Origin of the sequence: Klebsiella sp. HMSC09D12, assembly GCF_001808475.1 — a bacterium.
Lineage (GTDB): Bacteria > Pseudomonadota > Gammaproteobacteria > Enterobacterales > Enterobacteriaceae > Klebsiella > Klebsiella oxytoca.
In genome coordinates, this window is the sequence record NZ_KV793428.1 from 39,706 (window position 1) to 96,316 (window position 56,611).

Consider the following 56,611-nt stretch of genomic DNA (forward strand, 5'->3'; position numbering starts at 1 on the left):
AAAAGCGCCCTAAAGGCGCTTTTTTGCTATCTGCGATTCAAAAGATTCGAACCTGCTGCAGGTTCGGGTCGACAAAATTGTCGGGAACAATTTTGTACAACGCGTAGCGTTGCCCGAAGGGCGAGTCTCAGGATGAGACGAGTAGCGAAGAGAGACAACGGAGCCGCCTGCGGCGACGGCCCGAAGGGCAAGCGAAGCGAGTCATCCTGCTCGACCCACCAATGTAAAAAAGCGCCCTAAAGGCGCTTTTTTACTATCTGCAATATACGAAACTGGCACAGGCCTTCATCTTGCTATCCGGCACTGACCATCAATTCACCAGCGCCGCTACCAGCTTCTCCAGCGCGGGCGTCGCCTGTTGTTGGTCATAAACAATATACAAGTCAGCGGGTACGCGCTCTTCCAGCGGACGAAACACAACGCCCGGCCAGGTCATTTGCGCATAGCTATCGGCAATGAGCGTAATACCAATTCCCATGCTGACCATAGCCAGTACCGTTTGCGGCTCCATCACTTCACGTATAATCATCGGCAAGAATCCGGCACTCTGACAGACGCGCTGCAAAAACGTCCAGTCGGTATGTATTGAAGGCATCGTAACAAAATATTCGTTACGCAGCGCCGCAAGCGGGATCGCCTCAAGCATCGCCAGCGGATGCTCCTCCGGCATGGCCACCAGAAAAGAGGACTCGTGCAAACGCAGGCTGGTAAATCCTGGCGTAGGCGCTGTCGCCATCCGCCACACGCCGGCATCCAGCTCCCGTCGCTCCAGCATCGCCATCTGCATGGCGGGCATGTTCTCGCGGAAAAGCACCTCTACGTTAGGGTTCTCTTTCAAAAAACGCCGCATTACCGGGCGCATTTTCCCCCACATCGCCGTACCTATCACGCCCAGTTCTACCCTCCCCGCCTCACCCCGGCCAATCTGCTCAACTCGCGCCAGCGCCTGATTGGCGCTGGAAAGTAGGCGGCGGGACTCCTCCATCAGAATTTTTCCAGCATGGGTCAACGCCACGCTACGAGAGTGGCGAACAAACAGCAGCGTACCGAGCTGCTGCTCCAGCTCCTTGATGTGGATACTAAGCGGCGGTTGCGACATGTTCAGACGGGCAGCCGCACGACCAAAATGCAGCTCTTCTGCGACAGCCAGAAAATAGCGCAATAATTTCAGATCGATACGATGCGTGCGTTCCATGGGACATGCGCTCCTGAGGCGAAGGATAATGCGCAAAGTTACCACACTGCATCCTGGAAAATGAAACGGCAGAGTATAAACTCCGCCGCTGAAGAAGATTAATGCGTCAGCGCTTTGTTGATAAGTTTCTCAGGCTCATGTTGATAGCGGAAGAACAGGGCAAAAATAACCGCCAGCAGTAATGAATAGGCGGCGAACACCAGCCAGATAGTCTGCCAGTCTTTTACGCCATCAATAGAGAAGTAATCGACGGCCATACCGCTCAGAACTGAACCAACCCATGCTCCAATGCCGTTCACCATGGTCATAAACAGGCCCTGGGCGCTGGCGCGAATATTGGCACTGACCTCCTGCTCAACAAATACCGATCCAGAAATATTAAAGAAGTCGAATGCGCAGCCGTAAACAATCATCGACATCAGCAGCAACACAAAACCGAACGGAGAGGGATCGCCAAAAGCGAAAAGGCCAAAGCGCAGCGTCCATGCCAGCATACTCATCAGCATGACTGTTTTGATGCCAAAGCGTTTAAGAAAGAACGGTATGGTGAGGATGAAAGCGACCTCCGCCATCTGCGACACCGAAAGCAAAATTGAGGGATAACGTACGACAAAGCTGTCGGCAAACTCCGGATTGCGGGCAAAATCATGCAGGAAAGGATTACCGAAGACGTTAGTTATTTGCAGTACCGCTCCCAGCATCATCGCAAAAAAGAAGAAAATGGCCATCCGCGGATTTTTAAATAACACAAAGGCATCCAGCCCCAGCCGGCTGGCCAGGGTGGTTCCGGCTTTCTTCTCGACGACAGGAATTTTCGGTAACGTAAATGCATAAATCGCCAGTAATAGCGACGCGGCAGAGGCGATATATAGCTGTGCGCTGCTTAACTCCAGCCCCATCAGGCTCACCGTCCACATTGCGGCAATAAAACCGAGAGTGCCAAAAACGCGAATGGGAGGAAACGCGGTCGCCGGATCCTGGCCGGACTGCGACAGACATGAATAGCAGACGCTGTTAGACAAGGAGATAGTGGGCATGTAGACCATCGCGTTAATGAGCATCACCCAGAACATCGTATCCGGATCGGTCACGGTCGTCGCATAAAGAAGCACTCCCGCGCCAACCAAATGGCAGAACATATAGGCCCGTTCTGCACGAAGCCATTTATCAGCAATGATCCCCATGATGCCGGGCATGATAATGGCCGCCAGCCCCTTAGAGCTATACACCATGCCGACGTTTGCGCCGGTGAAATGCAGCGTATTGATCATGTAAGAACCCAGGGTGACCAGCCAGCTTCCCCAGATAAAATATTGCAAAAACGACATGAGCTTTAAGCGAGAAGCGATACCCATTTTTTCCGTTCCTTGCCATTAAAGTAAGACCCCGCAAGCGGGGTCAATATTTATTATTTTCAGGCCAGTTTGCGTAAGAAGCCGCAGATCAGGTTGATAAAGTTCTGCCGGGAGAGTTCGGCCGCTGCCAGGGTTTGCGCGTGGGATAACTTCACATCGCCCAGACCTTCAGCCAGATTAGTAATCGCTGCAACAGCCACCACTTTCAACCCGCAATGGCGGGCGCTTATCACCTCCGGCACCACGGACATCCCCACCACATCGCCGCCGATAATTTGCATCATGCGGATCTCAGCCGCCGTTTCAAAATTCGGCCCGGGATAGGAGACAAATACGCCTTCAGTCAGCGGAAAACCCTCCTCTGCCGCAACGCGCTGCAGAACGGCGCGATAATCCGCATCATAGGCATTTGCCAGCGAGAAAAAGCGCTCGCCGAAGCGTTCATCATTCAGGCCCACCATCGGCGTACCCGGCATAGTATTAAGATGATCGCTCAGCGCCACCAGACTTCCCGGCCCCACTTCTGGACGAAGAGAACCGGCCGCGTTAGTACAAAACAGCAGTTCACATCCCAGAAGCTTTAGCGTACGGATGGCATCGGTCATGACCGTCATGCCGCGCCCTTCGTAGAAGTGCCCGCGCCCCTTCATGCAGGCAACCGGTACGCCAGCCAGGTTTCCCAACACCAGCTCGCCGGCATGGCCGTGAACGGTACTCACCGGGAATCCAGGCAGCTTCTCGTATGAAATCGCCACTGCATCTTCAATTTGCTCCGCTAGCGCCCCAAGACCCGAACCAAGAATAAAAGCCACCCGCGGCATAAAGTCCGGCTTATGTCCGCGAATGATGTCTGCGCTATACCATGGGTTCTGTGAAAAAAGCGTGTCGCTCATAAGCTGTCCTTAGAAACTGAAGAATCGATAAGTTAATTGGCTACCATGATGTTATAACGAGGGTACGCAATCGATTACCAATACAGTTTTCCCGGACGTTCGATATCAAAAAGCTATTGATTTCATTTCTGATACAAGGGGTCATTCTCGCGCAAAGCGGTCAGCTGGCCAGCCTGATGCCGCACCACCTCCCACAGCGCTTCTGCGGCAGTTGAAAGCGAGCGATTTTTACGCCGCGCCAGCATCAGCTGACGCTCCACCACCGGAGTGAGTCGTTTCACCTGCAAATGGCTGCCCTGAGGAAGCGGCAGCGCTAATGCGGGTAAAATACTGATACCTATCCCCGACTCAACCATCGGAAATAGCGTGGCCGGATGACCGATTTCCTGCACGATATTCGCTTTAACGGCAAATCCCGAGAGCGCGGCGTCAATCAGCGGACGACTACCAGAAGCATAATCCTGCAGAACCAGCCGCTGCTGCTGGAGGTCTTGCCAGTTCACCGCGCTCCGTCCGGCAAAAGGGTGATCGCTACGGCAAAGCAACAGAAAAGGTTCGGCGAGCACCGTCTCACACTGTAAATCGGTAGCAGCGCCAGGATCGATCACAATGCCAAAATCCACTTCCCCCTGGCGGATACTCTCCAGCACCCACTGCTGGGGGCGGTCGTGTAGTACGAAATCGATTTCCGGATAACGACGGTTGCTGTCGGCAATGCACTGCGGGATAAGATGGGCGGAAATAGTCTGGCTGGCCGCCACCCGGACGGTTCCCATCAGCTGCTGCCCGACGCGTCCGGCCTCTCGCAGCGTGCCGTTTAGTTCATCCAACAGACGCTCAAGCCGGGCCGCGAGCTGCTGGCCGGCCTCCGTAAGCACCACTTCGCGCGTCGTTCGGTCAAGCAAGCGTACCCCGGTCTGATGCTCCAGCTCTTTGACGCTATGGCTTACCGCTGACTGGCTAAGGCCAATACTCTCCCCTGCCCGGCTAAAGCTTTTGACGCGAGCAACGGTCACAAAAACCTTCAACTGTCGTAGCGAGTAATTCATCTCTTTTTTTCATGAATAGATGCAATAAATCGATTTTATTTCTCAAACTAAAGAAAGCACAATAGCGACATCGATTTTCAGGAGCGTTTATGAAATTTTTCCGCATTCTTGATCCATTCACCCTAACGTTAGTCACCGTCGTCCTGCTGGCCTCTTTTTTTCCTGCTCGCGGCGGATTTGTCCCCTTCTTTGAGCATTTAACTACCGCCGCCATCGCGCTGCTGTTTTTTATGCACGGCGCCAAACTCTCGCGTGAGGCGATCGTTGCCGGAGGAAGCCACTGGCGTTTACATCTCTGGGTCATGTGCAGCACGTTTATCGTTTTTCCCGTGCTTGGCGTGCTGTTTGCCTGGTGGGCGCCTGTCAACGTCGATCCGGCGCTATACACCGGGTTTATTTATCTCTGCATTCTGCCAGCCACCGTCCAGTCGGCCATCGCGTTTACTTCCCTGGCGGGCGGTAACGTGGCGGCAGCGGTATGCTCGGCCTCGGCCTCAAGCCTGCTGGGGATCTTCATTTCGCCTTTGCTGGTCGGCCTGCTGATGAATCTGCACGGCGCGGGCGGGAGTCTGGAGCAGGTTGGTAAAATCATGCTGCAGCTGCTGCTGCCGTTTGTGCTGGGGCATCTTTCTCGCCCATGGATTGGCAACTGGGTGACAAAACATAAAAAGTGGATCTCAAAAACCGATCAGACCTCTATCCTGCTGGTCGTTTATTCGGCATTCAGCGAGGCAGTCGTGAACGGTATCTGGCACAAAGTGGGTATCGGATCGCTGCTGTTCATCGTTATTGTCAGCATCGTGCTGCTGGCAATTGTGATAGCTATTAACGTGTTTGTAGCGCGCAGGTGTGGGTTTAATAAAGCGGATGAAATTACGATTGTCTTCTGCGGGTCGAAAAAGAGCCTGGCGAACGGCATTCCAATGGCCAATATTCTCTTCCCGACCTCAATCCTGGGGATCATGGTGCTGCCGCTGATGATCTTCCATCAGATTCAGCTCATGGTGTGCGCAGTGCTGGCGAGGCGCTATAAGCGCCAGGCCGAAGCATTGCAGGCGCAGGAAAAAAACCGCGCCTCCGAAGCTTAACGCGGACGCTTAAGGGGCTGGACCAGACCGGTCAGCCCCTCTGTTTTAATCAACAGGGTTAATGCCATCAGTTCGCCGAGATGCCCGGCAGGAAATTGATCCTTGCGGGCAAACCACAGCAGATACTCTTCCGGCACATCAATTAATCGACGGCCTTTGTACTTGCCAAACGGCATTTCCGTATTGGCAATTTCAATAAGCTGCTCTTTATCCACGCGACTCTCCGAGCAGGCGCAGCATTTCGTCTTCATCGATTACCGCAATTCCCAGCTCCTGCGCTTTAGCGAGCTTAGAACCCGCAGCCTCCCCGGCGATAACCAGGTCGGTTTTCTTCGACACGCTGCCCGCAACCTTCGCGCCCAGCGCAACCAGCTGCGCTTTCGCATCGTCACGAGAGAGCTGGCTCAGGCTACCGGTCAGAACAATCGTTTTTCCGGCGAACGGGCTATCAATCTCTTCAGCATTGACCACTACCGGCGCAGGCCAGCGGACGCCCTCTTTACGCAGCTGAGCGATAACTTCGCGGTTGCTCTCTTCGGCAAAGAAATTACGCACGTGCGTGGCGACGACAATCCCGACATCCGGCACTTTTTGCAGATCGTCAATCGAGGCCTGCTCAAGCGCCTCAATAGTGCCAAAGTGGGCCGCTAAACCGGCTGCCGTCGCCTCACCCACTTCACGGATCCCCAGCGCATAAAGAAAACGAGCGAAGGTGGTCTCTTTTGACTTCTCCAGGGCATCCACGATGTTCTGCGCTGATTTTGGCCCCATGCGATCGAGCCCGGTGAGTTTACCCGGCGTCAGCTGAAAGAGATCGGCTGGCGTGTGCACATACTCTTTTTCTACCAGTTGATCGATGATTTTATCGCCCATACCATCGACGTCCAGAGCGCGACGGGAGACAAAATGCTTGAGCGACTCTTTGCGCTGCGCGCCGCAGATCAATCCGCCGGTACAGCGCGTTACCACTTCGCCTTCAACGCGTTCGACGTCGGAGTGGCATACCGGACAATGGGTTGGGAACACGATTTCCTGCGTCTCTTCCGGGCGTTCTGAGAGCACAACGTTCACGACCTGGGGAATCACATCTCCGGCACGACGAATAACTACCTTATCGCCGATGCGCAGTCCCAGGCGCTCGATTTCATCGGCATTGTGGAGGGTCGCGTTGCTGACCAGTACTCCGGCGACGTGTACCGGCTCAAGACGCGCAACCGGCGTGATGGCGCCGGTTCGCCCGACCTGAAACTCAACGTCGCGCACGAAAGTCATCTGCTCCTGCGCCGGAAACTTAAACGCCACCGCCCAGCGCGGCGCGCGGGCTACGAAGCCAAGCTGTTCCTGTAACGCAAGCGAATCGACTTTGATCACCACTCCGTCGATATCAAATCCCAGATTCGGTCGATCTTCTTCTACCTTGCGATAGTAAGTAAGCACTTCCTCTGGCGTATGGCAGAGTTTTACGCGCTCGCTGACCGGCAGCCCCCAGAACTTAAACTGCTGCAAGCGTGCCGAGTGGCTGGCCGGCAGCTCGCCGCCTTCCAGCACGCCCACGCCATAGCAAAAGAAAGTGAGCGGACGCTTCGCGGTAATCCGCGGATCGAGCTGACGTAAAGAACCTGCTGCGGCGTTACGCGGGTTAGCAAAGACTTTCCCCCCGGTTCGCCGGGCCTCTTCATTAATTTTTTCGAACCCTGCCTGCGGCAGAAACACCTCTCCGCGAACCTCAAGCCGCTGCGGAATATTGTCGCCGCGTAGCTTCAGGGGGATCGCGCGGATGGTACGCACGTTGGAGGTAATATCTTCACCGGTCGTTCCATCTCCGCGGGTCGCCGCCTGTACCAGCAAGCCGTTCTCATAGAGGATACTGACCGCCAGGCCATCCAGCTTGAGCTCGCAGCAGTAGGTAAGATCATCACTATTTTTCAGACGGTCCTGCACCCGCTTGTTAAACGCGAGGAAACTCTCCTCATCAAAGACGTTATCGAGCGACAGCATCGGAACTTCATGGCGGATCTGGCTAAAGGAGGCTAGCGGTGCGGCGCCGACGCGCTGGGTGGGCGAGTCTGGGGTGATCAGCTCCGGGTGCTGAGCTTCCAGCTCGCGCAGTTCACGCATTAACCGATCGTATTCCGCATCAGGAATTTCCGGCGTATCCATGACGTGGTAGAGATATTCATGATGGCGAAGCGTGGTTCGCAGTTCAGTCAGTTTTTGTTCGTTCGATTCCATATCACACCATCAATGATAAAAAACCCCCGACGGGCGGGGGTTCAGGATAAGTAGATTAAACGCAAAAAGCGGGATCAGGCGTTCGCCTCTTTTACTTCACGAATGCGGTCCTGATATTCACGCAGTTTTTGCGGCGTCATCATACGACGCTGGTCGTCCAGCACCACGCCACCGACTTCATCGGCGATGTACTGCGCGGACTGCAGCATCAGCTTAAAGTTTTGCAGTTCATCGCCAAAGGACGGAACCTGCATAAAGATAGTCACCCCAGGGGTCATCATATCCGCCATGCTGTCCGGATTAAAGGTGCCAGGTTTGACCATATTCGCCAGACTGAAAAGCACCTGGCCGCTACCGTCCGGGCTCAGGTGACGATGGAAAATATTCATATCGCCAAATTTGAAGCCCGCCTGCTGGATACTGTTGATGAGCAGCTCGCCGTTAAGCTGCGCGCCATGATGCGCGGCGACGTTCATCACGATGACCGTCTCCTTGCGCTCTTTAGGCTGCGGCGCTGCCGGCTGCGGCTCAGGGGCCGGAGGTTCAGGCGTCGGCTGCGGCTGCGGAGCGGCAACAGGCTGCTGTTGAACCGGCTGCTGCACATGCTGAACGGGTTGCTGCACATGCTGCTGTGGCTGCGGCGATTGCTGTGGCTGCGTTTGCGGCGGCTGCTGGGGCTGCACGGGCTGTGTCACCGGCTGCTGCGTCGGCGCGGCATAATGCGGTTGCTGAACCGGAGCCTGAGAGTGAACTGGCTGCTGATGCGGCTGCTGCGCTGCACGGGCAGGCTCTTCCGGGCGCACAGGCTGCTGCGCCTGACGCTCATAAGGAGGCTGATACTGGTGCTGCGGCGGCTGACGAGGTGCTTCATGCTCCCCATGAACGCCGTTCGGCGCATGACTCGCCCGATGAACCCGGACTTCACCAACGCCTTCAACATCGTCATCAAAGTCGTCGCCTTCCGACTCTTCATCGTCGCGAGACTTCATACGTTTCAGTGGGCGATCGCGAAACATCGAGGAACGTTCTTTACGGCTGGTCCAAAAACCGTGCACCAGTAAAGCGATTATGGCGATCGCGCCAACAATGATTAATATCAGACGCAAATCCTGCATCATTATATTCTCTGTTGTTCTAACACCTTGCCACCACGGCAAACATTTACTCACTAAGAGTATTTGCCGATTACATCAAGTGCAAGTGCGTCTGGGGCTTTCACTACATAAAGATGAACTAAATCGTGCTTTTTGCTGTTTTTTCGAACATTTCCTAACTGGTTATTGTCGGCTAACCCGATAAAATAGCCCGACATTCAGCCTGGATGTTAAAAAAGGAGTATCACCTGACTATGGTTTCATCATCCGTAACGACCCCGCGCAGTGGCGTCTACTATTTTTCGCAGGGTTGGAAGCTGATCGGGCTGCCGGGGATCCGTCGATACGTCTTCCTCCCTCTACTCGTCAACATCGTGCTGATGGGTGGCGCATTCTGGTGGTTGTTCACGCGACTGGATAGCTGGCTCCCTTCTTTGATGAGCCATGTTCCTGAATGGCTGCAATGGCTTAACTATCTGCTGTGGCCCATCGTCGTCATTTCTATTCTGCTGGTGTTCGGCTACTTCTTCTCGACTATCGCCAACTGGATTGCCGCGCCCTTTAGCGGCCTTCTGGCCGAGCAGCTTGAGGCGCGTCTGACTGGCGCGACGCCGCCGGACGTCGGAATTTTCGGTATCCTGAAAGATGTGCCGCGCATCATGAAGCGCGAGTGGCAGAAGTTTGCCTGGTATCTGCCGCGGGCGATCGTCCTTTTGCTTCTCTATTTTATTCCCGGTTTCGGCCAGACCGTCGCCCCGGTGCTGTGGTTCCTGTTCAGCGCCTGGATGCTGGCAATTCAATACTGCGATTATCCTTTTGATAACCATAAAGTGCCGTTTAAAACCATGCGCCAGGCGCTACGCACCCGCAAAGTCACCAACATGCAGTTTGGCGCTCTGACCAGCCTGTTTACCATGATCCCGGTGCTCAACCTCGTGATCCTGCCCGTCGCAATTTGCGGCGCGACGGCGATGTGGGTTGATTGCTACCGTGACAAACACGCGATGTGGAAATAGCGCTATCTCGTTCGGAGCGGCTTATGCCGCTCCTTATTACTTCTGGCTTGCCATTATTTCCCTTCCGAATATAGATATGCTAAATCCTTACTTCCGCATATTCTTTAAGCGGGTATGCTGAAGCCGTACTCCCAAATTTCATACAGTTAAGGACAGGCCATGAGTAAGATTTTTGAAGACAACTCCCTGACTATCGGCCATACGCCGCTGGTACGACTGAACCGCATCGGTAACGGGCGCATCCTGGCAAAGGTAGAATCACGTAACCCGAGCTTTAGCGTAAAATGCCGTATCGGTGCCAATATGATTTGGGATGCCGAAAAACGCGGCGTGCTGAAACCCGGCGTTGAGCTGGTAGAACCTACCAGCGGTAATACTGGTATCGCGCTGGCCTACGTGGCGGCGGCGCGCGGTTACAAATTGACGCTGACGATGCCCGAGACGATGAGCATCGAACGTCGTAAACTGCTGAAGGCGCTGGGCGCCAATCTGGTCCTGACCGAAGGCGCAAAAGGCATGAAGGGCGCCATCCAGAAGGCCGAAGAGATCGTCGCCAGCAATCCGGAGAAATTCCTGCTGCTGCAGCAGTTTAGCAACCCGGCCAACCCGGAAATTCACGAAAAAACCACCGGCCCGGAAATCTGGGAAGATACTGATGGTCAGGTCGACGTCTTCATCTCCGGCGTCGGTACCGGCGGTACGCTGACCGGCGTGAGCCGCTATATCAAAGGCACCAAAGGTAAAAAAGATCTGATTACCGTTGCCGTAGAACCTACCGATTCCCCGGTTATCGCCCAGGCGCTGGCAGGCGAAGAGCTTAAGCCCGGCCCGCATAAAATTCAGGGTATTGGCGCAGGCTTCATTCCCGGCAACCTGGATTTGAAACTGGTTGATAAAGTGGTAGCGATCACCAACGAGGAGGCGATCTCCACCGCACGCCGTCTGATGGAAGAGGAAGGCATTCTGGCTGGTATCTCTTCTGGCGCCGCCGTTGCCGCTGCGCTGAAGCTGCAGGAGGATGAATCCTTTACCAACAAGAATATTGTGGTTATCCTACCCTCTTCAGGTGAGCGCTATTTAAGCACTGCATTGTTTGCGGATCTGTTCACAGAGAAAGAACTGCAACAGTAATGCCAGCTTGTTAATATCGTGTAAAAAAGCACCTTTTCAGGTGCTTTTTTGTGGCGCACATCAAACTTTTACCCCTCCTGGCATTGATTCACTTCGTTGGGTCTGGTATTTAACCAGCACATTTATTTCGATGCGCGAAATTATTCCGATTGGGATTTCCATAAGCTGAATCGATTTTATGATTTGGTTCAAGTCTTCCTTTAGCGGCATAATGTTTAATGACGTGGTAGACGTTAATGGCCTGAAGGTTTCCACAGCGATTCTCAGCTGCTGGTGCCGAAGCCGGACACGTAATGCCGGCGCTAACGATACAGGCTAAAGTTTGGCCGTTAGGCTAAACTTTAGGTCCACAACACTAAACCTATAAGTTGGGGAAATATAATGTTCCAGCAAGAAGTTACTATTACCGCTCCGAACGGTCTGCACACCCGCCCTGCTGCTCAGTTTGTTAAAGAAGCAAAAGGCTTCACTTCTGAGATCACTGTAACCTCCAACGGCAAAAGCGCCAGCGCCAAAAGCCTGTTCAAACTGCAGACTCTGGGCCTGACCCAGGGTACCGTTGTAACTCTCTCTGCCGAAGGCGAAGATGAGCAAAAAGCAGTTGAGCATCTGGTTAAACTGATGGCTGAACTCGAGTAAGTTCACGGGTTCTTTTTAATATCAGTCACAAGTAAGGTAGGGTTATGATTTCAGGCATTTTAGCATCCCCGGGTATCGCTTTCGGCAAGGCTCTTCTGCTGAAAGAAGATGAAATTGTCATCGACCGGAAGAAAATTTCTGCCGATAAGGTTGATCAGGAAGTTGAACGTTTTCTGAACGGCCGCACCAAGGCCTCCGCCCAGCTGGAGGTCATCAAAACCAAAGCTGGTGAAACTTTCGGTGAAGAAAAAGAAGCCATCTTCGAAGGGCACATCATGCTGCTGGAAGATGAGGAGCTTGAGCAGGAAATCATAGCCCTGATTAAAGATAAGCACATGACTGCCGATGCGGCAGCCAATGAAGTTATCGAAGGTCAGGCTACTGCCCTGGAAGAACTGGACGATGAATACCTGAAAGAGCGTGCTGCTGACGTACGCGACATCGGTAAGCGCCTGCTGCGCAACATTCTCGGCCTGGCCATCATCGATCTTAGCGCAATTCAGGATGAAGTTATCCTGGTTGCCGCAGACCTCACCCCGTCTGAAACCGCACAGCTGAACCTGAACAAGGTGCTGGGCTTTATCACCGACGCGGGCGGCCGTACTTCCCACACCTCCATCATGGCGCGTTCTCTGGAACTGCCGGCCATCGTGGGCACCGGTAGCGTCACAAGCCAGGTGAAAAACGGCGATTATCTGATTCTCGACGCTGTAAATAACCAGGTTCTGGTTAACCCGAGCGACCAGCAGATCGAAGAGCTGCGTAACCTGCAGGCTCAGGTCGCTGAAGAGAAAGCTGAACTGGCTAAGCTGAAAGACCTGCCGGCAATTACGCTGGACGGCCATCAGGTTGAAGTTTGCGCCAATATCGGTACCGTACGCGACGTTGAAGGTGCCGAGCGTAACGGCGCAGAAGGCGTTGGTTTATATCGTACTGAATTCCTGTTCATGGACCGTGATTCGCTGCCAACTGAAGAAGAACAGTTCGCGGCTTATAAAGCGGTTGCCGAAGCATGCGGCTCTCAGGCCGTTATTGTTCGTACCATGGACATCGGCGGCGACAAAGAGCTGCCGTACATGAACTTCCCGAAAGAAGAGAACCCGTTCCTCGGCTGGCGCGCCGTGCGTATCGCCATGGATCGCAAAGAAATTCTGCGCGACCAGGTACGTGCCATCCTGCGCGCCTCTGCTTTCGGTAAACTGCGCATCATGTTCCCGATGATCATCTCTGTTGAAGAAGTGCGTGCACTGAAAAAAGAGATCGAAATCTACAAGCAGGAACTGCGCGACGAAGGTAAAGCATTTGACGAAGCAATCGAGATTGGCGTAATGGTGGAAACCCCTGCCGCTGCGACTATTGCACGTCACTTAGCCAAAGAAGTTGATTTCTTTAGTATCGGTACCAATGATTTAACGCAGTATACTCTGGCAGTTGACCGTGGTAATGATATGATTTCACATCTTTACCAGCCAATGTCCCCGTCTGTGCTGACGCTGATTAAGCAAGTTATTGATGCTTCTCATGCTGAAGGCAAATGGACCGGCATGTGCGGTGAGCTTGCGGGCGATGAACGTGCTACACTTCTGTTGCTGGGTATGGGTCTGGACGAGTTCTCTATGAGCGCCATTTCCATCCCGCGCATTAAGAAGATTATTCGTAACACGAACTTCGAAGATGCGAAGGTATTAGCAGAGCAGGCTCTTGCTCAACCGACAACGGACGAGTTAATGACGCTGGTTAACAAGTTCATTGAAGAAAAAACAATCTGCTAATTCACGAGATGCGCGGCCCAAATTACTGCTTAGGAGAAGATCATGGGTTTGTTCGATAAATTGAAATCTCTGGTTTCTGATGACAAAAAAGACACCGGAACTATTGAGATTGTTGCCCCGCTCTCTGGCGAGATCGTCAACATCGAAGACGTGCCGGATGTAGTGTTTGCGGAAAAAATTGTGGGTGATGGCATTGCTATCAAACCTACTGGCAACAAAATGGTTGCGCCGGTAGATGGTACCATCGGTAAAATTTTTGAAACCAACCATGCGTTTTCAATCGAATCTGATAGCGGCATCGAGCTGTTCGTTCACTTCGGTATTGATACCGTTGAACTGAAAGGCGAAGGCTTCAAACGTATCGCTGAAGAAGGCCAGCGTGTGAAAGTCGGCGACCCGGTTATCGAATTCGATCTGCCGCTGCTGGAAGAGAAAGCCAAGTCTACCCTGACTCCGGTTGTTATCTCTAACATGGACGAGATCAAAGAGCTGATCAAACTGTCCGGTAGCGTAACCGTGGGTGAAACTCCGGTTATCCGCATCAAGAAGTAATTCTTGCCGCAGAAGAATGGCGCCTCTCAGGGCGCCATTTTTTTATCTCGCCGCTTTGAATGGCCGATAGCACTTCTCCCGTGAAAGTATTTTCATCCCCTCAGGGCCGCTTTCCAGAATCCGCTTCTCGCTATCAGAAACCTGTAAATCACACTGATATCCGCCAACGGCGCCAAATAGCGACCCCACTTCGCAAACATCTTCCAGCGCTTCGCTGCCGGTCGTCTCAAAATGGCCGACGACTCTTCCCTGCTGACGAACCACTAAACGATAGCTCTTCATATCCCCTCCCCTGACGGCGGAAGAATAAGCTCGTCGCAGCCCTGTTCATCGGTCCAGGTCATTACCGCCAGCACCCGCTGCGCGGCGGCATGAGCGGCATCACCCAGCGGTATTCCGCACACCAGGCCGCTCGCCAGCTCGGCGCAAAAAAGATCGCCCGTTCCCTTAAGGTCGGTTTCTACGCGCGGATGTTCGATCACCTCAACCGATTCTGCGCTAACCACCAGCACGTTGATCGTGGCGCTATCCGCTCCCGGCGCGCTGGTAATAACGACCCATTTCAACGAATCAGAGAGCAGGCTGCGGGCGGCGATAATCGCCTCCTGCTGATTATGGCAAGGCAGTCCGCTTAGCGTCTCCAGTTCAAACAGATTAGGCGTGATTCCCTGCGCCAGCGGGAGCAAATGAGTACGATAGGCTTCCGGAATCTCGGCTTTAACATAAATACCGCTATCCACATCGCCAATGACGGGATCAACGAGAATACACAGCTCGGGATGATGCTCGCGAATGCGCTGCAGCCATTGCGCAAGGCGCTTAATCTGCACCGCGCTTCCCATATAGCCGGTCGTGACCGCCCGCAACTCGCGCAGGGCGTCACGCTCCTCCAGCGCCTTTAAATAACCGGCAAACCACTCTTCCGGGATGACGCCGCCATAGTAGGTGTCATAGTGCGGAGTATTGCTGAACAACACCGTCGGCACCGCGATAACCCGCAGGCCGTGCTGCTTTATCGCCGGTATCGCAATACTGTTTCCTACGCTGCCGTAGACCACCTGCGACTGCACGGCCACGATATCGACCTGTAGTGCCCGACTTTTATCGTTGAAGAGCACCGATTGTATTTCATCCTGCTGGCCCATCCTTTCTCCCCCCGCTGGACAGCGGGTCATACTCTGATTATCATTCGTCCTATGCTAAATTTCATTTTGTCATAGGTCAATAATGATCGTTGGAAAAACTGCCAGTGAGATCTTCGATAATATCCGCCATCTGGTGCAAAGCGGCATACTCAAGCCTGGCGATGTTTTGCCGCCGGTACGCGAACTGGCTGGCAAGCTGTCGGTTAACCGCAATACGGTCGCCGCCGCCTATAAGCGACTGGTGACCTCCGGTCTGGCCATTAGCCAGGGGCGTAACGGTACGGCCATTAAGACGCATAATACGCTTCCCGCCCTTGAAGGTGGCGATCCCTCTTCGCCGCTAAAAGATATCTCCAGCGGCAACCCCGATCCCACGCGCCTGGCGAACGTCAAAAACTACCTCAGCGCTATCGCCGCCGCTCCACGCCTGTACGGCGATGCGGCGGTTGACCCACGGCTGGCCGCGTGGGCCCATGCCTGGATGAGCAAAGATTCAGGCGTGGACGCGGAGATTAACCTCGCCAGCGGCGCTATCGATGCGCTCGAACGTCTGCTGTGCGCCCTGCTGCTGCCGGGCGATAGCGTGGCTATCGAAGATCCCTGCTTTCTCAGCAGTATTAATATGCTGCGCTATGCCGGCTTCACCCCCTCGCCGGTGCCGGTCGACGCTGAAGGCATGCAGCCTGATGCCCTTGAGGAGGCGCTGCGCAACGGCGCCCGGGCGGTGATCATCACCCCGCGAGCGCATAATCCGACGGGCTGTAGCCTTAGCGAGCCCCGCGCCCGGGCGATACGCGATATCCTGGCCCGCTATCCGCAGGTTCTGGTGATTATTGATGACCATTTCGCCCTGCTCTCCTCAACGCCCTGGCACTCTCCGCTGGCCGCCGAAAGCCGGCGCTGGGCGCTGGTACGCTCGCTGTCGAAAACCCTTGGGCCGGACATGCGTCTGGCTATCGTTGCCAGCGATTGCGAAACGTCGGCGGCGCTGCGCCTGAGGCTTAATTCCGGTAGCCAGTGGGTCAGCCATCTGCTGCAGGATCTGGTCATCGCTTGTCTTAATGATGACGCATTTATGGCATCGCTGACGGAGAGTCGCCGCCACTATCGTCGGCAACATGAAAAGCTGATCGCCGCGCTCGCTCGCTGCGGGATAACCCACCTGACGCCAGGAGACGGCCTGAACTTTTGGTTTCCGCTGGAGGAACCAAGCCAGCCGGTAGCGCTTCGCCTGGCGCATGCTGGCTGGCTGGTCCGCGAAGGCGAAACGTTCGGAATTCGCGCCCCTTCACACGGGCTGCGGCTGTCACTTGCTACGCTCAGCGATGAAGAAATTAATAAGCTCGCCAGTGACTTATGTCAGATATTACAACAACAGTGACGGGAGTTAACGCTATGCAGATCCACTTTATCGTCCATGAAGTCTTTGAAGCGCCGGGAGCTTATCTGCACTGGGCGCAGGCGCGCGGTTACGATACCAGCTGGTCGCGGGTTTATGCCGGGGATGCGCTACCGGAAAATGCTAACGCCTTTGATATGCTGGTAGTGCTGGGCGGCCCGCAATCTCCGCGTACCACCCTAGCCGAATGCCCATATTTTGATACCCACGCCGAGCAGCGTTTGATTGCGCAGGCCATTGCCGCCGGGCGGATCGTGGTGGGGATTTGTCTCGGTTCGCAGCTTATCGGCGAAGCGCTGGGCGCGCCGGTCATGCAAAGTCCGGAAAAAGAGATTGGCCACTTTCCGATAACGCTCACCACCGCCGGCCTGCAGGACGGCAAACTGGCCCATTTTGGCCCGTCGCTGGTCGTGGGCCACTGGCATAACGATATGCCTGGCCTGACGCCGGAAGCGGAGGTGCTGGCCTCCAGCGAAGGCTGCCCGCGGCAAATTGTGAAATATCGCGATCGGGTTTATGGCTTCCAGTGCCATATGGAATTTGACGCTGAGGTCATCGAACTGCTGATCGCCCATTCACAGCAGGAGCTCAGCGCCGCCAGAGGCAGACGCTTCATCCGCAGCGAACAGGAGATGCGCGCCTGGGATTACCGCGAAATGAATCAGAAGCTGTGGACATTCCTTGATAAGCTGACGGAAAAGTAAGCAAAATGCTTTTATTAAAGCCCGATAATTTAAGGATCGCCTGAAATGCACAATCCCAATCCGCAGCTTAAAGCCGCCATTGAAGCCTGCGATCGCGCTATCTCGCAGGAAGATTACGCGACGTTGATGGAGTATTACGCCGACGACGCCGCGCTGGTGGTCAAACCGGGCATGGTCGTCAAGGGGAAAGAAAATATCCGTAAAGCGTTTATCGCCATTGCCGACTATTTCCAGCACCGGCTGGTGGTAACGCAGGGGAAAATGGAGATTATTGAAGGCGGCGGCAATGCGCTGGTGATCATGGAAACCCGGCTGGATATACCGACAGCGGAAGCCGGGATAACTCAGGTTACGCGCCGCGCAACCTACGTCTTTCAGCAGCAGGGCGAGCGCTGGCTGTGTACCGTTGATAACTCTTACGGTACGGATCTGCTTGACGCGCCCGAAGTTTAAATTCCCGCGCCCTGGGTAAAGTGCTCTTCGCCAAATACGCCGGTCGAAAGGTAGCGATCGCCGCGATCGCAAACGATCGCTACCACTACCGCGCCAGGATTTTCACGGGCAATGCGTAGCGCGCCCGCCACCGCGCCGCCTGAACTCACACCGCAGAAAATCCCTTCCTGCACCGCCAGCATCCGCATGGTGTTTTCCGCGTCCTGTTGATGAATATCCAGCACCGCATCCACCAGCTGCGCATTAAAAATCCCCGGCATATATTCGGCAGGCCAGCGGCGAATGCCGGGAATACTGCTGCCCTCTTCCGGCTGCAGCCCCACGATGCTCACCGCTTTAGCCTGTTCGCGCAGAAAGCGGGAAACGCCGGTAATGGTGCCGGTGGTGCCCATGCTGGAGACAAAATGGGTTATCCGCCCTTCTGTCTGCCGCCAGATTTCCGGCCCGGTAGTGGTGTAGTGGGCATAGGGATTGTCCGGATTGTTGAACTGGTCCAGCAGCTTGCCTTCACCGCGCTGGGCCATCGCCAGCGCCAGATCGCGAGCCCCTTCCATTCCCTGCTCTTTGGTGACCAGGATCAGCTCCGCCCCGTAGGCGCGCATGGCCGCACGTCGCTCCTGGCTCATATTATCTGGCATCAGCAGCTTCATCTGATAGCCTTTAAGCGCGGCGATCATCGCCAGCGCAATGCCGGTATTGCCGCTGGTTGCTTCAATCAATACATCGCCGGGCTTAATTTCGCCGCGCTTTTCCGCTTCGACAATCATCGAAAGCGCGGCGCGATCTTTTACCGAACCGGCCGGGTTATTCCCTTCCAGTTTGACCCAGATTTCGCTGCCGTTATCTGGTCCCAGACGCTGTAGCTTCACCAGAGGCGTGTTGCCGATTGTTTGTTCTAATGTATTCACGGTTTTGCCCAATAAAAAGGCCGGGAAGCGTTTACCCGGCCTGCAAACATCCCCGGATGGCGACGCAGGCGTCTTATCCGGGCTACCCAATCCTGCCGTTGCGAAAACGGCGATAAACATGCGGATTAAGCTATCAGGCCGATTCGGCCAGAGCAAGCTCCTCGCGCGGCTCAATACGCTCACGACCGTTGTACAGGCGGGCATTCTGCAAGCCGACAAACAGGCGTTCCCCGCGATACGGCGCCTCTTCGCCCTGATACACCACGGTGAGCGGTTCGTCATACCACCCGAGAGGCTGCACAACTAATTGGGTGTAGTGGCCTTTCGGGCTCGCTTCCAGCACATGTACCGGCAACGGTGAATCCAGGCTGGTGCGCCGGCTGATATCCACTTCCCACGGCCGCAGGAACAGATCCACCGGCCCCTGATACGCCGGGGTATAGCCTAACGGCCAGCGATGCGCGCCCACGTGAAACTGTCCGCCGCGAATGGTGCCTTTCAGGCGGTTCACTTCGCCCATAAATTCCAGTACAAAGCGGGTTGCCGGCTCGCGCCATACCCGATCGGGCGCATCCGCCTGTTCAATATTGCCCTGGCTCATCACCACCACGCGATCCGCGACTTCGGTCGCCTCTTCCTGATCGTGGGTAACGAATACGCTGGTAAACTTTAGCTCTTCATGCAGCTGACGCAGCCAGCGTCTCAGTTCTTTACGTACCTGGGCATCCAGCGCGCCGAAAGGCTCATCCAGCAGCAGAATTTGCGGTTCGACCGCCAGCGCGCGCGCTAACGCGACGCGCTGCTTCTGTCCGCCGGAAAGCTGGGCCGGATAGCGATCGGCCAGATGCGCCAGCTGAACCATCTCCAGCAGTTTGGTAACTTTCGCTTTGATCCCGGCGGCATTTGGCCGTTCACGCTTAGGCAGCACCGTCAGGCCGAAGGCAATGTTGTCGAACACCGTCATATGACGAAACAGCGCATAGTGCTGAAAAACAAAGCCAACTTTACGGTCGCGAGCGTGCACCCGGCTGACGTCGGTACCGTGAAAACGAATGTGCCCGCTGGACTGATTCTCCAGCCCGGCAATGATGCGCAGCAGCGTGGTTTTCCCGGAGCCTGACGGCCCCAACAGCGCGACCATCTGTCCGGAAGGGATATCCAGCGAGATATCATTCAGCACCTGGGTGCGACCAAAAGACTTCTTAATATTGGCAATCTCAATGCTCATGATTTCCCTCCAGTTGCGCGCGTTTTTCCTGATTGGCCAAACGCCATTGCACCATACTCTTCAAAAACAGGGTCAAAATAGCCATTAACGTCAGCAGAGCCGCGGCGGTAAACGAACCAACGGTATTGTAGTCCTGCTCCAGTAGTTCTATTTGCAGCGGCAGCGACAAGGTTTCGCCGCGGATAGAGCCGGAAACAACCGATACGGCGCCGAATTCGCCGATCGCGCGGGCGTTAGTCAGCACCACGCCATACAGCAGCGCCCAGCGGATGTTTGGCAGCGTCACCCGGCGGAACATCTGCCAGCCAGAAGCGCCGAGCAGAATCGCCGCTTCATCCTCATTACTGCCCTGGCTCATCATCACCGGCACCAGCTCGCGAACCACAAACGGACAGGTCACAAAAATGGTCGCCAGCACCATACCGGGCCAGGCAAACATAATCTGTAGGTTATGCTCATCCAGCCAGCCGCCAAGCGGGCCATTAGAGCCATAAAACAGCAGATAAACCAACCCCGCCACCACCGGCGAGACGGCAAACGGAATATCCAGCAACGTCAGCAGCAGCTGGCGGCCGGGAAAGTTAAAACGCGTCACCAGCCATGCCAGCAGCGTGCCAAACACCAGATTCACCGGCACGGTAATTAAGGCGATCATCACCGTCAGCCAGATGGCATGCAGCATGTCCGGATCGGCCAGGTTATGCAGCACCGGCATCAGACCTTTGCTGAAAGCCTGCACGAAGATATAGACCATCGGTACAATCAGGATAAAGGCGGAAACCAGCATCCCGATACCGATCAAAAACCATTTCCCCCAGTTAATGCGGGGGGCGTCATAACGCTTTAATTGAGCAACGATCGCCATTAATGACCTACCACGCGTCGACCAAAGCGACTTTGCAGGGTGTTGATTGAGAACAGCAGCAGTAACGATGCCGCGAGGATCACCGAAGCAATCGCGCTGGCGGCAGGGTAATCAAACTCCTGCAAACGAATAAAAATCATCAGCGAGGTCACTTCCGTTTTCCACGCGATGTTACCGGCGATAAAAATAACCGCGCCGAACTCTCCCAGGCTGCGGGTAAACGACAGCGCGACGCCGGCCATCAGCGCAGGTGAAAGCTCCGGCAGCACCACTTTGCGAAAGCTCTGCCAGCGCGTCGCGCCCAGGGTTTCCGCCGCTTCTTCATATTCCGGCCCCAGCTCTTCCAGTACCGGCTGCACCGTACGAACCACAAACGGAATACTGGTAAAGGCCATCGCCACGGCGATACCCAGCCAGGTATAGGTCACTTTAATATCAAGCTTCGCCAGCCATTCACCATAAAAGCCGTTGACGGAGAACAGCGAGGCCAGCGTCAGGCCCGCCACCGCCGTCGGTAGCGCAAACGGCAGATCCATCAGCGCGTCCAGCAACGTGCGCCCCGGAAAGCGGTAGCGCGTGAGGATCCACGCCATCAGCAGGCCAAATACGCCGTTAAAGATCGACGCCACAAAGGCCGACAGCAGGGTGACTTTATAAGCGGCTACCACCTGCGGGTTGCTGATCACATCCCAGTATTGACTCCAGGTCATTTCCGCGAGCTGCATCACCAGCGCGCTCAGCGGCAGCAGCAGAATTAAGCACACGAACAGCAGGCTGGTGCCGAGGCTCAGGGTAAAGCCCGGCAGCACGCGCTTTGAGGCAACAGCAAACATTACTTACGCCCCGCCGCCAGCAGTTTGTCCAGCTCACCGCCGCTGGCAAAGTGGGTTTTCATCACTTCCGGCCAGGAGCCAAACTGGTCCTCCACGCGGAACAGCTCGGTCTGCGGGAATTTATCTTTCAGCGAATCCATCACCTTCGGGTTGTTCACGCGATAGTAATAGTCGGTGATGATCGTCTGCGCCTGCGGGCTGTAGAGCCAGTTCAGATAGGCTTTCGCCGCTTTCTCCGTTCCGTTAGCCTGAACGTTTTTATCTACCCAGGCCACCGGGAATTCGGCCAGGATATTGGTCTTCGGGATAACCACTTCAAATCCCTGATCTTCGTACTGTTTACGGATGTTGTTCACTTCCGATTCGAAGCTGATCAGCACATCGCCCAGACCGCGCTCGGCGAAGGTCGTGGTAGCCCCGCGACCGCCGGTATCAAACACTTCGACGTTTTTCAGGAACTGGGTCATGAACTGCTCGGTTTTCGCTTTATCGCCGCCGTCAGCCTTGTCCGCCGCGCCCCACGCCGCTAAATAAGTGTAACGCGCGTTGCCGGAGGTTTTTGGGTTCGGGAAAATCAGCTTCACGTCGGAACGCACGAGGTCATTCCAGTCGTGGATATTCTTCGGGTTGCCTTTACGCACCAGGAAGCCCATGGTGGAGTAAAACGGCGAGCTGTTATTCGGCAGACGGCTTTGCCAGTCGGCGGGAATCAGTTTGCCTTTGTCGTGCAGAATCTGTACGTCGGTCACCTGATTGTAGGTCACCACGTCGGCCTTAAGCCCCTGCAGAATCGCCAGCGCCTGTTTTGATGACCCGGCATGAGATTGTTTAATCGTCAGCTTATCGCCGCCGTTATCTTTCGCCCACTGCTGTTCAAACTGCGGGTTAAGGGCGGCAAACAGCTCGCGGGAAACATCGTAGGAGCTGTTCAGCAGTTCCGTCGCCTGCGCCTGCGCAACCAGCAGCACAGAAGCAGCCAGCGCCAGATATCCTTTTTTCAGTGATTTAACGGCCATTGCGCACCCTTATCAATATGATGATTTTCTGCTGATCATCATATTTATAACGGCTATGAAAGGAGTAACGGTTTTATATACCGTTTGGCGATTTGGAAGTCGAAAAGAGAATAAGAGAATGGCAAAGCTTATCTGAATCACGAATCCAGAACCGGAAAACGGGCGACGCTTGCCGACCGCGCCGAACGGTTCCCTCTCCCTGCGGGGAGAGGGTGAGGAGGAGATCTTACAGCGCCAGCAGCCTATCCAGGGACGGCGCGAAGTAGTATCCGCCGGTCACCGGTTTGGTAAAACGCAGCATCGCGTCGCGCTTACCGTCGGTATCACCGAACATACTCAGCAGCTGCTGTTCAATATTGTGCAGACGCGCGCAGTAGGCGCAAAAGTAGAGGCCGTGAGTACCGCTGGCGGTACCGTAAGGCAGGCTCTGACGCACAATCTTCAACCCTTTCCCTTCTTCTTTTAAATCCACGCGGCTCAGGTGAGAGGTTTCCGGTCGAGCATCGCCGTCAATCTCTTCGTTGGCCTCTTTGGTACGGCCGATCATCATCTCCTGATCGGGAACGCTCATGCGGTTAAGCTGCTTGAGGTTGTGCTCCCAGCGTTGCACGAATACGTAGCTGCCGCCCGCATCCACGCCATCCTGAATCACCGCCACTTCACGACGAGTCTCTTCCCCCGCCGGGTTTTCGGTACCGTCAACAAAACCGCTGAGGTCGCGCTCTTCAATCCAGCGGAAGCCGTGAATCTCCTCTTTGACCTCAATCGCGGCGCCAAAAGCGGACATGGCCGCCTGAGCGACGGAGAAGTTCAGCTCATGCTGCGCGGACAGGATATGAATCAGCACATCATATTGGGTCGACGGAGCCAGACCTTTACCGTAGCCCGGGAACGCTTTTAACTCTTCGGCCCCTACGCCGCCGCTCAGATGGCGCCAGACGTGATGACCGAAAGCGACGACTGCTCCCAGCTTAGCTTCCGGATATTTTGTCTGAAAGGTGGCTAACTTATCGGCAAACACTCTGCTGGCTTCGCGCAGTACGTCCACATCGCCTTTGACATTCGCTTCAATCCAAATCGCCGCACGGCAATGTTCCGGCAAAATGCCGCTCTGAACCTGAGACATCGCTCCTCCTGAAATAGTACAGCCACAACGCTGTGGCTTTTAAGGCGCTATTGTACCCGCTTTTTCAGGACGTCGAATCACTTCAGATCAAATTAGCGACGCCAGATAATTTTGCTCACCTTCCAGTTTTTCAGCGTGTCATCGGAAGGCATTAACTCCTCAGGGCCGCTCCAGTTACCGGTAAAGGCATAGCTAATATGCTGGCTGCCCTCGGCCTTACACTCCACCACCGCACCGTTATCGTTGCTGCCTTTCTGACAGTTGCCAAACGCTTTGCTGTAAATATCGCTAAACGGGGTCCCGATTTTCACGCCGCTGGCGGCTTTGATGTTGCTATCCCGCACGTCGATACGGCTAATAGTCCCGCTCTCGCCGTTAATGGTCAGCGCAACCTTGTCATCTTTTAACGCTTCGAAGTAGCGCACAATATTGCCGTTAGCCGTTTTCATGCCGCTGCGCAGGCGGTAGCTGCTGCCGAGCGCATCGCCGATCGCCTGCTCGTTCAGCGGCGTTGTCGCCGTCAGGTTGCCTACGCCCTGTTCGGTTACTTGCGTAGAGGAACCAAACCAGTTCCACGGATAAGCCGACGACCAGTTAACCGAGCTCATCGTCGAGCAGCCGGTTAACGCCAGCGGTAATGCGCAGAGAAGTAAACGTCGCGATTTCATGACTCAGTCCTTTCTGATTAATTCAACGCAAGTTGGAGTGCGCGATCGGCAAAAAGTGCCGTTAAACCTGCTCTTCGCGAAAACAGGCTTTCAACCGACGGTTGCTTAACAGCCACCAGAGCGCATAAAGATCCGCCGCCAGCAGGGAGATGGTCACCGCCGAGGGCGATTCTCCGCTCAGCCACAGCAGCGGCTGCCAGACCAGCAGCAGGCTCTGAGAAAGCACCAGAAGCCAGCGCATCATCGGCCAGAGGCGAGGAAAACGCTGACGATGACCGCTGATGAGAAATGCCAGTACCGCCGGGATGCCGGGCAGCAATCCCAGCCAAAAATTATCGTGATCCGGATAAAACAGATTCAGCAGCGCGTCACCCTGCTGCCGCGACGCGCCGGCCATCAGAAACAGCACCCACGTACGCGCCTGAAGCAGCAGCACGCACCAAAAAAGGAACGGCAAGCGCAGGCGGCCGTGGGTATCAAAATCGGCGGGGATAAACTCAGTATTCTTCATCTTCAATTAAGCGTTTGCCGAGGCAAAGCACGTCCGAATGCTCATAGCCAAGGCGTTCGTACATCCCCTGAACCACATCATTATCTTCGCGGATCATAATGTTTATTTTCGGGCAGCCGCGGGCAATCAGCTTTTTCTCCAGCCGATTAAGCAGCGCGTTAGCAATACCGCGACCGCGATATTCCGGATGCACGCCGAGATAATAAGCAGAGCCGCGGTGACCGTCGTAACCGCCCATCACCGTACCAACCACTTCACCGTTAACTTCGGCCACCAGAAACAGGCTGGCGTCGTGGTTCAGCTTACGCTCAATATCCATTTCCGGATCGTTCCATGGCCGCAGGAGATCGCAGCGCTCCCACAGGGTAATAACCTCTTCGAAATCTTGTTGGCGAAAAACGCGTATCTCCATGGTATTGCCCACCATTAACGGTTAAAAACAGAGATTATGGCGCGATTGTGCCCGCTAGCCAATATCAGGCGCAATGAGCCGCAAAAAATGGCATAATATGACTTTGTCATGTATTGAAATGAAAAGTAAAACAATTCTTATTTTGAATGGTCGTATCAAAAAACACGATACGATATAACATTAGTCACCACTTGTTTGCAATTCAGGCCGAATGAGCACTTTTAAACCATTAAAAATACTTGCTTCGCGCCGCCAGGTGCTGAAAGCCGGGCTGGCAGCAATGACGCTTTCAGGGATCGCCTCTCAGGCCAGCGCGAAAGAACAACAGCCATTGAAAACATCCAATGGGCACAGCAAACCCGTAGCGAAGAAAAAAGGCGCCAGGCGCGTCGTGATGCTCGACCCGGGCCATGGCGGTATTGATACCGGCGCTATCGGCCATAACGGTTCAAAAGAGAAGCACGTCGTGCTGGCTATCGCCAAAAACGTGCGCAGCATCCTGCGCAACAACGGTATCGATGCGCGTCTTACGCGCAGCGGCGATACCTTTATTCCACTCTATGACCGCGTGGAGATCGCCCATAAGAACGGCGCCGATCTCTTTATGTCGATTCACGCCGATGGCTTCACCAACCCGAGCGCCGCCGGCGCCTCCGTTTTCGCCCTCTCCAACCGCGGCGCCAGTAGCGCCATGGCGAAGTATCTCTCGGATCGCGAAAACCGGGCGGATGAAGTGGCCGGCAAGAAAACGACCGATAAAGACCATCTTTTGCAGCAAGTGCTGTTCGATCTGGTGCAAACGGACACCATCAAGAACAGCCTGACGCTCGGCTCGCACATCCTGAAAAAGATTAAGCCGGTGCATAAACTGCACAGCCGCAATACCGAACAGGCTGCGTTCGTCGTGCTGAAGTCGCCATCAATTCCGTCGGTGCTGGTGGAGACGTCGTTTATTACCAACCCGAACGAAGAAAAACTGCTGGGCACCACCGCGTTCCGGCAGAAAATCGCCACGGCAATAGCCAACGGCATTATCAGCTATTTCCACTGGTTCGATAACCAGAAAGCCCACTCGAAGAGACGTTAATGAAACCCGACGCGCACCAGGTAAAAGCTTTCCTTCTTCAGCTCCAGGATGACATCTGCCAAAAGCTTAGCGCCGTTGACGGTAGCGAATTTATCGAGGATAGCTGGCAGCGGGAAGGCGGCGGCGGCGGACGCAGCCGGGTACTGCGCAATGGCGGTATCTTTGAGCAGGCTGGCGTGAATTTTTCCCACGTGCACGGTGATGCAATGCCGGCTTCCGCAACCGCGCATCGTCCTGAACTGGCAGGCCGCAGCTTCGAAGCGATGGGCGTCTCGCTGGTCGTACACCCGCGCAGCCCGTACATCCCTACCAGCCACGCCAACGTGCGCTTTTTTATCGCGGAAAAAGCGGGTGCCGATCCGGTATGGTGGTTCGGCGGCGGCTTTGATTTAACCCCCTACTACGGTTTTGAAGAAGATGCCGTTCACTGGCATCGTACCGCCCGCGATCTGTGCCAGCCCTTTGGTGAAGAGGTTTATCCGCGCTATAAAAAGTGGTGTGACGACTACTTTTTCCTCAAGCATCGTAACGAGCAGCGCGGCATCGGCGGTCTGTTTTTCGATGATTTGAATACCCCGAACTTTGACCATTGTTTCGACTTTATGCAGGCGGTGGGCAACGGCTTCACCGAGGCGTATCTGCCGATTGTCGAGCGGCGTAAAGAGAGAGTCTGGGGCGAGCGCGAGCGCGATTTCCAGCTCTACCGTCGCGGGCGCTACGTGGAGTTCAACCTGGTGTGGGATCGCGGTACCCTGTTTGGTCTGCAAACCGGCGGCCGTACCGAGTCCATTCTGATGTCGATGCCGCCGCTGGTGCGCTGGGAATACGACTACCAGCCGGAAGCGGGCAGCCCGGAGGCCGCGCTAAGCGAATTCATTCAGGTACGTGATTGGGTTTAAAGTTGCCAGATGGTGCGATCCGTAGGCCAGATACGGCGCTGTTTTGCCTGATGGCGCTACGCTTATCAGGCCTACGATGACGGCACGATTCGCCAGCCGGTAAATAACGCGTAATCAAACCCACTGCCGCATCCGCTGATGCAGCGTCAACGACGGTTTCTCGGCGAACAGCTGTTGATAATCGGTGGCGAACTGGCCCAGATGCCAAAAGCCCCACTGCATCGCGGCATCTTTCACCGTTGCGCTCTGCGACCACGGGCTAATCAGCTCCCGGCGCACCGCGTTCAAACGAATGCGCTTCAGCCAGGCGTTCGGCCCGATCCCCAGAATCGCGTGAAAGGCATTTTGCAGCGTGCGGCGGCTAACGTGCAGCTGCTGACACAGATCGAGAACCGTCAGCGGCTCCGACATATTCTCCAGCACGAACTCCCGCGCCCGGGAAAGCAGCCGCCGGTAGCTCTGATGGCTGATGCTCTCGGCGGTGACCATCGGCTGCGCCTCCTCCAGCATCGCCCCCATCGCCAGCAGGAGATTATCGCCCAATACCTTGCGCACAGCGGGCTGATGAAGGTTTTCCGGATTCTCGCTAAACGTCGCCAGCGCCTGCTGCACAAAGCCCCATAGCGCTGCCTTGTGCTCCTCTTTGACCTCCAGCGCCGACTGGTTACGCAGCATATGCAGCACCCGCTCCGGGTGATGCAGGAAGCTGGCCTGACGGGAAATGACATCCTCTGAGATAACCACTCCCAGAATGGTGTAATCATCCGGCGTGCTGAGTTCGAACTCGGTGCCGCCGGGTCGGGTGGCGATCTCGGCGCTGCCGAGACACTGCGATCCTATAAACCCCTGCTCGCCGCGGGTTGTCGGGATACCGAACCAAAAAGAGTTCGGCCACACCAGGCAGGATTGACGCAGCGCCAGACCGGTATACTCGCGAAAAACCTGAATATCATCGAGCAGGATTTCGGTAAATTCACCGTGAAATTTCCCCGGATGCAGCTGATCGTAAATCTGCTGCCAGGCGGTAATCGTCAGGGCATGTTCATAGACATCGGTGGTCCGTCGCTGGTGGACGTTATCCACCTCGACCATCGGCGTCAATTTAACGTCTTCGGGTAATGCTTCATGATAAAGATGGTGCAGGCTGGCCGGTGTTTTCTTTTTCATGATCTTATCAACCGGGAGCGCTCTCGCGTTCCCGGCACCTCCGACTGGTTAATTTTTTAGACGATAGCGACTACTGCGTTTACGCAACGATCCGGTAGAAAACAGCTGTTCCAGCGCCTTTCTGGCTTCGTCAAGCGACCAGCCAAAATGGGCGGCCACCTCCCCTGCCGTCATTCCCTGACGCGTCGATGCCAGCAGCGCCAGTAAAGGCTCAGAGGACTCCGCTATCACCGGTGGCTGCGGGGCTTCCGGCTGCGGCTGAAAGCCGCCGATCAGCCGCTGGGTGTCCTCTTCCGGGCGCCCTATCTCCCGACGGCTAACAACGCGCCCCGTACGCTGCGCCGCAGCGCTTCCGGCATCCAGCGCCGCCCGGCACGCCGCCAGGTCGCCTTCCACCACGAGGGTTAACCTGCCGGGATCGAGAACCTCATGGCTGAGCAGCCGCACGTTGGCCGCCTTCAGCATCGCATCCGCCGCATCAACGGCGGCGACCATGCCGTCAACTTCCAGTAATCCCAGGGCGTTGATCATCGCTTCCCCCTTACGCGCGCTGGATTGGATGACGGGCAATATCCAGAACGGCATCGGTAAAGGCATTGCAGGCTGCCTTACAGGCGGCCTGGCTCCCCGTCAAGAAGGCGGCCGAATAGTTGGTTTCCGACGGCGGCGGCACGTAGGTCACCAGCTGCACGTCGGCCGATTTCATCGCCGCGTCAATGCCGAAAGTGGCCTCCAGCGGCGGCGCCACCAGATAGGCGATCGGATCGCCCAGCGCGATGCCTGAAGAAGACGAGAGATAAGAGCCGGTACGCGACACCACGTGCGCCAGGAACGCCGTATCTTCGGCATCGTTGGCCCACTGAAACGCCGCTCCGCTTTCGATATGCGCCATCATCGCGTCCAGGCCAGCGCGAACTTCCGCCGGGTTCGGGCCGCCCAGCATAATCAGCACTTCCCCTGCGGTTGGCGACGGGCCGTGAGCTGCGCCAGCGTAGAGGGAGCGCCCGTAAACCACTTCAACCATCGCCTGTTTTGTCGCTTCGTCAGCGGCAATATAGGTCACATCATCCGAATCCGCCGTGATGAGTCCGAGGCTACGTATATGCGGCGGTAATTTAAGCTCGCGGGCAAAGCCGTCATTTACCGAAGCAATCACGCGCATGGCCGTCACCGAAGGGCGAATTAAATCTAATGCAGGCATGATGCCTCCTTAACGAGTCATATTGATGCCGGAAGCTTTCTGCTCCAGCATGCGTTTGGCCAAATCGACGATCACCGCAGCGGCTTCTACCGGCGGCGTGCCGCCCTGGTGAATATTGGAAATACAGGTCCGGTCCGCTTCAACGGTGGTTGCCACGCGCGGCGAATACACGGCGTAACAGGAGAGGCTTTCCGACTGCCCCAGCCCGGGACGCTCGCCTACCAGCAGGATGACCACCTTCGCGCCGAGGATTTCGCCAATCTGATCTTCAATTTTGACCCGTCCGTAGCGGACGAAGAACGGCGTACCGACCTTCAGCCCGGCCTGCTTCAGCCCCGACAGCAGCGGCGGCAGGATCTCTTCATAGTTGACGGTAATCGCGTCCGTAGAGAGGCCATCGGATACCACCACCTGAACGTCAGGATTCGCCACGCACTGCGCCTTCAGCGCGTCAATCGCTTCCGGACTCAGGCGACGGCCCATATCCGGGCGCGTCAGGTAGAGGTTCTTGTCGCTAATCTCGGAACGCACCTCGAGCAATCCCTGGTTTTTCACCCACTCTTCCGGAACCTCTTTCAGCACCGTATCCTTGGAGCGCGAATGGTCGGCGAGGAAGCGCAGCAGCGCGAGGGTGCGCGGACGCGGGCCGGCGCGGCCGGTGCAAACGCGCGCCGCCGTGCTGCGTTTCAGTTCGGCCAGCACTTCCGCGCGATGCGGCTGCTGCACGCCAATCCAGCCTTTAGCCTCTGGCGATCCTAAATCCAGCGCGCAGCTCTCCGCCGCGACCTCACACCGGCTGCCGCACTTCGTCGCCGCAGCCTGAGGCGCCGCTGCGGCCGTCTGCGGTTGTCCCATTGACGCCATCACGCTACGTACAATTTCTTCAATCTGCTTTTGATCCATCATGTGTCATCCCCGCGTCATCAAAAGAACAGTGACGGATCGCCCGCCCGTTGGGTCAGACGACCGTTTGCCATAATGCCCATGGTTTCCAGCCAGCGTTCGAACTCCGGCGACGGCCGTAGATTCAGCAGCTGACGGACGGTGGCGGTATCGTGAAACGCGGTGGTCTGATAGTTGAGCATGATGTCGTCGCCGAGCGGCATGCCCATGATGTAGTTGCAACCGGCGGTGGCGAGCAGAATCATCAGGTTTTCATTGAGATTCTGATCGGCGTCAGCATGGTTGGTGTAGCAGCAGTCGCAGCCCATCGAGATGCCGCTCAGCTTGCCCATAAAGTGATCTTCGAGACCGGCGCGAATAATCTGCCGGTCGTTATAGAGGTACTCCGGCCCGATAAAGCCCACAACGGTATTGACGAGGAACGGATCGTAGTGCCGCGCCAGGCCATAGTTGCGCGCCTCCATCGTCACCTGATCGGCGCCGAAGTTCGCGCCAGCCGACAGCGCCGAGCCCTGCCCGGTTTCAAAATAGAGGCAGTTTTCTCCGGCGATACGGTTGAACTCGGCGCCGACCGCCCGCGCTTCATCGAGCATCGCCAGCTCCACGCCGAACTCTTTTAGCCCCTTTTCGCTGCCGCAGATGCTCTGGAAAATAAGCCCTCCCGGCGCGCCGCGGCGGATCGCTTCAATCTGGGTAGTGACGTGCGCCAGCACGCAGCCCTGAGTCGGGATATTAAACTTGTCGATAACGCCGTAGACGGTATCGAGGACGCGGGTCAGGTTCTCCACGTCATCGGTCACCGGGTTAACGCCGATCACCGCATCGCCCGCGCCGAACGAGAGCCCTTCGTAGATTTGCGCCGCAATGCTCTGCACGTCATCGCGGGTATCGTTCGGCTGCAGGCGACAGCTAAAGGTGCCCGGCAGGCCGATGGTGGTGTTGGCTTTTTTAATCACCGGCATTTTCTTTGCGCCGTAAATCAGGTCGGCGTTGGAACAGACCTTCGCCACCGCCGCCACCACTTCTGAGGTCAGCCCTTTGCGCACAAACGCAATATCGTCGCTGGTGACTTCATCGTTGAGCACGTATTCGCGCAGGTCGCTGATGGTCCAGTTTTTAATCCGCTGATAAGCGGTTTCGTTGACATCGTCCTGAATCAGGCGCGTCACGCAGTCCTCTTCATAAGGGATCACCGGGTTATTACGAATATCGGCGACCGTCATATCGGAGAGCACCTGCTTCGCCGCTACGCGCTGCTGCGAACTTTCTGCCGCCACGCCCGCCAGCACATCCCCCGAACGCAGTTCGTTGGCTTTAGCCAGCACCTCTTTTACATCCTTAAACTGATAAACATTGCCGAACAATGTGGTCTTTAATTTCATAAGTCGTTCCCTCAGGAAGGAAATGCGAGTGATTTCACCGTCACCGGCACAACCGATCCGCCAAAAAGAGGCGTACCAATGTCGATATAGTCCCCCGCCCGTACGCTCACCTCATCGATGACCGCCAGCGGGAGTTGTTGCAGCTGCGGGCGCAGCAGCATGCCCAGCGCTTTGCCAAAGTCCTGCTCGGCCACCACCAGCAGGGGATGCGGATTGGGAAAGCGCGCGACAAAAGCCAGTAGCGCGTCAATCACCACCAGCAGGGCGGCGTAGCGCACCGGCAACGAAGCAGGAAGCGCCAGCACGTAAGCATCCGATCCCGGATCCAGATCGAGCTGCAGCAGCGCCTGCTGCCAGGCGCTCAGCAGATCGGATTCATCAAGCGGGATCGCCACCGGCAGATTGCGCAGCGGGAGCTGAACCCCTTCCAGCCAGATAGTGCTGCCGGAAAGCGAGAGCGTATGCGCGCCGGCGCCAATCACCGTGGCGCGCACGGTTTGCGCCGGAAACTGCACGTTCATCTTCCGCAGCCGCGGATGCTCGTGCAGCGCCGTGGCCAGCAGCGGTCCGATATCCGCAAAACAGAACGGGTCGGCAGGCTGGTTGCGGTAGCACTCGCCCACTCCGCCGGAAAGGGTAATCACCTCGGGTACCGCGCCTGCGGGCAGCAGGCCGGTTTGCATCAGCCGTTGCGCCAGCGGAGAGAGCGTGCCGTCGATAACTTCGACGATCAGATCCGCCATCCGACGCGCTACCTGCGCTAACTGCGAAGCACTCAACGCGCGCGCATCGACGCCTGCGCCAAAAACCTCATCGACGATCATTTGCCCCGGCTGATGGGCATAAACCACCCGTCCCTGGCCGTCGGTCTCCAGCAGGCGTCCGCCAACGTTCAGGCAGGCGGTGGCGCTGACTTTTCCCGCTTCAAATAGCGCGTAATTTGAGGTACCGCCGCCGATATCAATGTTCAGCACCCGGCACATCCGCTGTTCAGAAAGGGTTTGCGCCCCGGCGCCGTGACCGGCAATCACCGATTCCAGATGCGGCCCGGCGCTGGCCACCACAAAGTCACCCAGCGACTGCGAGAGCGCCATCACCGCCGCCCTTGCGTTGCGGGTTTTCGCGCTTTCGCCTGTGATAATGATCGCCCCGGAGTCCACCGATTCTGGGGCAACCTCTGCGGCCTGATACTGCGCCAGAATCAGCGCCTTGAGTTCGTCCTCCTTCAGACCGCCCTGTTTATCAACCGGGGTAAAGAAGACCGGGCTTTGCCAGCTAATTTCGCGTTTGATGAATTCGTAGCGCGGCACCTGCGACACCGCCGCACGGTTAACCAGCTCAAGGCGGGAGAAGATCACCTGAGTGGTGGTGGTGCCGATATCGATGCCGACGCTCAGCAGCTGGCGAGTTTTCACGATTGCGTCTCCGCTTCGGTTGTCGCCGCCGCCGGTGCGTTTTCATCTTTCGGCACCAGCAGCATCGCCACGCCAATGGCGGTAACGCCGCCGATCAGCTTGCCGACGATCATCGGGAAGATCATGGCGTTCATGTTGGCGGCGGCGAAGCCTAAATGGTCGCCCAGCGCGAAAGCGGCGGAGACGGAGAACGCGCAGTTAATGACTTTGCCGCGAGTATCCATCTGTTTCATCATGCCGAACATCGGGATGTTGTTGGCCAGCGTCGCCACCATGCCTCCGGCGGCCATATTATTGATTTTCAGCAGATTACCGACGCGCATCAGCGGCTTTTCAAACCAGCGGGTCAGCAGCAGCACCATCGGATAAGCGCCGAGCAGCACGCAGGATATCGATCCAATGACTTCAATGGCGCGCATCACCTCGCCGGGCTGGTCGCCGGGAGCCATAAAGATCGGATCAAGCCCCGGGATCAGATCCCAGCCCAGCAGGAACTTGATGACCGCTGCCGCCAGGCCGATGGTGATCAGCGCCACCAGAAATTTGGCGAAGATCTGGAAGCCGTTGATCATTTTTTCCGGAATAAACTTCAGCCCCAGCGCGACCAGCACCGCGACGATAAGCACCGGGATCATATTCATCAGGATCAGCGCGAAGGTAAACTCTACCGGCTGACCGTTAATCTCCACGCCGGAGTACATGGCCACCAGGCCGCCGGCGATACAGCCGATCGGAATCGTAACGATCCCGGCCAGCACGCCCAGCGCCAGGTAGCGGCGGTCAGAGGGTTCGATGATGCCGAGCGCGACCGGAATGGAGAACACCAGCGTCGGCCCCATCATCGCCCCGAGGATCAGGCCGGAATAGAGCCACGCCGCCACGTCGCCGCCCGCCAGCTCTTTGGCGAGGAAGAAACCGCCCATATCGCAGGCCAGTAGCGTGCCGGCAAACATCGACGGGTTCGCGCCGAGCATTTCATACAGCGGAATAATCACCGGCCCGAGCAGGTGCGCCAGTACCGGCGCCAGCGCGGTCATCCCGACCATCGCCAGGCCCAGCGCCCCCATCGCCATAAACCCCTCTTCGAACTGGCCGCCGGAGCCCTCAATGCTTTTACCAAACTTGCCGAGAAAGCGCGCCGAGCCGCCAAACTGCGACAGGATCCTGTCCACGGCGGCAATCAGCATAAAGAACATCATGATGTACATGATGATTTCGTTAATTCCCATAGCCCTTACTCCCTGTCATTCGTTATGTGTAAAGACGTCCCATGGGCATACAACCAACGCCAGGACGGTAGCCCGGCATCGCCTCCGGGAAATTCTGTAACGTTTTGCGCACTTCTCCCGGGGGCGGCGCTTTGCGCCTTGCCCGGGCTACGGGCTGGTAGCCCGGACAGACGCGCAGCGTCGCCTCCGGGATAATCAGCCGGGGTTAACGCCGCATCAGTGCGCCGCCGCGTACAGATCGATAATCTGCTCCCGGCTGGCGGTGCGTGGATTAGTGCGCAGACAAATGTCCTCCTGCGCCGCCTGCGCCCATGCGCTGAAATGTACGGCCATCGCGCCGGCATCCGAGAGTCGTTTGCTCAGGCCCACTTCAGCAATCAGCTCGCGTACGGCGGCGATAGCCTCACGATCGTCGGTTTTCTTGCCGGTTAACGCCCGACCGATTTGGCTGAAACGCTCGCGGCGCACCATGCGGTTAAACTCCATCACCGTCGGCAGCAGCATGGCGTTGGCCTGGCCGTGCGGAATATGCAGCGCTGCGCCAGGCTGATGCGCCATCGCATGACATAAGCCCAGACCCGCGCTGGAAAAGGCCATCCCCGCCATACAGGAAGCCAGCAGCATACTTTCGCGCGCGGCAAGATCCTGGCCGTAGCCAACGGCCTTCGGCAGCGACCGGCCGATCATCGCTATCGCGCCAATCGCCAGGCTGTCGGTGAAGGGCGTCGCGTTGAGCGCGCTGTATGCCTCAACGGCGTGGGTCAGCGCGTCAATCCCGGTCATTGCCGTCACCTGTGGCGGAACGCCTTCGGTCAGGGCGGCGTCGAGAATCGCCACGTCCGGCATGAGCGAGGCATGGGCCAGCACTTGCTTACGCCCGCTGACTGCATCGATAATCACCGTCACGTTGGTGGTTTCCGAGCCGGTTCCGGCGGTGGTCGGCACCGCAATCAGCGGCAGACGCGGGCGCAGTACGCTGCTTTCCGTCATCGCGCTTAACGTCTGCTCCGGGTTGGTGACTAACAGCGCGACCGCTTTCGCCGCGTCCAGCACCGAACCGCCGCCAAAGGCCACCACGCCGTCGCACTTCGACTCGCGCAGCTGCGCCACCGCCGCGCAGACGTCGGTAATGCACGGTTCTCCCGGCGGACAGGGCCAGACGGTCATCGTCACCCCTTTCATTGCCAGGCTGCGAGCAAGCCCGGCGGTCATTCCCGCCTGATGCAGGAAACTATCAACCATCACCAGCAGATGGCTTAGGCCCCGCGCTTGCGCCTCCTGTCCGCAGGCGCTCAGCGCGCCGAGGCCGCACAGCGTTACCGGCGGCACGCTGAAGGTTTTCACCCGCTGCAGATTCAGGGTATCGAACGCCTGAAAGAGCGCCGTCTGCAGTTCAGCTTGCATAGATTCCCTCCGCTTTCTCTCTCCCGCTGCTGGCTATCGCCAGCGGGGTCATAAACAGGCTGTGCTGCGGTAAATGCACCCGTAATTCCGGGAAGCGTTTGCGAAACAACGCGTCCACGCCCGGCTGCATACAGGAGCCGCCCGCCAGCCATAAATCGGCAATGCCATGTCCTTCAATATGGTGAGCAACGATCTCCGCCATTTTTTCGTACACCGGCTTCACCACCGGCCAGATCTCCTGCGCGTTGCTGCGCTTGTACTGCTCCGCCTCTTCCAGCGGGATGCGACGATTTCCGGCGAGGGTCAGGGAGATATGATGGCCGCCGGTCGCTTCATCGGCGGAGTAGGTCACCAGACCCTGCTTAACGATGGCGATGCCGGTGGTGCCGCCACCAATATCCACCACGCCGGCGTTATCAAGCTGCAGCAGATCCGCCACCGCGGTCGGTTCATCCAGCACGTGGCTAACTTCCAGGCCGGCAGATTCGAGTACGTTGATCGAAATACGCGGGTCGGTACCCGGTGGAAAAGAGGTCGCCGCATGGGTGAAGCGGCAGCCGAGCTGCTGTTCAAGAACGTCGAGATGGCGGCGCACGAGGGTAACGGCGCCGAAGAAATCCCAGACGATGCCGTCGCGCACGACGTCAGCCCAGTCCAGGCACACTGCAACCGGCTGGCCATCGCCATCGACCACCATCGACACGACATCGCAGGTGCCTAAATCCACGCCCAGCCACAGCGGCGAACCGCTGTTCGCAGGCGTCTGGTTACACAGGGCCGCGGCTTTTTGTAGCCTGGGAGTGAGCCAACGTTGTTCGTCGTGCGCCATCTCTTTCACTCCTTATACGATGCGGAACGCATCCACCAGCACGCAGCGACGCAGACGGACAAAGGTACGTGCGCTGGTTACCCCCTCCCCGGTCGGCGTAGTGATGGTCATGGTGGTCCAGCCCTCTCCGCCCAGCCCGAGCCCGGCAATGCACGGCCCGTTTTTGACGAAAATGCTGGTATCAATGGCATTGGCCATCTGATTCATGTTGTCGATATTGCGCGAGTGCATCGCCGCCGTATGGTGGCAGCCGCCTTCCAGCTGCACCGCCAGCGCAATAGCGTCATCGACGCTGGCCACCCGTACGACAGGGAGTACCGGCATCATCAGTTCAGTCACGGCAAACGGATGGCTGGCCGGCGTTTCAACAAACAGCAGGCGCGTCTGCGGCGGAACGCTCAGGCCGATGGCGGCGGCAATCTTGCTCGCGTCACGTCCCACCCAGTCACGGCTGACCGTACCTTTGCCGCGCTCATCGATATTCTTCAGCAGCACCGGCTGAAGCTGCTCGGCCTGGGCCGCGCTGAGCTTCACAGCCTGCTGGCCTTCCATCAGGCGCATCAGCTCGTCGGCGACGCTATCGACGACAATCAGCACCTTTTCGTCAGCGCAGATAATGTTGTTATCAAACGAGGCGCCTTTGACGATGGACTGCGCGGCGCGCGCCAGATCGGCCGTTTCGTCGACCACTACCGGCGGGTTACCGGCCCCGGCGGCAATCAGACGTTTATTGGTATGCTTGCGTGCGGACTCCACCACCGCTTCGCCGCCGGTGACCACCAGCAGACCAATGCCGGGGTACTTAAACAGCCGCTGGGCCGTTTCGATATCCGGGTTCGCCACGGTGACCAGCAGATTGGCCGGACCGCCCGCGGCAATTACCGCCTGGTTGAGCAGCATAATCGCCCGCTGAGAGACTCTTTTCGCCGCCGGATGCGGGGCGAACACCACGCTGTTGCCCGCGGCAATCAGGCTGATAGCGTTATTAATCACCGTTGCCGCCGGGTTGGTGGAGGGCGTGACCGAGGCCACCACGCCCCACGGCGCGTTTTCAATCAACGTCAGGCCGTTATCGCCGGTCAGCACCTGCGGGGAGAGACATTCGACGCCCGGCGTGCCGCGCGCCTGGGCCACGTTTTTGGCAAATTTATCTTCAACGCGTCCCATGCCGGTTTCGCTGACGGCAAGCTCCGCTAATTCTCTGGCATGTTTTTCGCCTGCCTCACGAATGGCGTGAATCGCCAGCTGGCGCATCGCCACGCTTTTCAGCCCCTGCTGAGCCACCTTTGCCGCCGCGACGGCGTCATCAAGGGAGGCAAAGACGCCCATCTCATGAACGGCGCTGTCCGGCTGGCTGCTGTCCTTCATTTTCAGCAGTACGGCTTTCACCACCTGTTCAATATCCTGTTGGTTCATGATGTTCAGTCCTATTTATGGAAAATCACCTGGCCGCCGGCCACCGCTTCATCGACGATACCGATGACGCACAAATCCACAGGAGACGCGTCGCTGCGGTGTGCCTGTCGCGCCGAGCTGCCGCTGACCAGCAGCACCCATTCGCCGGGCCCCGCGCCGATGCTGTCGATGGCGACGGCGCACTGTCCGTCGGGCTTGCCCGCAGCATCAATCATCTCCACCATCAGCAGCTTGTCGTGCGCCAGCCCCTGATGGCGAACGGTGCAGACAATTTGTCCCGTGACGACTGCCAGTTTCATACCCGCCTCCCTGGATTGCGTGGTGAGTCATGGGCCGGATAAGCGCAGCGCCATCAGGCAATGGCGCGCGTTAATGCCGAAGGACAACCCCGGCGCGCCTTATCCGGCTAACCATCAGATGTTGCTGTCGCCTTTGAAACTGATGGGGAACACCTCCTCCAGATCGCCGTGCGGACGCGGAATCACGTGCACCGAGACCAGCTCGCCGATACGCTGCGCCGCAGCGGCGCCGGCATCGGTAGCGGCCTTGCACGCCGCCACGTCGCCGCGCACCATCGCGGTGACCAGTCCGCCGCCAATCTGCTTCACGCCAACCAGCTTCACGCGCGCGGCTTTTACCATCGCATCAGAGGCCTCAATCAGCGCAACCAGGCCCCGGGTTTCAATCATTCCTAATGCTTCCATTGTGTTTTCCTCTTGCGTAAGGGGGTCCAGAACGGGACCGTTCATTCAACCTGCATGGGTAAGTGGCAATCGCTGCTTACGTCACTCCGGCGCGGCACGGCTGCCACTAACGCCAGTTCGATAATTTCCTGCACGCTACAGCCTCGGGAGAGGTCATGGAGCGGTGCGGCCAGCCCCTGAATCAGCGGCCCGATTGCACGATAGCCGCCCAGACGCTGGGCGATTTTGTAGCCGATGTTGCCCGCCTCCAGCGATGGAAAAACCATCACATTGGCCCGTCCCTGCAGCGGGCTGTCGGGCGCTTTTTGCGCGGCGACCTCCGGCACGAAGGCGGCGTCAAACTGCAGTTCGCCATCCACCATCAGCTGCGGAGCGCGCTGACGCACGATCTCTGTGGCCTGCTGTACGTTGGCGACGTTGGGGTGGCGGGCGCTGCCGTTGCTGGAAAACGACAGCATCGCCACCCGCGGCTCCTCGCCGGTAATCGCCTGCCATGTCTCAGCGCTGGCGATAGCGATATCCGCCAGTTGCGCCGCCGTCGGCTGCGGCACCACGCTGCAGTCGGCAAATCCCAGCGCCGGTCCGACGTACTGCGGCAGCATCAGAAAGATCGACGACAGCGTTTTGCAGCCAGGCTGAAGGCCAATAATGCGTAATCCGGCGCGCAGTACGTTCGCCGTCGAGGAGAGATTGCCGGCAATACACACGTCGGCCTTTCCGGCGCTGACCATGGCGGCGGCGAACATCAGCGGGTCGTTGAGTTTTTCCTCCGCGTCCGGCGGCGTTTTTTCCCCGGCCCGATCCAGCCAGCGCCGGGCAAAGGCGGTGCGCATTTGCCGGTTGCTGTATGGATCGACAATCTGCATACCGTCCATCGGCAACCGGTGGCTGAGGGCGAACTGGCGCAGAGCAAAAGGGTTGGCGATCAAAATCGGCTTTGCCAGCCCCTGCTGCTGCAGGTAGTGCGCCGCTTTAAGAACGCGAATGTCCAGGGCATCCGGAAACACCACCCGGGCGGGCGAACGCAAAGCCAGTTGACGAGCGCGTTGAATAATCATTGCTCCCCTCCCAGGCGTTGTTGGATCTGGCTGACGGTTAGCGGATGGTTTGCCACGCATAAAATCATCATCACGTAGACAGTGCTGGAGAGGCGGTTGAGCGCCTGCAGAATGTCCGGACGTAAGACCTCAAAGCTGCGGGTAATAAAGACCTGGGCGGCGATCGTTTCCGTCTCCCGAACCCGGGTGCGCAGCAGATTGAGCAAGGCGGCATCGCGGCCGTGAGCGGCTTCAGGCACCAGATGATCGTGGCCGAGATAGCGCAGCGGCTGGTGGGAAAGGCGATGCAGCTCATCCTCATTCAGGCCGACGATGGACTGCGCCGCCAGCGGTTCATCCATAGCGTCGGCGCGCATAATATTGCCCAGACGCGAGCGGATATCCGCCAGCCAGGGCTGCCATGGCTCCGCCAGTTCAATTTGCAGCCATACCGCCAGGGCGATGGTGGCGTCAAGCGCGGCGCGAAAGCCCAGGCGCGGATCGCTTTTAGCGACCATTTTGTCCGCCGTCAGATGGGTCAGGGTGTCCGGTTTTTTTTCGACCGGCTGGCGGCACAGTTCGCAGCAGGCCTGCGGATGTGTGTCGCTGCTGGTTAAACCGTGTACCGGCTGCGGCTGCTGCGCGTCGTCATCGACAAACAGGCTTCCCTGCTCATCGAGAAACTTAATGCGCAAACGGCGGCTCTCCAGCAGTTCCCGGGCCGAAGGCGTCAGACGAGCGTCGGCGGGCAGATGAATTTCTGCCCCTTCGCTGAGCGTATGGTTCGCTCTGAGCCAGGCTTCGGTAATAAAATCTTTCATAGCGATTGCCAGTTCGCAGGCCAGGCGACGTACAGGAAGCGCACGGTCGATGGCGTGCCGAATTCAATGCTGGAGCCTTTCGGGATAAACATCACATCGCCGGCTTTGGCCACCATGGTTTCACCTTCATGGCGTACGTGGAGTTCTCCCTCCAGCACCATGTCGACTTCGTCATAGTTCAGCGTCCATGGGAAAAAGGCGTTTTCCCACTGCATAAATCCGGCGGCCATACTGCTACCGTCCTGCTCGGTGACTAAATCCGTTAAGCCGACGCAGTGCGGTTCCGCGCCGTCGAAGCGGCCAAATTTCACGCTGCTGCCGTCAATGACTTTGACGCCGCCTTTGCCGGTGACCGCCTTAAAGCTGGGCTGCATATCGCCCAGCGCCAGCGACTGTTTTTCTTGCATCACCTTGTCCATCAGCTGCGCGACCAGGCTTTCGGTAAACTGCCCTTCCGGCAGCTGGGCAATAATGGTTTCGCGAATGCGCTGGCTTTCGGTTTTGCCCTCCTCCACCGGTACCGCCGCTTCTGGCGCGGACTCATCGCACTCTTTGATGGCGACGCCCAGCAGCTCCGCGACTTCGCGAGCTTCCGGGGTGATGATGCTGGCGCGCAGCACAACCGATATTTCCTCTTCACCTCGCGCGTGGGCCGCACGAATATCGTTAGCTGTGATTAGTTTCTTCACCTGCCCCTTCCTCCTTTTGGCTGAGCTCACTCAAGTAATTCACCAGCTGCTCTACGCTTTGCGGGTCGTGAGCGTTGAGCGCGAAAATTGGCTCCTGAAACCCCATCTCGTACAGCAGTTGCCGCACCGCGGCGACGTTAGCGTCCGGCATGTCCGTTTTGCTAATCGCGGCGATATGGCGTTTATTCGCCCCAATATCCAGTAACCCGGCGGGTAGACGACTTTCGGTATCATTTGCCGCGTGGACATAAATCAGCGTATCGACATCCTGCAGTGTGGTAATTAATGCGTGATACCAGCGAGGATGACTAAAATATTCTCCTGGGGTGTCGATATCTCCTTTTTCATTAAATTCCACGGCCTGCGTTTTTCTCGCGAGGGAATAATTTCCGTGCAGCGCATTAAATAGCGTTGTTTTTCCCGCGCCCACCGTACCGACAAATGCAATACGCTTCATCGCAGCCTCTAATTAGCTTTTAGTTAACTCGCAGAGGGTGTAATTTAATAATCGACCAAGCCCGCTAACCGTCTGAATCAGCGCCTCTTCAACCGCTCCCACTGAGCCGTAAATCACCAGCGCGCCGCTAAACCTGTCGAGAAAACCGATATGCACATCGGCGGCTTTCATCGCTAAATCACCGGCGATCATGGCGGTTTCGCCAGGGGTTAAGGTCATAATGCCGATAGCGCCGGATTCGGGAACGCCGATCTTTTTCGCCAGTTCTGCCCCAGGGTGCGCAATCAGGTGCGCCAGCGTCACCTGCTTGCCGGGGACAAACTCCTGAATGATGCGTTCTTTATCCATAACTCACCGCTCCGCTAAAACTTGCGCTTATCGTGACAAGTTTCCGCTGGAGTAAATAACAAAATTCGGCAAGTTGATTTGAAAGGTGAGATAGATCACTTATAAACAGAAATAAAAAAGCGCGGGAGAATTCCCGCGCCTGAATTAATTAAATGATAATTACAGCGGCTGAGTTTGCGCTTCAACAACCGCCAGCGCGACCATATTCACGATACGCCGTACCGACGCAATTGGCGTCAGGATATGTACCGGCTTTGCGACACCCATTAGCACAGGCCCCACGGTCACGCCTTCCGAGCTGGAAACGCGAAGTAAGTTGTAACTAATACGGGCCGCTTCCATATTCGGCATCACCAGGATATTGGCTGAACCTTTCAGCGGACTGTCCGGCATCCGCTCATTGCGAATGCTTTCCACCAGCGCGGCATCGCCGTGCATTTCGCCATCGATCATCAAATCCGGCGCCTGCGTCTTCACCAGCTCCAGCGCCTGGCGCATTTTGCTGGCGGACGGGCAGTCCGAAGAACCAAAGTTCGAGTGCGAAAGCAGCGCTACCCGCGGCTCAATCCCGAATCGACGAACGGTTTCTGCCGCCATCAGGGTGATTTCGGCAATTTGCTCCGGCGACGGATCGTGGTTAACGTAGGTGTCAGCGATAAAGGTGTTGCCGCTCGGCAGCAGCAGCGCGTTCATCGCCCCTGCCGCATGAACCCCTTCGCGGTAGCCAAACAGCGGCTGTATTACGCTGTAGTGTTCGTGATAATCGCCAATGGTGCCGCAGATCAACGCATCGGCTTCGCCGCGCTGCACCATGATCGCGCCGATGACCGTGGTATTGCTGATCACCGCCCGCTGCGCCTGCTCCTGGGTGATCCCGCGGCGCTTCATCAGGTTGTAATATTCGTTCCAGTACTCTTTAAAGCGCGGATCGGATTCGTTATTCACGATCTCAAAATCAACGCCGGCTTTGATCTGCAGCCCCAGCTTCTGAATACGCATCTCAATGACGCCAGGCCGGCCGATAAGGATCGGTTTCGCCAGCCCGAGGGAGACCAGTTCCTGAGTCGCGTGCAGCACGCGGGTATCTTCGCCTTCCGCCAGCACCACCCGCTTCGGCTCTTTGCGCGCCTGCGAGAAAATCGGCTTCATGAACAGATTCGTTTTGTAGACAAACTCGCTGAGCTTCTCGATGTAGGCATCAAAATCGGCGATTGGGCGCGTTGCGACGCCGGAGTCCATCGCCGCTTTCGCCACCGCCGGAGCAATCTTGACGATCAGCCGCGGGTCGAACGGCTTCGGAATGATATATTCCGCGCCGAAGCTCAGGTCCTGATCGCCGTAGGCGGAGGCCACCACTTCGCTCTGTTCTGCGTGAGCCAGTTCGGCAATCGCATGCACCGCCGCCAGTTTCATCTCTTCGTTAATCGCCGTTGCGCCGACGTCCAGCGCGCCGCGGAAGATGAACGGGAAGCACAGCACGTTGTTCACCTGGTTCGGATAGTCGGAGCGGCCGGTGCAGATAATAGCATCGGAGCGCACCTCTTTCGCCAGCGGCGGCAGAATTTCCGGCTCAGGGTTAGCCAGCGCCAGAATCATCGGCGCGCGGGCCATCTTTTTAACCATTTCCTGGGTCAGCACTTTCGGGCCCGAGCAGCCGAGGAAAATATCCGCCCCGTCAATCACATCATCCAGCGTACGTTTGCCGCTGTCTTCTACCGCATAGGCCGCTTTCGTCTCCGCCATATTCGGCTCACGGCCCTTATAGATAACCCCTTTCGAGTCGCAGACCACAATGTTGTGTTTCTGCATTCCCAGCGCTACCAGCAGGTTCATACAGGCAATCGCCGCCGCGCCCGCGCCTGATACGACCATCCGCACGTCGGAGATATTTTTCTCCACCACCCGCAGACCGTTCAGAATCGCCGCGGTACTGATAATCGCCGTCCCGTGCTGATCGTCATGGAAGACCGGAATATTCATGCGCTCGCGCAGCTTCTGTTCAATGTAGAAGCACTCCGGCGCTTTAATATCTTCGAGGTTGATACCGCCGAAGGTCGGCTCCAGCGCTGCAACGACGTTGATAAATTTGTCCGGGTCAAGCTCATCAACTTCAATATCGAATACATCGATACCGGCGAATTTTTTAAACAGAACGCCTTTACCTTCCATTACCGGCTTACCGGCCAGCGCGCCGATATTGCCCAGTCCCAGCACCGCCGTGCCGTTGGACACCACCGCCACAAGGTTGCCGCGGGCGGTATATTTATAGGCTGCCAGCGGATCCTTCTCGATTTCCAGACAGGGGGCGGCGACACCCGGCGAGTAGGCCAGAGCCAGATCGCGTTGGGTAGCAAGCGGTTTTGTCGGGGAGACCTGGATTTTTCCGGGGACCGGGAATTCGTGGAAATCAAGGGCGCTTTGTTTTAACTGCTCATCCATTTTATCGTTCCTTTCACGTATCGATCGTAGGGGGTGAAACGTAATGGCGTACCTGGTGTTCACCCTAAAGGGCTACCTAGTATCTCGCCTGACGGCTTCGTAAACTTTGAACACCGCCATACTCTCGCCATAACAAAGTTATGTTTGTTATCGATTTATAATGTTTATGTAACTTAGATTCGGAGGCAATGATAGCCCCGTCTGCTATGCTTTTTAGTTATGCAACTCATCACCCTCTCTATCCTAAACCAATAAAAACTCATGCAACTCATTGTTTCAGGAGCACATTATGTCCCGTAGAGAACTAGCCAACGCCATCCGCGCCCTGAGTATGGATGCAGTACAGAAAGCCAACTCCGGCCACCCTGGCGCGCCAATGGGTATGGCCGATATCGCCGAGGTGCTGTGGAACGATTTCCTTAAGCACAATCCTGAAGACCCAAAATGGTACGACCGCGACCGTTTTATTCTCTCCAACGGTCACGCATCAATGCTGCTCTACAGCCTGCTGCATCTGACGGGTTACGATCTGCCCATCGAAGAGATAAAAAACTTCCGTCAGCTGCATTCAAAAACCCCGGGTCACCCGGAGATTGGCTATACGCCGGGGGTGGAAACCACCACCGGTCCGCTGGGGCAAGGACTGGCAAATGCCGTGGGTCTGGCTATCGCCGAGCGCACGCTGGCGGCGCAGTTTAACCAGCCGGAACACGAAATTGTCGATCACTTCACCTACGTGTTTATGGGCGATGGCTGCCTGATGGAGGGGATTTCTCATGAAGTGTGTTCCCTGGCGGGGACGTTAGGACTGGGCAAGCTGATCGGCTTCTACGACCACAACGGCATTTCCATCGATGGTGAAACGAAGGGCTGGTTTACCGATGACACGGCAAAACGCTTTGAGGCCTATCACTGGCATGTGGTGCATGAAATTGACGGCCACGACCCCGAAGCCGTGAAGAAAGCGATTCTGGAAGCCCAGAGCGTGAAGGACAAACCCTCGCTGATTATCTGCCGTACGGTGATAGGCTTCGGCTCGCCGAATAAAGCCGGCAAGGAAGAGGCGCACGGCGCCGCGCTGGGTGAACAGGAGGTGGCGCTGGCGCGTCAGAAACTCGGCTGGCATCACCCGGCGTTTGAGATCCCGAAAGAGATCTACCGGGCCTGGGATGCGCGTGAAAAAGGGCAAAAGGCGCAGAAAAGCTGGCAGGAGAAGTTTGCTGCGTATCAGCAGGCCCATCCGCAGCTGGCGGCGGAGTTTACGCGGCGCATGAGCGGCGGACTGCCTGAGTCGTGGGATGAAACGACGCAGAAGTATATCGCCGATCTGCAGGCTAACCCGGCGAAAATCGCCACCCGTAAGGCTTCGCAAAATGCCCTCGATGCCTACGGCCCGCACCTGCCGGAACTGCTGGGCGGCTCCGCCGACCTCGCGCCCAGCAACCTGACCATCTGGAAAGGGTCGACTTCGCTGAAAGAGGATCCGGCGGGTAACTATATCCACTACGGCGTTCGTGAATTCGGGATGACGGCCATCGCCAACGGCATCGCGCATCACGGCGGGTTTGTGCCCTATACCGCCACTTTCCTCATGTTCGTCGAATATGCCCGCAACGCGGCGCGTATGGCGGCGCTGATGAAAGCGCGGCAAATCATGGTCTATACCCACGACTCCATCGGTCTCGGCGAAGATGGCCCGACGCACCAGGCGGTCGAACAGCTGGCCAGCCTGCGCCTGACGCCAAATTTCAGCACCTGGCGACCGTGCGATCAGGTAGAAGCCGCGGTGGCGTGGAAGCTGGCGGTAGAGCGCCATAGCGGACCGACGGCGCTGATCCTCTCCAGGCAAAATCTGGCGCAAATGGCGCGCACGCCGGAGCAGGTACAGAATATCGCCCGCGGCGGCTACGTGCTGAAGGACGCAGGCGGCAAGCCGGACCTGATCCTGATAGCCACCGGTTCGGAAGTCGAGATAACCGTGCTGGCGGCGGAGAAGCTGCTGGCCAAAGGGGTGAACGTGCGCGTGGTTTCCCTGCCATCGACCGATGTCTTTGATGCGCAGGATGAGGCGTATCGGGAATCCGTCCTGCCCTCGGACGTCAGCGCCCGCGTCGCCGTCGAAGCCGGTATCGCCGACTACTGGTATAAATACGTGGGGCTAAAAGGAAAAATCGTCGGTATGACCGGCTATGGCGAATCCGCGCCGGCCGATAAGCTCTTCCCTTACTTCGGCTTTACCGTTGAGCATATCGTCAGCGTAGCGGATGAGCTACAGAACGGGTAACCCATAGCGTGGGCCAGGCGTCTGGCCCCTGCCAGTTATCGCACTGCGGCTGCTGCGCGTAGCGTACCAGGCTAAACCGCTGGCCGTCATAACGCCAGCGCGTTTGGATACCGCAATCGCCGGGTGCGCGCCCTTTATCGAGGGTCACCAGTTCCTGATGCCGATCGTCGTAGCTGGCGTTCACCAGCTCGACGTCACGCGGCGCATCGCCGGGGGGCTGGAAGGGCAGCGTGAGTCGTACCGGGTGAGCAATATATGGCCGCTGGCGCGAAACCAGCCAGGCCAGCCAAATGGTATTGTAGGCGCCCGCTTCGCAGCTGGTCATCAACAGGACCTTCTCGTCGGTCAGCGCGGACACCCGTACCTCGCGGCGAAACGGATTCAGTGAACAGGCGCTGCTGTTCATGCGCTCATTGCCATAATCCATCAGATCGTTAAGTTCATCGCGGCTCAGGGGCGACTGCGCCCCCTCCATTTTCACCACCGATCGCAGCGCCGGCGCAGGCGGTACGCTGAGCGGCGGCTCTTCACCCTTGCCGACCCATGCGGTCTCGCTCCCCACCCGCTTTTGCTGGCTATCAATAAACAGCAGGGCGGCTTTGAGCCCCTGCAGAGAAATAGTCTGGAGACCCTTTTCAAGCGTGATGGTCTGCGCGTTTTGCACTTGCTGCAGGAATGCGTCAATGGTGACGTTATCGTCAGTTTTCAGCAGTTTGTCGGCAATCTGCCAGTGTGTATCGCTCAAGGCCAGGGGTTTGCCATCGAGCTGAAGCCGGGGCGCTATCGGCGCCAGCGCCGCCACCGGGTTGCCCACGCCTCCCAGCTCAATACGCAGGCTGGCGCTGGTTGCCGCTCCGGCGCTGCGGGTAAGGGTCATCACCAGGCCGTGGTGTAGCCCGACGTTGCGGGCTACGCAGAAGTTCTGATTGTTGCAGGTCACCTGCCAGTCGCTGAAGAGCTGTTGCGCCGGCGCCGCCCGCACCAGCGATGCCGGCAGCAAACCGCAAAGCAGAAACAAAATAACCCGATACCACATGAGCGGCACAACCCCGATGAACACGCCATAAACAGCGGCTATGTTCGCCAGCGGCGAGGTTTTACTCAATCGGATTTATCAGAGATCCCCGTTCATCAGCCCGGAGTTTTGCAAATATTGCAGCAGGATCACCGCTTTGCCGTCGCGGATTTCCCCGTTGGCCATCATCTCCAGCGCCCGATGATAAGGGAGCTCCAGCACCTCGATCTCTTCATCATCAACGCCGCCACCGTCGTTGGCCCGCTGGGTATCGTTATATTCGGCAATAAAGAAATGGATAAGCTCGGTGACGCCGCCGGGCGACATAAACAGTTCAAACAGTTTGCGCACTTCGCCGACTTCGAAGCCGGTCTCTTCAATGGCTTCTTTACGCACGCACGCCTCCGGCTCGTCGCTGTCCAGCAGCCCGGCGCAGGTTTCGATCAACATCCCGTCTTCGTTGCCGTTTACCCAGGTCGCGATGCGGAACTGGCGAACCAGCACGACGGTCTGCTTATGGCGGTTATACAGCAAGATGGTCGCACCGTTGCCGCGATCGTAGACTTCGCGTTTATGGCGAACCACGTTGCCGTCGCTGCGCGTCAGCTCATAGGTCATGTTGCGCAAAACGAACCAGTTTTCGGAGAGGATTTTATCTTTGATAATGTTGATATTGAGTGACATACGGGCCCCACAGCGTGAAATAACGATGTCATACTACGCTGCGGAACCCGCTTTGTCGTTAGTGAAGCGAAATCGGTTTAACCTCGAGGAAGTCCATGATCCCCTGCGCCGCGTGGCGGCCTTCCGCCATTGCAGTTACCACCAGATCGGCGCCGCGCACCGCATCGCCGCCGGCAAACACCTTACGATGAGTGGTCTGGTAACGATAGCGACTTTCCACATTGGCCTTAATTCGGCCGCGGCTGTCGAGCTTCACGCCCACCGATTCCAGCCACGGCATACCGTGCGGATGGAAACCGAAGGCCATAATCACCGCATCGGCGGGCATCACGAACTCGCTTCCGGGGATTGGCGAAGGGCTGCGGCGTCCCTGTGCATCCGGCGCGCCAAGCTGGGTTCGCAGGAAGCGCACGCCGTTGACGTGCCCCTCTTCGTTCAGCTCCAGGGTGACCGGCTGGACGTTAAATTCAAATAATGCCCCCTCTTCGCGCGCGTTTTTCACCTCTTTCTTCGAACCGGGCATGTTGGCTTCATCGCGACGATAGGCGCAGGTGACCTGCTTTGCGCCGTGGCGCAGCGCAGTGCGCACGCAGTCCATCGCCGTATCGCCGCCGCCGAGTACCACGACGTTCAGCCCCTCGGTATTGACGTAAGGCTCTTCCGGCAGCTCCAGCAGCCCCATAACCTGTTTAGTATTCGCGATCAGAAACGGCAGCGCATCGTAAACGCCGGGCGCGTCTTCATTCGGCAGATCCGCTTTCATGGAGCGATAGGTACCTGCGCCAATAAATACCGCATCATATTCATCAAGCAGCGTCGTCAGCGGAATATCCTTGCCTATTTCGCAGTTCAGCTCAAAGCGTACGCCCATTTGGGTGAAGATTTCACGCCGCCGGGCAAGCAGGGATTTATCCAGCTTGAAGGCCGGAATGCCAAAGGTCAGCAGGCCGCCGATTTCCGGATGGCGGTCAAACACCACCGGGCTTACGCCGTTGCGCACCAGCCGGTCGGCGCAGGCGAGACCGGCTGGACCGGCGCCGATAATCGCCACCCGCTTACCGCTGTTCACGACCTGCGAAAGATCCGGCCGCCAGCCGTTGGCCAGCGCCTGGTCGGAGATATAGCGTTCAATGTTGCCGATAGTCACCGAACCGTGCTCATCGCGCAGCGTGCAGGCCCCTTCGCACAGGCGGTCCTGCGGGCAGACGCGACCGGTTATTTCCGGCAGGCAGTTGGTCTGATGAGAAAGCTCAACGGCGGCGGCGATATCCCCCTCTTTCACCCGCTCAATCCACTGCGGAATATGGTTGTGCAGCGGGCAGGTCCATTCACAAATGCTGTTTTCGCCGCATTTCAGGCAGCGTTCCGCCTCGCGATTGGCCTGTCCGGCGCTGAACGGAAGATAAATTTCGGCAAAATTGGCCTTACGCGCTGCGGCGGATAGCTTGTCGGGCTCGCCGCGCGGCGGCGTCGCGGCCATCTGTGCGACTTTCCCGGCGGAGCAAGATGCCATCGGGGCACCGGGGTGACCCAGACGCGCCGCGCGCTGACGCCGCTGTTTCGCCAGATTCATCAGCGTGCTGTCCGTCGCCAGCTCCAGCGCCCCGGCCGGGCAGTTTTGCACGCAGGCAGGCCCCTCTTCGCGACCGTTACACAAATCGCACTTATGCGCCGTCGCTTTGACTCTGCCCTCCTGTACCGGCGTCAGGACGATTTGCATCACGCCAAACGGGCAGGCAACCATACAGGATTTACAGCCGATGCATTTTTCCTGATTCACCTGGACGCTGCCGTTAAGCTGGCTGATGGCGTCATTTGGACAACTGCGGGCGCACGGCGCGCCTTCACAGTGGTGACAGGTTACTGCGTTACGCTTTTGCTCATTTTTGATAACCGTAATGCGCGGCAAAAAACGCTGCGGGGTCAATACATGCTGCTCATCGTTATGCGCCATGACGCAGGCAACTTCACAAGCCTTGCATCCGATGCACCTATGACTATCGCTTAAAATAAAGTGGTTCATGACATCCTTCAGTCTTATTGGTGAATAACCCCTCAATTCGCATGACTATCTATTACCCGACAAGGCGGGGCTGGAACAATGTGCAATTGCACAGGTCGCCGATTTTTTGGTAATAACCCGAGTTGGATCAATTTTTTTGACTTAAATGAAATTACGTTTTATTTAGCTAAGTGATAATAGGCCGCGTCTGCGGCGACGGGCAGAAAGGATGACGTCGGTAGAGGGAGAAGGACGGTTCTTTACGCTGCCATAAAAGGCACACGATAAATTACACTATCTCCTTATTTTCTCCACGATTGCCTGCGCCCTTGCCGCTAGAGTGTCACAGGCTCTGCAATAACAAAAAAATGTGCAAAATGAGGTCCTAATTCTGATGGCGAATTTTTTTATCGATCGCCCCATTTTTGCGTGGGTTCTGGCAATCCTGTTATGCCTGACCGGTACGCTCGCAATTTTGTCGCTTCCCGTTGAGCAATATCCCGAACTTGCCCCTCCTAACGTCAGGATCGCAGCAAACTATCCCGGGGCCTCGGCACAAACGCTGGAAAATACCGTTACCCAGGTTATCGAGCAGAATATGACCGGCCTCGACAACCTGATGTACATGTCATCCCAGAGCAGCGGCACCGGGCAAGCCACCGTGACGCTAAGCTTTACCGCCGGTACCGATCCGGACGAAGCCGTCCAGCAGGTACAGAACCAGCTGCAGTCGGCGATGCGTAAACTCCCGCAAGCCGTCCAGAACCAGGGCGTGACGGTGCGTAAAACCGGGGACACCAACATCCTGACGATTGCGTTCGTCTCTACCGATGGCAGCATGGATAAACAGGATATCGCCGACTACGTCGCCAGTAACATTCAGGACCCGCTCAGCCGGGTAAACGGCGTCGGCGACATTGACGCCTATGGTTCCCAGTATTCGATGCGTATCTGGCTCGATCCGGCCAAACTCAACAGTTTTCAGATGACGGCAAAAGACGTCACCGATGCCATCTCTTCACAGAACGCGCAGATTGCCGTCGGCCAGCTGGGCGGTACGCCTTCGGTAGATAAACAGGCGCTCAACGCGACAATTAATTCGCAATCGCTGTTACAAACCCCGGAACAGTTCCGCAATATCACCCTTCGGGTTAATCAGGACGGCTCGGAAGTTACCCTTGGCGACGTCGCGACCGTGGAAATGGGAGCGGAGAAATACGATTACCTCAGCCGCTACAACCGCCAGGCGGCTTCCGGGCTGGGGGTTAAGCTGGCCTCTGGCGCAAACGAAATGGCGACCGCCGAACGCGTCATCAGCCGTCTGAACGAGCTGTCGCAATACTTCCCGCATGGTCTGGAATATAAAGTCGCTTACGAAACCACCTCATTCGTTAAGGCGTCGATTACCGACGTGGTGAAAACGCTGCTCGAAGCCATCGCGCTGGTGTTCCTCGTCATGTATCTGTTCTTGCAGAACTTCCGCGCGACATTGATCCCAACCATCGCCGTTCCGGTGGTGCTAATGGGGACTTTCGCTGTCCTCTACGCCTGCGGCTACAGCATCAACACCTTGACCATGTTTGCGGTGGTGCTGGCGATAGGCCTGCTGGTGGACGACGCCATCGTGGTGGTGGAAAACGTCGAGCGTATCATGAGCGAGGAGGGCCTCTCGCCGCGTGAAGCGACGCGAAAATCGATGGGGCAAATTCAGGGTGCGCTGGTCGGTATCGCCATGGTTCTATCGGCAGTATTCGTGCCAATGGCCTTCTTCGGCGGCACCACCGGCGCGATTTATCGTCAGTTCTCGATCACCATCGTCTCGGCAATGGTGCTGTCGGTTCTGGTGGCGATGATCCTTACCCCGGCGCTGTGCGCCACGCTGCTCAAACCGGTGCATAAAGGCGAAACCCACGGGCAACGGGGTTTCTTTGGCTGGTTTAACCGCACGTTTAACCGCAACGCCAGCCGCTACGAAACCGCCGTCGGCAAAATTCTTCACCGTTCGCTGCGCTGGATAATGATCTACGTCCTGCTGCTGGGGGGGATGGTGTTTCTGTTCCTGCATCTGCCAACGTCATTCCTGCCGCTGGAAGACCGCGGCATGTTTACCACGTCGGTGCAATTGCCCAGCGGTTCGACCCAGCAGCAAACCCTGAAGGTGGTCCAGCAGGCGGAAGACTATTTCCTGAAAAACGAAAAACAAAACGTCGAATCGGTGTTCGCCACCATCGGCTCCGGCCCCGGCGGCAACGGACAGAACGTAGCGCGTATGTTCGTTCGCCTGAAGGACTGGGACCAACGCGATCCTACAACCGGTTCCTCTTTCGCTATCATCGAACGCGCAACCAAAGCGTTTAACAAAATAAAAGAAGCTCGCGTCTTTGCCAGCAGCCCGCCGGCCATCAGCGGCCTGGGCAGTTCCGCCGGTTTCGATATGGAACTGGAAGACCATGCGGGCAACGGACACGAAGCGCTGATGGCCGCTCGCGATACCCTACTGGAGCTGGCCGCTAAAAATAACCAGCTGACCCGCGTTCGCCTCAACGGCCTTGACGATAGCCCGCAGCTACAGGTGGATATCGATCAGCGCAAAGCCCAGGCGCTGGGCGTCTCCATCGATGATATCAACGACACCCTCCAGACCGCGTGGGGGTCAAGCTACGTCAACGACTTTATGGACCGCGGCCGCGTGAAGAAGGTCTATGTTCAGGCGGCCGCGCCGTATCGCATGCTGCCGGACGACATTAATCTGTGGTACGTACGCAACAGCAGCGGCACGATGGTGCCCTTCTCCGCTTTCGCCACCTCCCGCTGGGAGACCGGTTCGCCGCGTCTGGAGCGCTACAACGGCTATTCAGCGGTAGAAATCGTCGGTGAAGCCGCGCCGGGCGTCAGTACCGGTACCGCGATGACAATTATGGAAGAGCTGGCCCGCCAGCTGCCAAACGGCTTTGGCCTTGAATGGACGGCGATGTCGTATCAGGAGCGCCTCTCCGGCGCGCAGGCTCCGGCGCTGTACGCCATTTCGCTGCTGGTCGTGTTCCTGTGCCTGGCGGCGCTGTACGAAAGCTGGTCGGTGCCGTTCTCTGTGATGCTGGTGGTGCCGCTGGGGGTCATCGGCGCCCTGCTGGCGACCTGGATGCGCGGTCTGGAAAACGATGTCTACTTCCAGGTGGGACTGCTGACGGTGATCGGTCTGTCGGCGAAGAACGCCATTCTCATTGTCGAGTTTGCCAATGAGCTGAATCAGAAAGGCGAGGACCTGCTTACCGCCACGCTCTCCGCCTGTCGCCAGCGTCTGCGGCCGATCCTGATGACCTCGCTGGCGTTTATCTTCGGCGTGCTGCCGATGGCCACCAGTACCGGTGCGGGTTCCGGCAGTCAGCATGCCGTTGGCACCGGGGTCATGGGCGGGATGATTTCAGCCACGGTGCTGGCAATCTTCTTCGTACCGCTGTTTTTCGTGCTGGTGCGTCGTCGCTTCCCGCTCAAGGAACGGCCGCAATAATCAGGATGCGCCCTGGCGATATGTCGCCGGAGCCAAATAACAGAAAAGGCGACCGGATGTGTCGCCTTTTTGATGTGGTCGCTTCAACTGCATTATTATTCTGCCTGTGAAATCGCCATGCTTTTATTGCGGAAATCTATTTACGAAGCATGCCTTCGATAAAGTCTTTCCAGTTCCCCAGTTCATGTTCAATCATAATAGCCTCTCTTATTATTATGGGTGATTTTATGCAAATTCATTGATGGTTAAAAGCGCGTTTGCGCTATCGTTCTGATAACTCTAATTACCCCCTGCGGAATGATTTCTTTCGTTTGTAAGTACTATGACCCGATTCCGGGCATTTTAATGTGACCGACAGCAACAATTAGCAACATTTGTTCATCAGCCAGAAGCGCCTGGCGCCGCCTTATGGCCAGCACTGGTCGCGGCCAATCGCTCAAAAAACAGCCAGAATGTAACGTTAAATATCTCTGGCGGGGAAAAAACGATATTTATTAATGTAATTCACGTATTATTTATTCAGGGTTTATATATTCGGAAGATTCTTAGCTAATCATTTAATTCAACGGAAAAGGTTTAATCATGCTCACCATGTACGGGATAAAAAACTGCGACACCATTAAAAAGGCCCGCCGCTGGCTGGAAGCCCATCAGATAGAATATCGCTTTCATGATTATCGTGTCGATGGCCTGGATCGCAATTTATTAGACACCTTTATTGCCGAGCTCGGCTGGGAAGCGCTGCTCAATACTCGCGGTACGACCTGGCGCAAGCTGGACGAAACGGTTCGCACCGGTATCAATAACGCCGACGCCGCGGCGAAACTGATGCTGGAAATGCCGGCAATCATCAAACGCCCATTGCTCTGCGCGCCCGGTCAGCCTATGCTGCTGGGTTTCAGTGAATCAAGTTATCAGCAGTTTAACGAGGTGTAGTCTATGTCTTGCCCGGTCATTGAGCTGGCTCAGCAGCTTATTCGCCGCCCTTCCCTCAGCCCCGATGATGCGGGATGCCAGGCGTTAATGATTGAACGTCTGCGTGCGATTGGCTTTACCGTTGAACCGATGGATTTCGGAGATACCCAAAACTTCTGGGCCTGGCGCGGGCGCGGGGAAACGTTAGCGTTTGCCGGCCATACCGATGTCGTTCCGTCGGGCGACGCCGATCGCTGGATTAACCCCCCCTTTGAACCCACCATTCGCGACGGCATGCTGTTTGGCCGCGGCGCCGCAGATATGAAAGGCTCGCTCGCGGCGATGGTGGTCGCGGCAGAACGCTTTGTGGCTCAGTATCCGAATCATAAAGGTCGTCTGGCCTTCCTGATTACTTCAGATGAAGAGGCCAGCGCCAAAAACGGTACCGTAAAGGTTGTTGAAGCGCTGATGGCGCGCAATGAGCGCCTGGATTATTGCCTGGTCGGCGAACCGTCCAGCACCGAAGTCGTCGGCGATGTCGTCAAAAACGGCCGTCGCGGCTCGCTGACCTGCAACCTGACCATTCACGGCGTACAGGGGCACGTGGCCTATCCGCATCTCGCCGATAACCCGGTTCACCGCGCCGCCCCGATGCTGGCGGAACTGGTGAACATCGAATGGGATAAGGGCAACGAATTCTTTCCGCCGACCAGTATGCAAATCGCTAACGTGCAGTCCGGGACCGGCAGCAACAACGTCATTCCCGGCGACATGTTCGTCCAGTTCAACTTCCGCTTTAGCACCGAGCTGACCGATGAAATGATTAAAGCGCGCGTCGTGGCGCTGCTGGAGAAATACGAACTGCGCTACAGCGTGGACTGGTGGCTCTCGGGGCAGCCGTTCCTGACCAGCCGCGGTAAGCTGGTTGATGCGGTGGTTAACGCTATTGAGCACTATAATGAAATAAAACCGCAGCTGCTGACTAACGGCGGCACGTCCGACGGGCGCTTTATCGCGCGTATGGGCGCGCAGGTGGTTGAACTGGGGCCAGTGAATGCCACCATTCATAAAATAAACGAGTGTGTGAATGCCGCCGACCTCCAGCTACTGGCGCGGATGTATCAACGCATTATGGAGCAGCTGGTCGCCTGACGGCATCAATAGAGAAGAGGTAAGCGCATGGATTGGCTATCGAAGTACTGGTGGGTCCTGGTGTTGGTATTTTTGGTGGGCGTGATGATCAACGTGATTAAAGATCTTACCCGCGTTGACCATAAAAAATTTCTCAACAATAAACCGGATCTGCCGCCGCACCGCGACTTCAATGATAAGTGGGATGACGATGACGACTGGCCGAAGAACGACCCGTCAAAGAAGAAGTAACATCTTTTTTTGTTAGGTTTTCCCGGTAGCGCATCGCTGAGGAGGCTACGGGCTTACAGTCAGTCTGTGGGTCAAGTAACCCGGACAGATGCGCAGCATCGCCTCCGGG

General features: G+C 57.0%; 55 protein-coding genes and 1 pseudogene. 16 read left to right on the forward strand and 40 right to left on the reverse strand.

The genetic code is table 11. The features are described 5' to 3' along the window. Positions 1–310: 310 nt before the first annotated feature. From HMPREF3178_RS05760 to HMPREF3178_RS05775, 4 genes are all read right to left on the reverse strand, one after another. On the reverse strand, positions 311–1,195 hold the full coding sequence (locus HMPREF3178_RS05760; protein ID WP_049591735.1) for a LysR family transcriptional regulator: 885 nt from the start codon (positions 1,193–1,195) through the stop codon (positions 311–313). Between the two features lie 98 nt (positions 1,196–1,293). Further along, positions 1,294–2,550 (reverse strand): nucleoside permease, encoded by a 1,257-nt coding sequence (locus HMPREF3178_RS05765; protein ID WP_004104319.1) that lies wholly within the window; start codon positions 2,548–2,550, stop codon positions 1,294–1,296. Between the two features lie 59 nt (positions 2,551–2,609). After that, positions 2,610–3,443, reverse strand: a complete 834-nt coding sequence (gene xapA / locus HMPREF3178_RS05770; protein WP_070555667.1) for a xanthosine phosphorylase — start codon at positions 3,441–3,443, stop codon at positions 2,610–2,612. A gap of 122 nt (positions 3,444–3,565) precedes the next feature. Then, positions 3,566–4,492: a LysR family transcriptional regulator gene (locus tag HMPREF3178_RS05775; RefSeq protein ID WP_004114320.1), complete on the reverse strand. Its 927-nt coding sequence runs from the start codon at positions 4,490–4,492 to the stop codon at positions 3,566–3,568. 89 nt (positions 4,493–4,581) lie between these two features. On the opposite strand from HMPREF3178_RS05775, the gene HMPREF3178_RS05780 reads away from it, so the two are divergent. Beyond that, a complete protein-coding gene (locus tag HMPREF3178_RS05780; RefSeq protein WP_004104330.1) occupies positions 4,582–5,580 on the forward strand; it encodes a bile acid:sodium symporter family protein in 999 nt (332 codons plus the stop codon). Here HMPREF3178_RS05780 and HMPREF3178_RS05785 read toward each other — a convergent pair. The 3 genes from HMPREF3178_RS05785 to zipA all read right to left on the reverse strand — a co-directional run bounded on the left by HMPREF3178_RS05785 (position 5,577) and on the right by zipA (position 8,930). Beyond that, positions 5,577–5,795, reverse strand: a complete 219-nt coding sequence (locus HMPREF3178_RS05785; RefSeq protein ID WP_004104331.1) for a DUF3820 family protein — start codon at positions 5,793–5,795, stop codon at positions 5,577–5,579. The genes HMPREF3178_RS05780 and HMPREF3178_RS05785 overlap by 4 nt on opposite strands. Beyond that, a complete protein-coding gene (ligA, locus tag HMPREF3178_RS05790; protein ID WP_004114323.1) occupies positions 5,788–7,812 on the reverse strand; it encodes an NAD-dependent DNA ligase LigA in 2,025 nt (674 codons plus the stop codon). Before ligA ends, HMPREF3178_RS05785 begins: the two co-directional genes overlap by 8 nt. A 74-nt stretch (positions 7,813–7,886) precedes the next feature. Next, entirely contained in the window at positions 7,887–8,930 is a 1,044-nt protein-coding gene (gene zipA / locus HMPREF3178_RS05795; RefSeq protein WP_053064315.1) for a cell division protein ZipA, read from the reverse strand. Between the two features lie 230 nt (positions 8,931–9,160). On the opposite strand from zipA, the gene cysZ reads away from it, so the two are divergent. The 5 genes from cysZ to crr all read left to right on the forward strand — a co-directional run bounded on the left by cysZ (position 9,161) and on the right by crr (position 14,016). Further along, positions 9,161–9,922: a sulfate transporter CysZ gene (cysZ, locus tag HMPREF3178_RS05800; RefSeq protein WP_070585073.1), complete on the forward strand. Its 762-nt coding sequence runs from the start codon at positions 9,161–9,163 to the stop codon at positions 9,920–9,922. Between the two features lie 159 nt (positions 9,923–10,081). Beyond that, positions 10,082–11,053 (forward strand): cysteine synthase A, encoded by a 972-nt coding sequence (gene cysK, locus HMPREF3178_RS05805; protein WP_004104335.1) that lies wholly within the window; start codon positions 10,082–10,084, stop codon positions 11,051–11,053. A gap of 381 nt (positions 11,054–11,434) precedes the next feature. Further along, positions 11,435–11,692 carry a phosphocarrier protein Hpr gene (gene ptsH, locus HMPREF3178_RS05810; RefSeq protein ID WP_002913505.1) on the forward strand — a complete coding sequence of 86 codons (258 nt, stop codon included), beginning with the start codon at positions 11,435–11,437 and terminating at the stop codon, positions 11,690–11,692. Between the two features lie 44 nt (positions 11,693–11,736). Further along, on the forward strand, positions 11,737–13,464 hold the full coding sequence (ptsI, locus tag HMPREF3178_RS05815; RefSeq protein WP_004104336.1) for a phosphoenolpyruvate-protein phosphotransferase PtsI: 1,728 nt from the start codon (positions 11,737–11,739) through the stop codon (positions 13,462–13,464). Positions 13,465–13,506: 42 nt separating this feature from the next. Then, positions 13,507–14,016 carry a PTS glucose transporter subunit IIA gene (gene crr / locus HMPREF3178_RS05820; protein ID WP_000522253.1) on the forward strand — a complete coding sequence of 170 codons (510 nt, stop codon included), beginning with the start codon at positions 13,507–13,509 and terminating at the stop codon, positions 14,014–14,016. A 42-nt stretch (positions 14,017–14,058) separates the two neighbouring features. Here crr and HMPREF3178_RS05825 read toward each other — a convergent pair whose 3' ends face one another. Both HMPREF3178_RS05825 and pdxK read right to left on the reverse strand, forming a co-directional pair. Continuing rightward, on the reverse strand, positions 14,059–14,298 hold the full coding sequence (locus tag HMPREF3178_RS05825; RefSeq protein ID WP_004104337.1) for a hypothetical protein: 240 nt from the start codon (positions 14,296–14,298) through the stop codon (positions 14,059–14,061). After that, positions 14,295–15,161: a pyridoxine/pyridoxal/pyridoxamine kinase gene (gene pdxK, locus HMPREF3178_RS05830; RefSeq protein ID WP_004114329.1), complete on the reverse strand. Its 867-nt coding sequence runs from the start codon at positions 15,159–15,161 to the stop codon at positions 14,295–14,297. Before pdxK ends, HMPREF3178_RS05825 begins: the two co-directional genes overlap by 4 nt. An 82-nt stretch (positions 15,162–15,243) precedes the next feature. Between pdxK and ptsJ the strand changes: the two genes are divergently transcribed. Genes ptsJ through HMPREF3178_RS05845 form a run of 3 tightly spaced genes read left to right on the forward strand, consistent with a single transcriptional unit; the run spans position 15,244 to position 17,717 of the window. Continuing rightward, entirely contained in the window at positions 15,244–16,542 is a 1,299-nt protein-coding gene (gene ptsJ / locus HMPREF3178_RS05835) for a MocR-like B6 salvage transcription factor PtsJ (protein WP_070585074.1), read from the forward strand. 14 nt (positions 16,543–16,556) lie between these two features. After that, on the forward strand, positions 16,557–17,264 hold the full coding sequence (locus HMPREF3178_RS05840) for a type 1 glutamine amidotransferase (protein WP_004104342.1): 708 nt from the start codon (positions 16,557–16,559) through the stop codon (positions 17,262–17,264). Positions 17,265–17,309: 45 nt separating this feature from the next. Continuing rightward, entirely contained in the window at positions 17,310–17,717 is a 408-nt protein-coding gene (locus HMPREF3178_RS05845; protein ID WP_070585075.1) for a YybH family protein, read from the forward strand. On the opposite strand, the gene cysM is transcribed toward HMPREF3178_RS05845, so the two are convergent. From cysM to HMPREF3178_RS05890, 9 genes are all read right to left on the reverse strand, one after another. Beyond that, positions 17,714–18,625 carry a cysteine synthase CysM gene (cysM, locus tag HMPREF3178_RS05850; RefSeq protein WP_026056015.1) on the reverse strand — a complete coding sequence of 304 codons (912 nt, stop codon included), beginning with the start codon at positions 18,623–18,625 and terminating at the stop codon, positions 17,714–17,716. The genes HMPREF3178_RS05845 and cysM overlap by 4 nt on opposite strands. A gap of 133 nt (positions 18,626–18,758) precedes the next feature. Then, on the reverse strand, positions 18,759–19,853 hold the full coding sequence (gene cysA, locus HMPREF3178_RS05855) for a sulfate/thiosulfate ABC transporter ATP-binding protein CysA (RefSeq protein WP_047720808.1): 1,095 nt from the start codon (positions 19,851–19,853) through the stop codon (positions 18,759–18,761). Continuing rightward, on the reverse strand, positions 19,843–20,718 hold the full coding sequence (cysW, locus tag HMPREF3178_RS05860; RefSeq protein ID WP_004104348.1) for a sulfate/thiosulfate ABC transporter permease CysW: 876 nt from the start codon (positions 20,716–20,718) through the stop codon (positions 19,843–19,845). Before cysW ends, cysA begins: the two co-directional genes overlap by 11 nt. Further along, positions 20,718–21,551: a sulfate/thiosulfate ABC transporter permease CysT gene (cysT, locus tag HMPREF3178_RS05865; RefSeq protein WP_004104350.1), complete on the reverse strand. Its 834-nt coding sequence runs from the start codon at positions 21,549–21,551 to the stop codon at positions 20,718–20,720. The genes cysW and cysT overlap by 1 nt, the downstream gene beginning before the upstream one ends. Further along, positions 21,551–22,567 carry a thiosulfate/sulfate ABC transporter substrate-binding protein CysP gene (gene cysP, locus HMPREF3178_RS05870; protein WP_004104352.1) on the reverse strand — a complete coding sequence of 339 codons (1,017 nt, stop codon included), beginning with the start codon at positions 22,565–22,567 and terminating at the stop codon, positions 21,551–21,553. The genes cysT and cysP overlap by 1 nt, the downstream gene beginning before the upstream one ends. Positions 22,568–22,793: 226 nt before the next feature. Continuing rightward, positions 22,794–23,693, reverse strand: coding sequence for a Dyp-type peroxidase (locus tag HMPREF3178_RS05875; protein ID WP_004104353.1), 900 nt, complete (start codon positions 23,691–23,693; stop codon positions 22,794–22,796). Between the two features lie 92 nt (positions 23,694–23,785). Then, a complete protein-coding gene (locus HMPREF3178_RS05880; RefSeq protein WP_004104355.1) occupies positions 23,786–24,361 on the reverse strand; it encodes an RpoE-regulated lipoprotein in 576 nt (191 codons plus the stop codon). Between the two features lie 61 nt (positions 24,362–24,422). Continuing rightward, positions 24,423–24,872: a DUF2919 domain-containing protein gene (locus HMPREF3178_RS05885; RefSeq protein WP_004104358.1), complete on the reverse strand. Its 450-nt coding sequence runs from the start codon at positions 24,870–24,872 to the stop codon at positions 24,423–24,425. Continuing rightward, a complete protein-coding gene (locus tag HMPREF3178_RS05890) occupies positions 24,859–25,284 on the reverse strand; it encodes a GNAT family acetyltransferase (RefSeq protein ID WP_004104360.1) in 426 nt (141 codons plus the stop codon). The genes HMPREF3178_RS05885 and HMPREF3178_RS05890 overlap by 14 nt, the downstream gene beginning before the upstream one ends. 211 nt (positions 25,285–25,495) lie before the next feature. On the opposite strand from HMPREF3178_RS05890, the gene amiA reads away from it, so the two are divergent. Further along, positions 25,496–26,371 carry an N-acetylmuramoyl-L-alanine amidase AmiA gene (gene amiA, locus HMPREF3178_RS05895; protein ID WP_070585077.1) on the forward strand — a complete coding sequence of 292 codons (876 nt, stop codon included), beginning with the start codon at positions 25,496–25,498 and terminating at the stop codon, positions 26,369–26,371. Then, positions 26,371–27,270 carry an oxygen-dependent coproporphyrinogen oxidase gene (gene hemF, locus HMPREF3178_RS05900; RefSeq protein ID WP_004104363.1) on the forward strand — a complete coding sequence of 300 codons (900 nt, stop codon included), beginning with the start codon at positions 26,371–26,373 and terminating at the stop codon, positions 27,268–27,270. The genes amiA and hemF overlap by 1 nt, the downstream gene beginning before the upstream one ends. A gap of 114 nt (positions 27,271–27,384) precedes the next feature. Here hemF and eutR read toward each other — a convergent pair whose 3' ends face one another. The 18 genes from eutR to maeB form a co-directional block, all read right to left on the reverse strand. Further along, positions 27,385–28,437, reverse strand: a complete 1,053-nt coding sequence (eutR, locus tag HMPREF3178_RS05905; RefSeq protein WP_004104364.1) for an HTH-type transcriptional regulator EutR — start codon at positions 28,435–28,437, stop codon at positions 27,385–27,387. Positions 28,438–28,485: 48 nt separating this feature from the next. Next, positions 28,486–28,968, reverse strand: coding sequence for an ethanolamine utilization microcompartment protein EutK (gene eutK, locus HMPREF3178_RS05910; protein WP_016809547.1), 483 nt, complete (start codon positions 28,966–28,968; stop codon positions 28,486–28,488). 10 nt (positions 28,969–28,978) lie between these two features. Continuing rightward, a complete protein-coding gene (eutL, locus tag HMPREF3178_RS05915) occupies positions 28,979–29,638 on the reverse strand; it encodes an ethanolamine utilization microcompartment protein EutL (RefSeq protein ID WP_004104369.1) in 660 nt (219 codons plus the stop codon). 9 nt (positions 29,639–29,647) lie between these two features. After that, the gene (eutC, locus tag HMPREF3178_RS05920; protein WP_024274541.1) at positions 29,648–30,541 is read right to left on the reverse strand and encodes an ethanolamine ammonia-lyase subunit EutC; all 894 of its coding nucleotides are present in this window, start codon (positions 30,539–30,541) and stop codon (positions 29,648–29,650) included. Between the two features lie 20 nt (positions 30,542–30,561). Next, complete coding sequence (eutB, locus tag HMPREF3178_RS05925; RefSeq protein WP_004104373.1) at positions 30,562–31,923, reverse strand: ethanolamine ammonia-lyase subunit alpha; 1,362 nt, start codon at positions 31,921–31,923, stop codon at positions 30,562–30,564. A gap of 11 nt (positions 31,924–31,934) precedes the next feature. After that, complete coding sequence (gene eutA, locus HMPREF3178_RS05930; RefSeq protein WP_016809545.1) at positions 31,935–33,338, reverse strand: ethanolamine ammonia-lyase reactivating factor EutA; 1,404 nt, start codon at positions 33,336–33,338, stop codon at positions 31,935–31,937. Beyond that, the gene (gene eutH, locus HMPREF3178_RS05935; RefSeq protein ID WP_004104378.1) at positions 33,335–34,567 is read right to left on the reverse strand and encodes an ethanolamine utilization protein EutH; all 1,233 of its coding nucleotides are present in this window, start codon (positions 34,565–34,567) and stop codon (positions 33,335–33,337) included. Before eutH ends, eutA begins: the two co-directional genes overlap by 4 nt. 216 nt (positions 34,568–34,783) lie before the next feature. Further along, positions 34,784–35,971 (reverse strand): ethanolamine utilization ethanol dehydrogenase EutG, encoded by a 1,188-nt coding sequence (eutG, locus tag HMPREF3178_RS05940; protein ID WP_004104380.1) that lies wholly within the window; start codon positions 35,969–35,971, stop codon positions 34,784–34,786. Further along, positions 35,961–36,800, reverse strand: a complete 840-nt coding sequence (eutJ, locus tag HMPREF3178_RS05945) for an ethanolamine utilization protein EutJ (RefSeq protein ID WP_004104382.1) — start codon at positions 36,798–36,800, stop codon at positions 35,961–35,963. The genes eutG and eutJ overlap by 11 nt, the downstream gene beginning before the upstream one ends. A 12-nt stretch (positions 36,801–36,812) precedes the next feature. Beyond that, complete coding sequence (locus HMPREF3178_RS05950) at positions 36,813–38,216, reverse strand: aldehyde dehydrogenase family protein (RefSeq protein ID WP_004104384.1); 1,404 nt, start codon at positions 38,214–38,216, stop codon at positions 36,813–36,815. An 11-nt stretch (positions 38,217–38,227) separates the two neighbouring features. Beyond that, positions 38,228–38,515, reverse strand: a complete 288-nt coding sequence (eutN, locus tag HMPREF3178_RS05955) for an ethanolamine utilization microcompartment protein EutN (protein WP_004104386.1) — start codon at positions 38,513–38,515, stop codon at positions 38,228–38,230. Positions 38,516–38,629: 114 nt separating this feature from the next. Continuing rightward, on the reverse strand, positions 38,630–38,920 hold the full coding sequence (gene eutM, locus HMPREF3178_RS05960; protein WP_000387720.1) for an ethanolamine utilization microcompartment protein EutM: 291 nt from the start codon (positions 38,918–38,920) through the stop codon (positions 38,630–38,632). 41 nt (positions 38,921–38,961) lie between these two features. Then, positions 38,962–39,978, reverse strand: a complete 1,017-nt coding sequence (gene pta, locus HMPREF3178_RS05965) for a phosphate acetyltransferase (protein ID WP_070585079.1) — start codon at positions 39,976–39,978, stop codon at positions 38,962–38,964. Beyond that, positions 39,975–40,778: an ethanolamine utilization cob(I)yrinic acid a,c-diamide adenosyltransferase EutT gene (gene eutT, locus HMPREF3178_RS05970; RefSeq protein ID WP_004114363.1), complete on the reverse strand. Its 804-nt coding sequence runs from the start codon at positions 40,776–40,778 to the stop codon at positions 39,975–39,977. The genes pta and eutT overlap by 4 nt, the downstream gene beginning before the upstream one ends. Continuing rightward, positions 40,775–41,467, reverse strand: coding sequence for an ethanolamine utilization acetate kinase EutQ (eutQ, locus tag HMPREF3178_RS05975; protein WP_023321405.1), 693 nt, complete (start codon positions 41,465–41,467; stop codon positions 40,775–40,777). Before eutQ ends, eutT begins: the two co-directional genes overlap by 4 nt. Then, complete coding sequence (eutP, locus tag HMPREF3178_RS05980; RefSeq protein ID WP_004114369.1) at positions 41,445–41,924, reverse strand: ethanolamine utilization acetate kinase EutP; 480 nt, start codon at positions 41,922–41,924, stop codon at positions 41,445–41,447. Before eutP ends, eutQ begins: the two co-directional genes overlap by 23 nt. A 12-nt stretch (positions 41,925–41,936) precedes the next feature. Further along, positions 41,937–42,272, reverse strand: coding sequence for an ethanolamine utilization microcompartment protein EutS (gene eutS / locus HMPREF3178_RS05985; protein WP_004104395.1), 336 nt, complete (start codon positions 42,270–42,272; stop codon positions 41,937–41,939). Positions 42,273–42,431: 159 nt separating this feature from the next. Continuing rightward, on the reverse strand, positions 42,432–44,711 hold the full coding sequence (gene maeB / locus HMPREF3178_RS05990) for an NADP-dependent oxaloacetate-decarboxylating malate dehydrogenase (RefSeq protein WP_004104396.1): 2,280 nt from the start codon (positions 44,709–44,711) through the stop codon (positions 42,432–42,434). Between the two features lie 289 nt (positions 44,712–45,000). On the opposite strand from maeB, the gene tkt reads away from it, so the two are divergent. Then, complete coding sequence (gene tkt, locus HMPREF3178_RS05995; protein ID WP_004104397.1) at positions 45,001–46,995, forward strand: transketolase; 1,995 nt, start codon at positions 45,001–45,003, stop codon at positions 46,993–46,995. Here tkt and HMPREF3178_RS06000 read toward each other — a convergent pair. The 3 genes and pseudogenes from HMPREF3178_RS06000 to aegA form a co-directional block, all read right to left on the reverse strand. Next, positions 46,964–48,031 (reverse strand): DUF1176 domain-containing protein, encoded by a 1,068-nt coding sequence (locus HMPREF3178_RS06000; protein ID WP_032745619.1) that lies wholly within the window; start codon positions 48,029–48,031, stop codon positions 46,964–46,966. The genes tkt and HMPREF3178_RS06000 overlap by 32 nt on opposite strands. A gap of 65 nt (positions 48,032–48,096) precedes the next feature. Continuing rightward, a pseudogene (nudK, locus tag HMPREF3178_RS06005) lies at positions 48,097–48,694 on the reverse strand (GDP-mannose pyrophosphatase NudK). 58 nt (positions 48,695–48,752) lie between these two features. Beyond that, positions 48,753–50,717 (reverse strand): formate-dependent uric acid utilization protein AegA, encoded by a 1,965-nt coding sequence (gene aegA, locus HMPREF3178_RS06010; RefSeq protein WP_070585081.1) that lies wholly within the window; start codon positions 50,715–50,717, stop codon positions 48,753–48,755. Between the two features lie 373 nt (positions 50,718–51,090). Here aegA and acrD point away from each other — a divergent pair, with 373 nt between their 5' ends. Continuing rightward, positions 51,091–54,204, forward strand: a complete 3,114-nt coding sequence (gene acrD, locus HMPREF3178_RS06015) for a multidrug efflux RND transporter permease AcrD (RefSeq protein ID WP_070585083.1) — start codon at positions 51,091–51,093, stop codon at positions 54,202–54,204. Between the two features lie 136 nt (positions 54,205–54,340). On the opposite strand, the gene ypfM is transcribed toward acrD, so the two are convergent. After that, positions 54,341–54,400: a protein YpfM gene (gene ypfM, locus HMPREF3178_RS30790; RefSeq protein ID WP_100181659.1), complete on the reverse strand. Its 60-nt coding sequence runs from the start codon at positions 54,398–54,400 to the stop codon at positions 54,341–54,343. 386 nt (positions 54,401–54,786) lie between these two features. Between ypfM and HMPREF3178_RS06020 the strand changes: the two genes are divergently transcribed. The 3 genes from HMPREF3178_RS06020 to HMPREF3178_RS06030 are packed head-to-tail and all read left to right on the forward strand — an operon-like array spanning position 54,787 to position 56,502. After that, complete coding sequence (locus tag HMPREF3178_RS06020) at positions 54,787–55,140, forward strand: ArsC family reductase (RefSeq protein ID WP_004104403.1); 354 nt, start codon at positions 54,787–54,789, stop codon at positions 55,138–55,140. A gap of 3 nt (positions 55,141–55,143) precedes the next feature. Then, positions 55,144–56,271 carry a succinyl-diaminopimelate desuccinylase gene (gene dapE / locus HMPREF3178_RS06025; RefSeq protein WP_004104405.1) on the forward strand — a complete coding sequence of 376 codons (1,128 nt, stop codon included), beginning with the start codon at positions 55,144–55,146 and terminating at the stop codon, positions 56,269–56,271. A 27-nt stretch (positions 56,272–56,298) separates the two neighbouring features. Beyond that, positions 56,299–56,502 carry a YpfN family protein gene (locus HMPREF3178_RS06030; RefSeq protein ID WP_004104407.1) on the forward strand — a complete coding sequence of 68 codons (204 nt, stop codon included), beginning with the start codon at positions 56,299–56,301 and terminating at the stop codon, positions 56,500–56,502. Positions 56,503–56,611 lie beyond the last annotated feature (109 nt).

Excerpts from the sequence above, each read along its gene's own strand:
- HMPREF3178_RS05760 (WP_049591735.1), bottom strand. The coding sequence starts at position 1,195 with ATGGAACGCACGCATCGTATCGATCTGAAATTATTGCGCTATTTTCTG.
- HMPREF3178_RS05765 (WP_004104319.1), bottom strand. The coding sequence starts at position 2,550 with ATGGGTATCGCTTCTCGCTTAAAGCTCATGTCGTTTTTGCAATATTTT.
- xapA (WP_070555667.1), bottom strand. The coding sequence starts at position 3,443 with ATGAGCGACACGCTTTTTTCACAGAACCCATGGTATAGCGCAGACATC.
- HMPREF3178_RS05775 (WP_004114320.1), bottom strand. The coding sequence starts at position 4,492 with ATGAATTACTCGCTACGACAGTTGAAGGTTTTTGTGACCGTTGCTCGC.
- HMPREF3178_RS05780 (WP_004104330.1), top strand. The coding sequence starts at position 4,582 with ATGAAATTTTTCCGCATTCTTGATCCATTCACCCTAACGTTAGTCACC.
- ligA (WP_004114323.1), bottom strand. The coding sequence starts at position 7,812 with ATGGAATCGAACGAACAAAAACTGACTGAACTGCGAACCACGCTTCGC.
- zipA (WP_053064315.1), bottom strand. The coding sequence starts at position 8,930 with ATGATGCAGGATTTGCGTCTGATATTAATCATTGTTGGCGCGATCGCC.
- cysZ (WP_070585073.1), top strand. The coding sequence starts at position 9,161 with ATGGTTTCATCATCCGTAACGACCCCGCGCAGTGGCGTCTACTATTTT.
- cysK (WP_004104335.1), top strand. The coding sequence starts at position 10,082 with ATGAGTAAGATTTTTGAAGACAACTCCCTGACTATCGGCCATACGCCG.
- ptsH (WP_002913505.1), top strand. The coding sequence starts at position 11,435 with ATGTTCCAGCAAGAAGTTACTATTACCGCTCCGAACGGTCTGCACACC.
- ptsI (WP_004104336.1), top strand. The coding sequence starts at position 11,737 with ATGATTTCAGGCATTTTAGCATCCCCGGGTATCGCTTTCGGCAAGGCT.
- crr (WP_000522253.1), top strand. The coding sequence starts at position 13,507 with ATGGGTTTGTTCGATAAATTGAAATCTCTGGTTTCTGATGACAAAAAA.
- HMPREF3178_RS05825 (WP_004104337.1), bottom strand. The coding sequence starts at position 14,298 with ATGAAGAGCTATCGTTTAGTGGTTCGTCAGCAGGGAAGAGTCGTCGGC.
- pdxK (WP_004114329.1), bottom strand. The coding sequence starts at position 15,161 with ATGGGCCAGCAGGATGAAATACAATCGGTGCTCTTCAACGATAAAAGT.
- ptsJ (WP_070585074.1), top strand. The coding sequence starts at position 15,244 with ATGATCGTTGGAAAAACTGCCAGTGAGATCTTCGATAATATCCGCCAT.
- HMPREF3178_RS05840 (WP_004104342.1), top strand. The coding sequence starts at position 16,557 with ATGCAGATCCACTTTATCGTCCATGAAGTCTTTGAAGCGCCGGGAGCT.
- HMPREF3178_RS05845 (WP_070585075.1), top strand. The coding sequence starts at position 17,310 with ATGCACAATCCCAATCCGCAGCTTAAAGCCGCCATTGAAGCCTGCGAT.
- cysA (WP_047720808.1), bottom strand. The coding sequence starts at position 19,853 with ATGAGCATTGAGATTGCCAATATTAAGAAGTCTTTTGGTCGCACCCAG.
- cysW (WP_004104348.1), bottom strand. The coding sequence starts at position 20,718 with ATGGCGATCGTTGCTCAATTAAAGCGTTATGACGCCCCCCGCATTAAC.
- cysT (WP_004104350.1), bottom strand. The coding sequence starts at position 21,551 with ATGTTTGCTGTTGCCTCAAAGCGCGTGCTGCCGGGCTTTACCCTGAGC.
- cysP (WP_004104352.1), bottom strand. The coding sequence starts at position 22,567 with ATGGCCGTTAAATCACTGAAAAAAGGATATCTGGCGCTGGCTGCTTCT.
- HMPREF3178_RS05875 (WP_004104353.1), bottom strand. The coding sequence starts at position 23,693 with ATGTCTCAGGTTCAGAGCGGCATTTTGCCGGAACATTGCCGTGCGGCG.
- HMPREF3178_RS05880 (WP_004104355.1), bottom strand. The coding sequence starts at position 24,361 with ATGAAATCGCGACGTTTACTTCTCTGCGCATTACCGCTGGCGTTAACC.
- HMPREF3178_RS05885 (WP_004104358.1), bottom strand. The coding sequence starts at position 24,872 with ATGAAGAATACTGAGTTTATCCCCGCCGATTTTGATACCCACGGCCGC.
- HMPREF3178_RS05890 (WP_004104360.1), bottom strand. The coding sequence starts at position 25,284 with ATGGAGATACGCGTTTTTCGCCAACAAGATTTCGAAGAGGTTATTACC.
- amiA (WP_070585077.1), top strand. The coding sequence starts at position 25,496 with ATGAGCACTTTTAAACCATTAAAAATACTTGCTTCGCGCCGCCAGGTG.
- hemF (WP_004104363.1), top strand. The coding sequence starts at position 26,371 with ATGAAACCCGACGCGCACCAGGTAAAAGCTTTCCTTCTTCAGCTCCAG.
- eutR (WP_004104364.1), bottom strand. The coding sequence starts at position 28,437 with ATGAAAAAGAAAACACCGGCCAGCCTGCACCATCTTTATCATGAAGCA.
- eutK (WP_016809547.1), bottom strand. The coding sequence starts at position 28,968 with ATGATCAACGCCCTGGGATTACTGGAAGTTGACGGCATGGTCGCCGCC.
- eutL (WP_004104369.1), bottom strand. The coding sequence starts at position 29,638 with ATGCCTGCATTAGATTTAATTCGCCCTTCGGTGACGGCCATGCGCGTG.
- eutC (WP_024274541.1), bottom strand. The coding sequence starts at position 30,541 with ATGGATCAAAAGCAGATTGAAGAAATTGTACGTAGCGTGATGGCGTCA.
- eutB (WP_004104373.1), bottom strand. The coding sequence starts at position 31,923 with ATGAAATTAAAGACCACATTGTTCGGCAATGTTTATCAGTTTAAGGAT.
- eutH (WP_004104378.1), bottom strand. The coding sequence starts at position 34,567 with ATGGGAATTAACGAAATCATCATGTACATCATGATGTTCTTTATGCTG.
- eutG (WP_004104380.1), bottom strand. The coding sequence starts at position 35,971 with ATGCAAGCTGAACTGCAGACGGCGCTCTTTCAGGCGTTCGATACCCTG.
- eutJ (WP_004104382.1), bottom strand. The coding sequence starts at position 36,800 with ATGGCGCACGACGAACAACGTTGGCTCACTCCCAGGCTACAAAAAGCC.
- HMPREF3178_RS05950 (WP_004104384.1), bottom strand. The coding sequence starts at position 38,216 with ATGAACCAACAGGATATTGAACAGGTGGTGAAAGCCGTACTGCTGAAA.
- eutN (WP_004104386.1), bottom strand. The coding sequence starts at position 38,515 with ATGAAACTGGCAGTCGTCACGGGACAAATTGTCTGCACCGTTCGCCAT.
- eutM (WP_000387720.1), bottom strand. The coding sequence starts at position 38,920 with ATGGAAGCATTAGGAATGATTGAAACCCGGGGCCTGGTTGCGCTGATT.
- pta (WP_070585079.1), bottom strand. The coding sequence starts at position 39,978 with ATGATTATTCAACGCGCTCGTCAACTGGCTTTGCGTTCGCCCGCCCGG.
- eutT (WP_004114363.1), bottom strand. The coding sequence starts at position 40,778 with ATGAAAGATTTTATTACCGAAGCCTGGCTCAGAGCGAACCATACGCTC.
- eutP (WP_004114369.1), bottom strand. The coding sequence starts at position 41,924 with ATGAAGCGTATTGCATTTGTCGGTACGGTGGGCGCGGGAAAAACAACG.
- eutS (WP_004104395.1), bottom strand. The coding sequence starts at position 42,272 with ATGGATAAAGAACGCATCATTCAGGAGTTTGTCCCCGGCAAGCAGGTG.
- maeB (WP_004104396.1), bottom strand. The coding sequence starts at position 44,711 with ATGGATGAGCAGTTAAAACAAAGCGCCCTTGATTTCCACGAATTCCCG.
- tkt (WP_004104397.1), top strand. The coding sequence starts at position 45,001 with ATGTCCCGTAGAGAACTAGCCAACGCCATCCGCGCCCTGAGTATGGAT.
- HMPREF3178_RS06000 (WP_032745619.1), bottom strand. The coding sequence starts at position 48,031 with ATGTGGTATCGGGTTATTTTGTTTCTGCTTTGCGGTTTGCTGCCGGCA.
- aegA (WP_070585081.1), bottom strand. The coding sequence starts at position 50,717 with ATGAACCACTTTATTTTAAGCGATAGTCATAGGTGCATCGGATGCAAG.
- acrD (WP_070585083.1), top strand. The coding sequence starts at position 51,091 with ATGGCGAATTTTTTTATCGATCGCCCCATTTTTGCGTGGGTTCTGGCA.
- HMPREF3178_RS06020 (WP_004104403.1), top strand. The coding sequence starts at position 54,787 with ATGCTCACCATGTACGGGATAAAAAACTGCGACACCATTAAAAAGGCC.
- dapE (WP_004104405.1), top strand. The coding sequence starts at position 55,144 with ATGTCTTGCCCGGTCATTGAGCTGGCTCAGCAGCTTATTCGCCGCCCT.
- HMPREF3178_RS06030 (WP_004104407.1), top strand. The coding sequence starts at position 56,299 with ATGGATTGGCTATCGAAGTACTGGTGGGTCCTGGTGTTGGTATTTTTG.